Below are 57671 nucleotides of genomic sequence, written 5' to 3' on the forward strand. Positions count from 1 at the left end.
GACGTTGATAAACGTCTTGCACGAAAGAATTTGCTTGGTAACCATAGCGTTTTGGAACCACCTGACTCCATGCCGAACTCAGTAGTGAAACGAAATAGCGCCGATGATAGTGTGGGGTTTCCCATGTGAAAGTAGGACATTGCCAAGCTCCTATTTAAAGAAAGCCCGATTCGAAAGAGTCGGGCTTTTTTGCGTTTTGAAATTAAGTTGAGTCAGCTCCCGGCCAGGTGGCCGGGAAGATGGTATTGCTGGCTATTTGGCTTTGGGCACTACTTTATATATACCACTGCCATCGATACCAAGATATAAGTCGCCGTTGGGGTGGGTGGCTATGCTGCGCACGCGTCCGGCACCTTCGAATAGTTTGCTGTGGCCAACCACTTTATTACCATCAAGCTCGACTAAAACCAGATGGGCGAATTTCATTGCGCCGACAACCAGGTGACCTTGCCATTGGGGGTATTTGTCGCTGGTAATGAATTCCATTCCGGATGGCGCGATTGAAGGGACCCACACCCAGTCAGGTTGTTGCATACCGGCACGCGCGGTCTCATCGGTGATTTTGGTGCCGTTGTAGTTGATCCCATAAGTGATCACAGGCCAGCCGTAGTTGAGCCCGGGCTTAATGATATTGATTTCATCGCCGCCACGGGGTCCATGTTCATGAGTCCAGATCTCGCCGGTTTTCGGATGCATGGCCATGCCCTGTGGGTTTCTATGCCCATAGGAATAGATACTCTTACGCGCATCTTTTTGTTTTGCAAAAGGGTTAGACTCGGGGATAGTGCCATCGGCATTGATACGATGAATTTTACCTGCATCGTGGTCCAGGCGCTGAGGATGTACATCGCGGTTTCCCCGGTCGCCGATTGAAAAATACAGGTAGCCGTCTTTATCAAACTCAATACGTGAGCCGAAGTGAAATGACGGCTTGGTATTCGGGAAACCGTCAAATATCAGCTGTTTATCAACCAGCTTCATGTCTTTCAGGCGGGCACGCATAATAGAGGTGTTGCTGCCTTTCTCTTCGCCTTCAAAGCCGGAATAAGAAAAGTAGATCCAGCCATTCTTTGCGTAGTTTGGGTCAATCTCTATATCCAGCAGGCCACCCTGGCGCTCAGCATGCACCTCGGGAACGCCCTCAATTGGCTTATCGAGCAATTTTCCTTCTTTGATCATGCGTAGCTGACCCGACCTATCGGTCACCAGTAATTCTGTGTCATTTAGCCACACCATGCCCCAGGGGATCTGAATGCCTTTGGCTACCAGCTCCAGTTGATAGTCATTGGCGCTTTTTGCAACCGGGATGGTTTGCGGCTCCACTGCCGCAGCCGCCTGGGAAGAAATAAAAATTAAGCTTAACGCAATCTTGTTTAGTGTTTTTTTCATACTTGCTCAACTTTAGTCGACAATTAGATAGTGACAGGTTAGCGCGTTTTTCTGATAAATGTCAGCAGCTGCGGTAAGTAACGGGCAGGTAAAAACGAGTTGTGCGCGCGCTTTTTGCGCAAACGCGTTGCCGAGGGCGGAATATCGCCGGGCTGAGAAAATAACTGAATCAGACTAACGAATCTTTAACTTTACCTTCAAGTTGCACCAAATGTTAAAGGTTAAGTTTATGATATTTGTAGTAATTTAGGAGGTGGTCAGAAGCGTGTTAGCGCTGTCAGCAAAACAGCCTGACTGCATTTTCACTACATATTTTACAAACAGAAACGCCCATTTCAATGTGCTTTACACCCCTTACATTCGTTCGAATTTCTTTAATTTGAACGTGTCAGCGTTGTCATATAGGCTTGCGCGAATTTTTTAGCTTTACCCCGGAATTTATACCTATGTCATTTAGTGCCCGACATACTGTTTTGCTCTCAAGCGCCTTACTGATTGGCTCTTCGCATGTATACGCCAATACCACAAAGCTGGACACACTTAAGCGTGAATTGGCCAGCCTGGAAGATAAAGTGGCTCAGCTCGAGTCAGCTACAAATAGTGCAGATACATCCACAGAGACACCTGAAAAGGGTGTTCAGGTCGGCGGTGCTGTCCGTTTTAACTATGGCATGAACTCTTACGATCAGGACAGTGAGCGCCGCGGTGGCGATATTGACTTTGATCTTGTGCGTATCAATTTATCTGGCGAAGTGGCTGATATTGGGATCAATGCAGAGGTACGTTTTCACGATTATATGCGCGTCGTGAAGTTTGCCTATCTGGACTATGATATTTCCTCGCAGTGGCAGGCTCAGCTGGGTCTGGCACCAGTCCCATTTGGCAATACGCCGGTCGCATCGCACAGCTATTTTATGACGCCAAACTATTTTGTGGGTCTAGAAGAAGACTACGATTTGGGTTTGGTGTTTAAGCGTGCAATGAAAGATAACTGGCAGCTTGATCTGGCATTTTTTAAAAACGATGACCATGGTGGCATAGATGGCTCGGCAGAAGATCGCAAAGATCGTTACTCTGTGGATATTGTCGGGTTGCGTGGCGCCGGCGAAGGCGTCTATGACGCACCAGGCCAAAAGCTGGCAGAGTACAACACCCTGGTTGGACGTTTTGCCTATCAGATTGAACATGCACTGGGTGAAACTCAATTCGGTCTGTCAGCGCTGCATGGTGGCCTGGATAATGGTATTAACCGTGCCGGTGATTATCAGGCCTGGGCGGTGCATGCTTCTAACCGTTACGAACAATGGTATTTCCACCTTCAGCATACAGAGTACGACTATCAGGTAGACGAATCGACCCAGCTAGTGGTTGCTGCGAACGCCATGTACGACACCATAGCAACAAAAGCTGCATCAACAACGCTGGGTGTCTCATACGACATGCAGGTGACCTTAGGTCCAATATCACAGCTAACGCTGTATAACGACTTTGGTGTGATGCACGATAAATCAGATGACAGTGCGAATACCTGGATGAATATCACGGGTATGTCTGTGGCAGCCGGTCCTGTGTTTGCTTACATTGACCTGGTACACGCCAAGAACCAGCCCTTTGTGGGTGGCACGCTTGTCGGTGACAGCGATGACTTTGAGCGCCGCTTTAACGTTAATATTGGTTACTATTTTTAATCTCTGATTGCAGACACCTCTGTGCCTTGGGCCCAGAGGTGTTGTTTTAGCGATGGCCTTACAGTTTACAATAAGCCTGTGAGCAGGCCAGTCTTGAACACTCTTGCGTACAGTTTACCAGTGATACAATCACACATAAGTCACCAGCGGAGATAGACGCCGCTTGTTGGCCCCCGGCAACCTGAGGCGTGTCGCGCTGAGCAAGTGCATTGTGCTTATCCGACAATCGTTTTAGTTGTGATTTTTTAACTGTTAATTTCATTAATTTTTCCTTGTTGATATGGGTATTTGGTTGTTTTGAGCTGCAGCTTTTTGATTGCTGTAATGTGCAGCCCAATTCATTTAATCGCATCACTTTTATTTGGTCAAATGTTTTTACTAAATAAAAATATATCGAGTAACTACAAATAATTAGATGGATTTTTGTTCGGGTAATTTGATCTAGTATGGGGGCGCTGAACTTGGCTGGGTAAACCATTACCCAAATTTCAGGAGGTTGTTGCTTTTACCTGGGTGCAATTTAGTTGAAGTTGAGGTACCCAAAGCCTGGAGGCCAGCTGACGCCATGAATTACATGGCGTCAGGTATAAATTACTTTTCCAGACCAAACGGATCGTCAATCGCGTGCGCAGGCTCGGTAAACCACTTTGGTCCGTCTGATGTCATATAGAAATGATCTTCCAGTCTTATCCCAAATTCGCCGGGTAATACCAGCATAGGTTCATTGGAAAAGCACATGCCAGCTGCCAGTGGTTGCGGGTTGTCCTTTACTAAATAGGGCCATTCATGAATGTCCAGGCCGATACCGTGTCCAGTGCGGTGTGGACAGCCAGGTAACTGATAATCAGGACCCAGCCCCTGATTGGCCAGATAGCTACGTGCGGCAAAGTCCACATCACCACAGGGAGTGCCTATTTGGGCCGCTTCAAATGCTGCTAGTTGGGCATTTTTTTCGTGTTGCCACATGGTGCGTTGACGCGCCGTTGGCTCGCCGAATACATAAGTGCGGGTAATATCACTCAGATAACCATGCAGTTTACAGCCGGTGTCTATCAGTACAACGTCTCCTTGCTTTAGCGTTTGCGGATCTTTTACGCCATGGGGGAAGGAGGTAGCGGTGCCAAACAGTACGATACAAAAGTAGTTACCTGTGGCGCCGACCTTGCGATGTGCTTCATTGATAAAGGCTTCCACTTCGGTGGTGGTGATCCCTTCATGGAGTATTGAGGCCGCCGCTTTATGCACTTCAAGGGTCATGTCCATTGCCCGTTGGATCAGCGCAAGTTCAGAGGCAGACTTATGCATCCGGCAATGGGCCGTAACGCACTTGGCGTTGATAAGCGTAAGAGCTGGCCCTGCCTGGCGGATGCCATCAGCAATGAAAAAAGCGGCGCTTTCATCAATGCCCAAAGTGGCATCGGGTGCAATGTTCAACTCGTTGAGTATATTGACGAGTAAGCTGTAAGGCGATTGCTCCTCCTGCCAGGTATGCATTGGCCCCTCAATGACCTGATAGTCCTTGATTGAGCCGACTTCAAAAAAGGGCACGATAAACTGCACGTCCCCTTGCGCTGGCAAAATAGCCCCCACCATGCGCTCACTCGGATACCATTGTAAGCCGGTAAAATACTTCAGGTTGGTACCTGCATTAAGATAAATGGCAGCGATATTGTGTTGCTGCATATACGTTTGCGCTGTTTCTATACGCTGTTGATACTCCTCGGGTTTAATGGCGACAACGTCTTGTGTCATGTCTGTCAGTGCAGCCAGTGCCGCTTCCCGGTTTTGATAACCTATGCCTTTCATAGAGATTCCTGTTCATGATTCGTTATTGAAAACGCGCAATATTGTAGGGGCCAATATCCAGCGTTGTGGTTTGATTTGCAATGCATTGTGCGATGAGCTCACTGGTGATTGCGGCCTGAGTCAGGCCCAGATGCTGATGTCCCAGTGCAAAGTAAATATTTGGGTGGGCCGGTGCCGGTCCAATCACAGGTAAAGAATCGGGCAGTGAAGGGCGCGGTCCCATCCAGTGCTCGCCCTGATTTAGCCGCCCACTGTTCCGTAATAGCGCCTTTGCATGTGTCAGCAAGATTTCGGCTCGCTCATAATTAGGTGGGCCGTCCAGCCCTGCAAATTCTACCGTGCCAGCCAGGCGCAGGCCATGTTGCATGGGGGTCATAATAAATTGGCGATCTGCCGAGGCCACGGGGCGGCTGAGATTGTTTAAGGCAGGCAGCATATTGTGATAGCCACGCTCTGCTTCAATGGGCAGTTTGTAACCCAGCTGCTTACACAGTGTTTTGCTCCAGGCTCCGGTTGCCAAAACCAATTTGTCGAAGCCGTGGCTACCGTGTGTTTGCGTAGTCACTTGTACTCGGGGCAGACTGGTGTGCCCTGTGGCACTTTCACAGGGGGTTATTTTTGTCACGGCGGCTTTGACAAACTGGCCACCCAGGGCGATAAACGCCTGATATAAAGTCTGGCTCAGCTGATACGGATCGGGCGTATGGCCGACCTCAGTAAAGTAAAGCGCATATTGAATACGCGCGCTTAATTCAGGTTCAAGAGTACGTAATTGTTCACTGTCCAGTAGCTCAACGGCCACACCTTGCTGTTGATACTTAGACTGTACGCCTCGGATCTCATCGACTCTGTCATGTTCAAAAGTCAGCAAGCTGCCGCGCAAGTGAATATTGTGTTCAAACTCATCCTGCAAGAGTCGCCTGAATGCGGGCAGGGCGGCTTCATTGAGCGCTCGCAGTGCCCGGGTATGATGCTTAAAACGCCTCGGTAGCATATTCAGACAAAAGCGGCTAAGCCAGGGCAGTGCCCTGAAAAAGTACTGGTGATCAACTCTGAGCGGGCTGAGTTTATCCAGCAGCATAGCCGGGATCCGGGGCAGTAAGGCTTTATCGGCAAGCGGGAACACTTGCTCTGTAGCAAAGTGGCCGGCATTACCGCGTGAACATTGCTCGCCAATCCCCGCCGGGTCGTACAGGGTAACCTGATATCCCTGACGTGTGAGCTGCAAGGCATTGCACAGGCCCACCACACCGGCGCCCACAACTGCAATTTGAGGTGCATGTGTCATTTTTATTCTCGTTTGTCAGATTGCATTTTACCAACCAGATGCCACGGTAAAGCCGGTCAAAAAATAAACCTTTTAACTTACAAAGGGTTATTAACTCGATTAACCCAATTTGAGACATTCTGGCAATTTTATTAAATTTGGATATTGATTATTGTATACAATATACCTATGATGGCAAGCACAAACTAAGTAGAGGACTTACCATGAAAGTAAATTGGCAGGGTGTTTATCCCGCAGTAACGACTCAGTTTAATGATGACGAAAGCATTAACTTTGAGACCACTAAAAGCATGATCAACACCCTGATTGAAGAGGGTGTCCACGGCATCATTGTATTAGGCACAGTGGGTGAAAACTGCTCGCTCCGTGCTGAAGAAAAACGCGAAGTGTTGCGCGCAGCAAAAGACGTGGTTGCCGGGCGTGTGCCGCTGATCTCCGGTGTGGCAGAAACCACCACTGCATTGGCTGTTGAGTTTGTCCGCGACGCACAAGAAATTGGGGTAGATGGCTATATGGTACTGCCTGGCATGGTGTATCGCTCGACGGAGCGTGAAGCCATCCATCACTATCAGCAGGTTGCCCGCAATACCCGTTTGCCAATCATGATTTACAACAACCCGGTGACTTATGGCGTAGATGTGTCTATTGAAGGCATGAAAGTGCTGGCAGAAGAAGCCAATATCGTATCGGTCAAAGAAGCAACGGAAGATACGCGCAGAATAAGCGAACTATTCTCAGCCTTTGGCGATCGTTACGTGGTATTCGGTGGTGTGGATGACATCGCGCTCGAGAGCTTAATGCTGGGCGCAACAGGCTGGATCTCAGGCCTGACCAATGTCTTCCCGCGCGAGTCCGTGGCTATTTATAAGCTGGCACAGCAGGGCCGTTATGAAGAAGCCCGTGAGCTGTGGCGCTGGTTCCTGCCTTTGCTTCGTCTGGATACAATCCCCACTTTGGTGCAGTGCATCAAGTACGCAGAGCAATTGGCTGGCCGTGGCAGTGAAGTCACGCGTTCACCACGCTTGCCATTAACGGAGGACGAAAAAGCTTACGTACGCCGCTTGTATGATGAGGCTGTTACCAACCGGATTGACCTAAGCAAATTTAATCTGGATTAAGCCTATGAACAAGGGAACATTTTTTTGCATTGACGGGCATACCTGTGGCAATCCAGTCAGACTGGTAACAAGCGGTCATCCCCCGCTTGAAGGCGCGACCATGAGTGAAAAGCGACAGCACTTTTTGGCCGAATTTGATTGGGTTCGTCGCGCGCTGATGTTTGAGCCGCGCGGTCATGACATGATGTCAGGCTCTTTTTTATATCCGCCCACCACCGAAGACGGCGATGTGGCCATTCTGTTTATTGAGACGTCGGGCTGTTTGCCCATGTGTGGTCATGGCACGATAGGTACAGTGACCTTTGCCTTGCAACAGGGCCTGGTTACGCCAAAAGAGCCGGGGCGACTCAAGTTAGACACACCCGCCGGGCGCGTAGATGCTTATTATTCAATGCGCGATGGCCGGGTAGAGTGGGTCAAGCTATTTAATGTTCCCGCATTTTTGGCACACCGGAATGAGGTTATCTCCGTGCCCGGTATAGGAGAGCTGCAGGTCGATATTGCCTACGGAGGGAATTTTTACATCATTGTTGAACCTCAGGGCAATTTTAAAGGCACCCATGCAACCTGCGCAGCTGAGCTTCTGGCGATGAGCCCGAAAGTGCGCGACGCCGTAAACGCACAGATTGCTTGTGTACACCCGAACGATCCGACCGTATGCGGTGCTTCGCATGTGCTGTGGACCGGCGACCCTAAACACGCCGATTCTAGTGCAGCCAATGCGGTGTTTTATGGTGATAAAGCGATAGATCGCTCGCCCTGTGGCACAGGCACCAGTGCACGAATGGCGCAGTTGTTTGCCAAAGGTGCGCTGCAAGGTGGCGAGGACTTTATCCATGAAAGCTACATCGGCAGCCAGTTTATTGGCCGAATAGAAGGCACCACAGAAATTGCCGGTCACAGCGCCATCCTGCCCAGTATTCAGGGCTGGGCCAGAGTAACAGGCCACAACTGTATCACTGTGGATGACGACGACCCCTATGCATTCGGCTTTCAGGTACTTTAACTAAGATGAGGCGGACCGCTTCATCACCCGATTTGTCTTAAGGAGACAGCCATGACTTTGACAGGACAGAGTTTTATTGCCGGGCAGTGGCGCGGCAATGCAGACAATGGGCAGTTTTATGCGTTTTGTCCGCAAACTAACGAACGACATCACCAAGCTTTTTTTAACGCTACACAGGCTCAGCTGAGCGAGGCGATTGCACAGGCGCAAACCGCTTTTAAAACCTATCGGCGACTTTCTTATGCACAACGTGCGGTGTTTTTGCGCAATGTCGGCGAGGAGATCCTTGCCCTGGGCGATGGCCTGATAGAAACCACTATGCTGGAGACCGGTCTGCCCAGAGCACGCCTGGAAGGCGAACGCATGCGTACAGTGAACCAGTTGAATGCCTTTGCCGAGGCGCTTGAGCAGGATTTGGCACCGCTGGCGCTGGGGCGTCAGGATGCCGCTGAGCCGGGTCGTGCTCCTATGCCCAAGCCCGCGACGCAGTTACGCTATCTGCCTGTTGGCGTGGTGGCCGTATTTGGTGCATCGAACTTTCCATATGCGTTTTCAACGTTAGGGGGAGATACCGCCGCAGCGCTGGCGGCCGGTTGCCCGGTGATAGTGAAAAGCCATACCGCACATCCGGGTACCAGTGAGTTAATGACGCGTGCCATGGCGCGGGCCATTCAACGCAGCGATGTGCCGGACGGTGTATTTTCTATGATCCAGGGCACCGACTATGCCTTGTCGCATCAGCTGGTTGGCGCGGCTGATATTAAAGCGGTGGGGTTCACGGGTTCACTCACTGTGGCCAAGGCTCTGCTTGAGACCATTCACCAGCGCGAAGAAGTGATCCCATTGTATGGGGAACTGGGCAGTGTGAACCCGCAACTGGTGTTGCCAGGCTTTGTGAAGGAGCAGGGCGACACGCTGGCACCTGCGCTGGTTCAGTCGCTCTTAATGGGTAACGGACAGTTTTGTACCAGTCCCGGCTTATGGCTGATACCAGCGGGTGAGGATGAGTTTGAAGCCGCAGCTATCAGGGCGATTGAAGCCGCGCCCTCGGATACCTTGTTAACACCCAGAATTTTGAGCAGTTTTGAGCGTGCCATGGATGCGCTAAGCGATAATGCAAATGTCACGCTACTGGCGCAAGGCGCGCAAAGTCAGCCATTTCATGCCAATGCACATTTATACGCCTGCGAAGCGGAAGACTTTATTAATGACGCCAGCTTGCACGAAGAAGTGTTTGGTCCTAGCGCCCTGATCGTGCGCTATCGCGATCAGGCGCAATTACTGCGTGTGGTATCCCAGCTAGAAGGCCAGCTGACGGCCAGTGTGCATGGCAGCAAAGCAGAAATTGCCGCGCAGGAAACGCTCATAGATGAGCTAAGTTACAAGGTGGGCCGTCTTATTTTTGGTCAGATGCCGACAGGTGTTGAAGTGTGCGGCTCGATGAATCATGGCGGTCCTTATCCCTCATCAACAGATGTGCGCTCAACATCGGTCGGGCTGCAAGCCATGACACGCTTTTTGCGCCCGCTATGTGTACAGTGTTAAGCAATCACAGTAGGTAGACCCTCTGTAACCCCGTGGAGTGCGGTTGTATGGGCTGGTTCCTTAGCCTGTGCAACCGCCTATTTGATCATGAAGTGTGCTCATAGCGGGTGAACTAGGTCCTTCACAGCGTGCAATTTATGGCAATGCACGTATAATGTATCCCAATGATAATAATTAATTAATCCTATGGCGATTGTACATAAAACCCGAACTCAGCTGGTTGCGGAAGCGATCCGTGAAAAAATTCTCAGTGGTGAAATTAAAGCCGGAGAGCCGTTGCGTCAGGCAGCGCTCGCGGATGAACTGAATGTCAGCCGGATCCCTGTCAGAGAAGCACTTTTACAGCTCGAAGCCGAAGGCCTGGTCAACTTTGAGGCCCACAAAGGGGCGACGGTTACCCGCCTCAGTGCAGAGCAGATTGATGAGATTTTTGACTTGCGTGCCATCTTAGAAGCTGAGTTGCTGAGCCACTCGATAGACAGCCTGACCAAGCGCGACTTGCTTGAAGCCGAGGCCATTTTATCGGATCTGGAAGAAGCCACCGAAGCGGGGGATGCGCAACTGGCAACCGGTAAACTAAACGCCGAGTTCCATAACAAGTTGTACAGTCGTGCCGAGCGTCCTCAGACGCGCGAGCTGGTGGAAGTCTACAGCAAAAACTCAGAGCGATACGTGCGTATGCATATCTTGTTGGCTGGTGGTTTGAAAACGGCGCCAGAAGAGCACCGGACCTTGCTTAAACTGTGTTATGAAAAAGACAAAGCTGGTGCCTGCGAGTTTTTGAAAAAGCACATCACGGGTGCCAAAGACGACATCAAAGACTTACTGCTGCGTCTTGAGCAGGAAGCGAAGTAACGTCATACCTGTCATTACGTTAAATAGTCAACCCGTAGTGTTGCTGTGCGCATCAGATGCTTTTTGGCTCTGGTGTGCCAGTGATTGCTTCCCCGAAAGATCACTTGTCATCTTTTAAATACTGTTTTCATATCAATAAGTACAGTCCACAAAGCCGGGTGCTTACATCAGTGTATATTCTTATGGTATAAAAGCGCTCTTTACCCAATTCGGGAAACCTCAGCTCACGGAGTCAAAAGGATGAGAGCAAAACTTACTGGGGCTATATTTCTGGCCCTCAACGTGTTTTTTACAACTGCATGGGCAGCAGCGGGCTCGCAACAAAATCACAGCACTGCGGTTCAGGCATTTAAAGCAGAGTCAGAGCGAGCGATGAAAAACAGAATGCGTAATGCCGATATGTTTATAAAAGACGCCTCGGCACAGGAGCGGCAAGCGTATCTGGATACAGTACTAAAAAAGCAACCCTGGACTCTGGATAACAGTATGTCGCCTGGTGTTAATATGTACTTTAACGACATACACTACGGTGGCAGCAAAGATGAGTATCTGTCTGTCAGTGTCGGGCAGATGCAAGGTAAGCACCAGCCAAACTTGCTGACCTTCGTTGTTGCGAGCTCTGTAGACAGGGGCCATGGCCTTTACATGACGTTTTGTAATACTCAGGTTCAGTCGCAGCGCAAGAAGTCTAAATGCAGTAGTCGGCACAGTTATGTTATGACGTTCTCTGAATGTAACGCGACCATTTGCCGGGTTCAGCTAAACAATGCGATGTTGCCATCACCCTATGGTAGCCAGGTCAATGTGTTTCAGTTAATGATGAAATATGATTTGATAGGTTTTGCGCTGTATGCCAAAGGCGAGCATATTCATTTTGCTGTGAATACCTCTGATCTGCAGCGCAAATACCGCTATTGATTTAATTCAGAAATGTCGCAGGGCTTAATTCAGGGCAGTGTGAAATGCACTGGCTTCACGTTTACTGTATTACACCGTGCTGAAGCAAATACTGCTGCGCAGCATCGGTATGCGGTGCAAAGCGCTTCCAGCGCCCAATAGCACGGCGGTTAAGCGGCTCACGTACCTGAACTTTACTGGCCGTTGACACTGGCGCATCGTTGAGATGAAAACGCATGCAGCTGTCCTGCCAGGGCAATTCACAATACGCCAGCAGTTTGGCTATTTCCTGCTCCGGGTTGTCGACCAGGGATTCGTACTGCATCATATAAAACTGCTCACCGTGCAGCTGTTTCCAGTGTTGCATCAGGTCATAAAAGCGGCTGTAAAAACGCGCGGTATCCATCAAGTCTAATGAATAGGCGTAATAGGGGTTGTTGATGGTAAACAGCTGGCGGAAGTTACCAATGCAGGTATCCATAGGGTCGCGCATCAGGCAGATGATTTTGGCATTCGGCAGGGCCCGGCGGATCAGGTCAACGTAAAAAAAGTTAAACGGCAGCTTGTCGACAAAATGCGCATGGCTGCCGGTGACCACCCGGGTTGCTTCCAGATACGTTTGCCCAAGTTGTTGCGGGTCGCACTGATAAGCCTGCTCAAGCGTACTCGGGTCTAGCACCGTCTGGCTGGTGGTTTGTGCAAGGCGTTTTACGCTGATCCCAAAATCCTGTAATTCCCCGGCCGACATCACATCACTGTGGCTGGATAAGATCCGCTCGACCAGGGTGGTGCCGGAGCGCGGCATTCCAAGTACAAAAATGGGCTCCCGGCTGCTGTGGCCTGCGGCTGGGTCAAATACATGTTCGCCACTGAGTGCCCGGATCCGCTCGAACAAGGCTTCACTGTCTGCATGATCAAATGGCCGGGCTGCATGCATGGCCGCTTTACCCTGTGTGAGCGCATGATAAGCCGAATCAAATTCGCCAAGGTCCTGATATTCTTTTGCCAGGGCATGACCTAAGTGCAGCTGGGATTCGGCAGAACGAGCGCGCTCAAAGGCACTTTGTAAACGTGTGAGGTGGTTATCCTCTGTGCTGGCTTTTTTCAGATCAGACAACGCAAAGTGCGCTCTGTGGTGATCTTTATCCAGTGCCAGCGCCTGTTCAAAGGCCTGCTCGGCCTCATCAAATAAACCAACGAATTTAGCACTGACCCCAAAATTGTAGTAATACTGCGCATTATTTTGCGTGAGTGTGAGCGCCTGGCGGAAAAATGCCAGTGCGTTCTGGTGCAGTCCAATATGACTGAGTGCCACGCCAAAGGTGTCGGCGTCCAGCGCGCGTGTCAGCGTTTGTGGGTTGGTTTTTTCTGCTGTTTGTCTGGCCAGTGCCAGCTCGCCCTGTAAGGCATAGCATTTGGTCAGCTGAGCGCGATATTCGTCGCTGCTGTGTAGTCCCAGGGCCTTTTCGAGCAACCGGACTGCTTTTTTCAACTGGCCAACCTGAAGATTGATCACACCAAGCAGAAAATAGCCGTCGGCATAATCTGGCGAAATATTGAGTAGTTTGACCAGGTACTGATGGGCGGTTTCGAGCTGGCCCTGATTGAGTGCGCTAATAGCGCTTCTGTGTAATTGCTGGATAGACGTCATAGTGGGTTGTCACTTGTTACATAAAGGCCCATCACTATGGATGGGCCTGAGCGGGAGAGTTCAATTTACTAAAGTTCGAACTGATAGTCGAACTTAATACCCACTGTCAGTGGTTTGTTTAGATAGTGGCCATAGTTACGCTGGATCTCAGCGCCGTTAGCGGTGGTGATATCCCGTACATCGCGCCGTACTGAGGTAAAGGCGTACTTATTGAACAGGTTATTGACGTACAGGGTGGCAGACCACATATCACCGGTCAGCTTGGCTGACAGGTTACTGATCCCATAACCAGACAGGGTTTCGCCGCTATCGCGCAAGCCTACTTTGGAAATGATATCGCTTTGTGCCGTCAGGCCGTAGTTGATGTCCAGCGTTTTATCGCCCAGCACTTCCATTTCATAATTCACGCCCAAAGAGAACTGATGTTCCGGTGAACCTGGCAGTCGGTCGCCATCTTTACCGCCATCGGTGCCGTCTACATTAAACAGGAAAGGCGCATCTGCGGTTAACTCAGCTTTAGTGTAGGCATAGGTCGCATACATACTCATATAGTCATTTAAAATAGCACGTGTTGAGATCTCAACGCCTTTGGCGTTGGCAGAACCTGCATTGGACGTGTAAGGCAGCTGCCCGATGACAGTGGCACCTGAGATTTGGGCATTGTCCCAGTCAACGTTAAATAGTGCTGCATTAAAGTGTAAGCGGTTTTTTAACCAGGTACTCTTTAGACCCACTTCATAGTTGGTTGTTGTGTCAGCTTCATAGAGCATCTCATCGGGCATGCCACAGCCGAGCTGTTTGTCTGGCAATGGATCCGGGCAAGGATCCAGACCGTTAGAGCCACCAATACGGAGCCCTTCACTGGCCGTGATATAGGCCATAACAGAATCTGTAAACTGATAGTTGGCATTGAATTTAAACAGGTTGCCGTCGTCATCGGCGTTACTGTCTTTAAAGTCCAGTGTGATGTCGTCTGGTTTGGCGCCGCTGTATAACGTGTTTGCCAGCGGGAAGTCTACGGCAGACGCTGCTTTTACTTCATACTCATAAAAACGTGCACCGACGGTAATGGTTAGCTTGTCATTGACCTGATAACCGACTTCACCGAACAGGGCCTGCTCTGTGATTTCACTGCGGTCAACCGAGAAATATTCCAAGTTGTCCGGGCGGGTTTGCGCACCCTCGAACTCAGCCACGGCAAATTCGCCAAAGCCTGGCGTAAACTCTTTACTGCTGGCATCACTTTCAAACTTGTTGTAAAAGCCGCCAACAATCCAGTTCCACGCAGAGTCACTCTGAGAGACCAAACGGATCTCCTGAGTGAAGGTGTCTTCTTCTTCCTCTTCACGGGTAAACGCTGAGAAGGACGGGAATTCCTCGTAGCCGTAGTCCAGACGGATCAGCAAATCGGTTTGGTCGCGCTGGCCGTCGGCCTCAAAGCTCGACCAGCCGGATGCAGAAACCAGTTCAGCAAAGCCCAGATCGGCTTTTAATTCCAGACTCAGCAGATCATCTTCTTTGTCTCTGGGCTCCTCGTAACGATAGGCAGATTCATACTTACCAATACGATCGTTCAATCCGTTTGCCGGGTTGAGTGCCTGATAGTGCACAATAGAGCGACCTTCGCTTTCCTGTTTCTGGTAAAAGTAATTTAGCGTGCCATCAAACCAGTCGTTCGGCTTCCAGCGCACAGAAATACGGCCCGTGGTGGTGGTTTCGCCATTGGCATCGGCCACGCGTTTGAGGTTGTTATCAACGGCACTTTGGTTGCTCCAATCCGGATCAGCCAAAGACGCTCCGCCTTCGCGGACCACATAGTTGTAATCAATAAACCCGGGATCTTCATACTGATTCAGGCTGGCACGCAGCGCCAGTTCATCTTCAATGATAGGGGTGTTGAACACAAAACCGCCTTCACCACCAACCGAATCACTCTCTGAGTTTTTAAATAAGTCGCCATACAGCTTTACTGTGGTGATGTCTAACTCGGGGGCTTTAAGCATGTAGCGGATAGCACCGCCCAGTGTGCCGGCACCGTAAAGTGTACCTTGCGGGCCAATCAAGACTTCAACGCGCTCCACATCGGTCAGGCGCATGTCGAGCGAAACCGGAATTTCATTGATATAGGTCGCGACTGTGCCGCCGTCCTGATCCGGGCCTGACGAGTTGGTGTTAAGTCCCCGCACTATGATAGGAGAGCCAGAGCGTCCACCCTGATCGGTCACGGTCAGACCTGGCACCCAGCGTGCCACATCAGCCAGCTCACCAATGTTTTGGTCTTTCATGATATCGGCATCGAGCGCGGTGATGTTTAAGGGCGCTTCCTGCACTGAGCCGCTGCGGCGAGTAGCCGTGATCTGGATAACTTCAAGCGATTTTTCTTTGGCCCCAGCTTCATCGGCCTGTGCCGCTGCACTGAGCATAATCGACCCTGGCAAAGCCGTAGCAATGGCCAGAGATAGGAGTTTTGGTTTTAGCATTGTATTACATCCCGGAGAGTTCTGGTTGTTGTTTTTATGCAAACTAAGAAAGCATAAAGTGAATCTCGTAACAAGATTAGCAAAAAAGGTACGAATATAATTATTTATTATATTTGCAAAAATATTCACTATCAATGGGTTTTTAGTCGAATTTGTGCATGAAATTGCAGTAAAAAAATTTTCACGGTTATTTGTGTTTTCGCTGGTTTTTTTATCTCTTTACTGGGGTTTTTATGCGCTCTTTTGAATTAAGTATGCGATTTGGTTGTTTCTGATTTTGCTTAGGGCAGTTTGGTAAGCGAAATAGTATGCAAAGTGGTCGCAAGTTGCTCAATATCTTGGAGCCCCCTTAGGATGAAGTGCTGTTTGCGAAAGCGCTGTAAACCACGGTAAGACAAAATGTGGCTAGTATTGGCTAAAAGATGAATAAATATGCTGGTGGCTTACCCGGCTGAGCAGCCATTAATGAATAGGTTTGCAAAATTTCGGGTAAGCGGAGGTGGTGGTAAGCGCTCCAAGGCTTGATTACTCATAAGCTGGTGTTTGGCACATTAGTAATATCGCAACAGACGAGTGAAGGGAGTGTTTTAAATCGAGCTGTAACTGATTTGTAGTACGCAAATACACTATAGAGAGTCACAGTGTGTTGTTGCAGCAAAGAGCTGGCGTTAATTGACAGCACTTTGCTGTGCAGCTCTTTTAGGCCATACTGAGTCACAGTTAAATATTTGTGATATCCACTATGCGCTTTTTCTTTATATGCTTGCTTAGCTTAAGTTGCTATGTGTCGGCGGCTGACAACACTGAGCTTTACCCGGGAGCGCCAGCAGCGGCCAGCGACTATGCGTTTTTGATTGGAAACTGGCAGTGCCGGTATGAGCAGCTCGATCCGCAAGGCAAAACACTTTTTTCAGCGCCATGTCGCTGGCAAGCCCAATATGCATTTGACCATAAAATGGTGGTCGACGATTTCAGCCTGCTCGATGCGCAGGGCAAGGTAACCTACGCCGGCAGAACACTCAGAACCTTTTCACTTCAGGACAAGCGCTGGCATCAGGTGTTCTTACCCGTACAAATGAGCGCAACCCTGAACCCATTTACCGCACACAGAGATAATGAGGGCGTTCATCTTGAAGTGGAACAGCGTTTGCCAAATGGTGAACTACAACCCGCACACTTTCGCTTTAGCCAGATAAGCGACAAGGGGTTTGTCTGGGAAAGCAGCAAGCAACTTGAAGGTGGTGATAAATGGTATATTGATATGAGGATTACGGCAGAGCGGGGTGGGGAGTGAGCTGGTGGTTTTGTTGGGCGTTCGAATGTGATTTCGATTAGCTTTACTTGGCAGATATGACTCTTTGCTTAACTACCATTGTGAAAGGTTCAATGGAGTCACTGGTGGAAAGAGTTGCGGGTTTACTACCAATCTTAAACCAATGGTTCGATATCAGTGCGCCAAAATCAAGGGCATTCGAATAGGAATGAGTGGAGCGAAAATGGCTGAAAATATCGGGGTTTGTAAATTATGTTTTGAGAGCAAGGAGCTACGAAAGTCTCATATTATTCCTCGCTCTTATTTCAAACACGCAAAAAGTAATGGTCAGTTAGTTTGGGTAAATGAAGGTGAGGAGCTCGCCAAATTGACAAATAGTGACCCTAAAGAACGCCTTCTATGTCAAAGTTGCGAACAGTTACTATCTCAAAAATATGAGAATTATGGAACTCGCATTTTTCTCGATAGAAGTAAAATTAGTAGATGTAAACATGATGACAATTTACTTGTCTTTAAAGACTATGATTACCTCAAGGTATTTTTATATCTAGCAAGCATTCTTTGGCGTGCTTTGGTCTCAAATAGGTACTCCAATATGGATTTAGGCCAGTTTAATGAGATGTTACGACAGTGCATTTTAAAAGGAAAAATATGCATCAAAGCGTGTTTGAGGCTAGATCATTTTCTTCATATTTATGTATGCAAGATTCGGGATAAAAGCGGGCAAATTACAGGCGAACAGATGCGTCGTGTAATCCTAGATCTCAATGTAGAAGAAACTAGGCACCCAGGAGATGGTATTATTTACTACATGATGCTGCATGGTTTTCTTATCGTTTACCATTGTTCGGCTGTGAATGACATTCAAGAAAAAAATGCTAAAAAGGGTATAGGAAAATTAAAGAAAAAAGGAAAAATGTTAATTGAAATTAAAGACCTAACAGATTTTGATGTTTTAGTTAGAGTCTTCAACGTAGCCGTATCCAAAAGAGAAAGCTTGAAGGAGCCTAAATAGCTAGCGTATTAGAAGATAATAAACTCGTCAAGAGATTGGTTTGTGATAAATATTAAGGAGAGGCTATGAAGGCTTTTGAAATAGATCCAGTTACTAAACCAGATATGTCCAATTACCTTATACATATGACTGATGAAAAAAGCTTCCATAGTATTTTGAAGTCAGGCGCTGATAATCGTACTGGGCTGATTAAGGCACTAAAACCTAAAGGTGCAAACAAAGATAGCTTTAGTCATCAAATAGCTTGCTTTACTGAAACTCCGATTCATGCGATTGGAGCATTTTTAGAGATATCTAAACGCAGAAGTAACGAAAAAATGGTCTTTGGAATAGGTTTTAAAAAAGCTCTTATGGTAGAGCGAGGAGTTAGACCAACCTTATATCTAGATGGAGCGAAGTTGGCTAATTTTTTTGAATTGAAAAAGATAAAATATTTAGATGATAAAACGCAACACTTTTTAGATTCTCTCAGCCCGCTTATTCATCCATTAGGTGAAAATACCGAAAGACAGGGGTTTACTTGGGAGAGGGAGTGGCGTTACGCGGACATACCTGGCTTCCATTTTAGTTATGAAGAGATAGAAGTGATCTGCTGCCCAAAAGAATCTCTAGCGATAATCAAGCTTGAGCTAGGGGAGTATGCGAAAGATATAAAATTTGTTGATACTTCATCCAAGTATCAAGAAATTACTCAGTTCATTTCTTATTCAAATGAGCGAGCCTTAATTGAAGCTGGGCTTTGTAATACAGCTAATCAAGAGGAGCTTGATGAGTTCCTTGAAAGCTTTGATTCATATGTCGAGCAATTAACCTTTCATAAAGAGTATTTGACGCAATTGAAAACACAGATTAGTTCTATTGAAAATGAGCTAGCTAGTTTAATAGAGTGGCGTAAAGATATTAAAGCTCATACATGTGAGGATTGTGGGTGTTATTCAAGGAGGCTCTCAAGTTTTATGCACTTTGACAAACTGTGTCCGGATTGTAAGGGGTACCACAACCATTTATGGGATAAGCACTATAAAGATGCATAAAATTTATATTGGAATAGAACTTCAAATCACATGTTAAGCAAGTACCTGATTGTCTGAAGCCACCTCTTCCCGACGATCACTGTCAATCAGGGCCATCATAAAACAAAGCCCCTGATTACGCATTGGTACCCTCTGCCACTTGGTGATAAAATTTGGCTTACAAGCATTGTGGTCACGCCTAATCCAAACTGTGACCAAAACTGAGACCAGAAAGTAAAAAAGAGAATGTCTCAGATTGAACTATATGAAATTTAAAGGCTTTTTATTCTATGTGTGAACTTTTGGGCATGTCTGCCAATGTACCCACGGATATATGTTTTAGTTTTTCCGGGTTGCTGGAGCGTGGGGGGAATACCGGGCCGCATAAGGACGGCTGGGGGATCACTTTTTATGAGGGCAAGGGATGTCGGACGTTTAAGGACCCTGAGCCTAGCTGTCAGTCGGAAATTGCCAAGCTGGTAAAAGCTTATCCGATCAAAAGTGTGTCGGTGATCAGCCATATTCGCCAGGGCAACCGGGGCAGAACGTGTCTTGAGAATACCCATCCGTTTACCCGTGAGCTGTGGGGCAGGGAGATCACCTATGCCCACAACGGCCAGTTGTCTAACTATAAAGATCTGACTACTGAGTTTTATAAGCCGGTGGGTAATACTGACAGCGAGCTGGCATTTTGCTGGATTCTGGACAAGATCCGTGAAAAATACCCGAAACGGCCAAAAAACATGGCAACCGTGTTTCGCTATGTTGCGAAGCTGGCGAAAACCCTGATGGACAAAGGGGTTTTTAATATGCTGCTGACCGATGGCGTATTTGTGCTGGCGTACTGCTCTAACAATTTGCACTGGATCACCCGCCGTGCGCCGTTTGGTAAGGCAACCTTAATTGATGCGGATATGGTGGTGGATTTTCAAAAAGAAACCACCCCGGATGATGTAGTGACTGTGATTGCCACCCGGCCGCTGACCAATGACGAGCAGTGGACCAAGATGGAGCCGGGCGAGTATGTGCTGTTTAAGCTCGGAGAAAAAATCTAGCGAAGCCGGTTCATCGAGATAACGAAATTAAAAAGCCCTGAACATCAGGGCTTTTTTAATGCTTTTTATTGTTTTGGCTTTTCTGCATCAAAGCTTTTTAGCTGGATCATAAATTGCTCTACGCCGTCTTTGCCTTTAAACATCTGTACCACAGAGTAGTGGTAGGCGGGCGCCAGCCAGGCCATTGCCTGGCGCTTGTCGTTGTCGTACAGGCGCTTCACCTTAATGGTTTCGACATTGCCGACGGGTAAGGTGATGGTCTCCGGTCCCACTACTTCAAAGTCATAGCTGCGCACATTGCCATTTTTATCCACAATGGGGTAGCTCATTTTGGTTTTGCCCGCTTTTACATCGTTGCGCAGGGCTATCTGGTACGACAACACATCGTGGCGTTTTTCGTTCCAGTCGGCATTGATGGGGTATTTTTCGTCGTCTTTAAAGAGTTGTTTATTTTCGCGGTCAAAGCGGATTTTGTAGCTTTTGTCTGGCCCGGTGCCTTCACGCTTCAGGGTATAAAGCAGCGGTTTTGGTGACTTATCATGGTAAGTAAACAGTGAGTTTTCCGTGCGCTCATCGGAAAAAATCATCCATTCAATGTTACTTTCGTAATTCAGTGAATAGGTATCGTTTGACACCTTAGAGAGCTCCCGAATGGCATTGCCATGCACTTCGCCTTTACGAAGTACGTCGTATTCCGCACGGTAGGGAACAAGATCACTGGCAAATAAGGAAGAGGAGAAAACAGCGCTTAAACCTAATAGTAAAGCGCTGTATTTTTTATTCTTCTGGGTAGTTTGCGCCTTGAGCTGGAAGGGGTTGATTGTCAAAAACGGCATAGTCTGCTTCCATCGTTAGTCTGTGTTCGCTGAACCACTTGACCACCAAAGGATAGATTATATGTTCTTGTTCATGAACCCGCTGTGACAGCGTATGCGCAGTATCATCAGCCAGAATAGGTACCCTGGCTTGTACGATGACCGGTCCACCATCTAGTTCTTCTGTCACAAAGTGAACACTGGCGCCATGAAACGTTTCTTTTGCATCAATCGCTCTTTGATGGGTATTCAGCCCTTGGTACTTAGGCAACAAAGAAGGATGAATGTTCAACATTTTTCCTTTAAATTTTTGCACTAAGTCAGCAGTTAGAATACGCATAAATCCAGCTAATACAACTAAATCTGGATTATATGAGTCAATTAATTGTGCTAAACGTTGGTCATAGGCTTCGCGGCTGTCAAAGTCTTTGTGACTTAACACTTGCGTGTCGATGTCCGCTTGCTGGGCGCGTTGCAGCCCGTATGCGTTCGCTTTATTACTGATGACGGCACAGATCTCGCCATTGATTTCGTTGCGCTGACAACTGTCCATAATGGCCTGTAAATTAGAGCCACTGCCTGAGAGCAGCACAACAATACGAATTGGAGATCGTTCGGGTGCCATTACTCGGCACCACCCAGAATTTCTACCTGTTCTTCGCCTGCGGTTGCCGCTTGAATTTCACCAATGTGCCAGGCGTTTTCGCCCTGTGCTTTGAGAATCTCCAAGCTTTGTGTAAGTTTATCAGCAGGCACTACCAGGATCATACCAACACCACAGTTAAAGGTGCGATACATTTCATGGGTGCTGATGTTACCGTTTTCCTGTAGCCAGTTAAATACTGCAGGCCATTCCCAGCTGTCGCCTTTAACAACGGCTTTGGCTGATTCTGGCAATACGCGTGGGATGTTTTCCCAGAAACCACCACCTGTGATGTGCGACAGGGCATGTACGTCTACTTCTTTCAGTAGTTCCAGAATCGGTTTCACGTAAATGCGGGTTGGTTCAAGCAGGTGCTCGGCCAGCGGTTTACCTGCGAATTCTTCGCTGGTGTCGGCGCCAGACACTTCCAGTACTTTGCGGATCAGCGAGTAGCCATTTGAGTGTGGACCGCTTGAAGCCAGGGCGATAAGTTGGTCACCTTCGGCAACTTTAGTGCCATCAATGATTTTTGACTTTTCAACAACACCGGTACAGAAACCGGCCATGTCGTAGTCTTCGCCTTCGTACATGCCTGGCATTTCAGCGGTTTCACCGCCGATCAGGGCACAGCCTGCCAGCTCACAACCAGTACCAATACCAGTGACTACGTCGGCAGCGGTATCTACATCCAGTTTACCTGTTGCGTAATAGTCAAGGAAAAATAGGGGTTCAGCACCTTGAACTATTAAGTCGTTTACACACATGGCAACCAGGTCGATACCAACAGTATCATGTTTTTTCAAATCGATGGCCAGACGCAGCTTAGTGCCTACGCCATCTGTGCCAGCAACTAAGACAGGCTCTTTATATCCGGTTGGTAGCTCGCATAATGCGCCAAAGCCGCCAATTCCGCCCATCACTTCAGGGCGACGCGTCTTTTTAACTACCCCTTTAATGCGCTCAACCAATGCATTGCCCGCATCGATATCAACGCCTGCGTCTTTATAGCTCAGAGACTGTTTTTGTTCGCTCACAGGTTTTCCTCAAAAATAACAGAATGGATTTGCTTAGAAACGCGCGTATTTTACATCAAATGCGCCAGTGCGGCTAGTCGATTTGGCTTGCATCCACACAGATATCGAACGCAATAAAAGGGCACTAAAATGGGGCACGGCGCTTAGCTGTACCTGTTATGAGCAACGCAAGATGGGCATTTCTTCACTATACTGAGCACATTCTGGTGCGTCTGAATGTGATCTTTGTGGAAAGCCTGAGTCTGAGCTTGATTGTGATTGGTTTATTGTTGCTGTTACTGGCATTAAGGCCTGCATTGCAGATCTGTCGGATAGCACAAAACCGTGGCTGGCAGGTGTTAATGGCGCTGATTGTCTTCTTTATCTGTGGTTATCTGGCCTTTGCCTATCAGGTTTATCGCACTGCAAATAACTCGCCTTTGGTGCTGGGGCTTTCGGTGATACTTATGCTAGGGGCTGTGTTTGTGATTGTGGTTGTTACGCTTAGCCGCTCCAGCTTGCAACAGCTTAAAGATGTAGCGCAAAGTGAGCGCCACCAGGCGCGGCACGACTCACTCACTCAGCTAGAGAATCGCCAGCAGTGCATTAGTCATATTGAACGGCGTATTTCACAGGGTAGGGCCTTTAGCGTCTTGCTCATGGATATCAATAATTTCAAACAGATCAATGATGCGCTTGGCCATTTTTTTGGCGATAAGGTACTGATTGCCTTTGCAAAGCGTATGCGTTCATCCATTGCAAGCGACAGCCGGGTGTTCAGAATGGGCGGCGATGAGTTTGTGGTTGTGACCGATGCTGCCAATGAAACCGCCTTATTTGCATTCAATAATGGGTTGCTTAAAGCGTTCAATGATGGATTGGTGATTGAGGATGTCCATGTTGATGTGCTTTACAGTGCGGGAGCACGTGTCTTTTGTTCCGAGCAAAAACCCTCTGTGACTGAATTGCTCAAACACGCAGACATAGCCATGTATGCAGCTAAGCACAGCCGACAGAGCTTGGTGATATTTGATCAGGCCTTGCATGATGGCGTAGAAGCGGAATTTGAGTTGTTTTCTGCGCTCAAAACAGCGATCAATACCAATCAGCTCAGTGTGTTTTATCAGCCGCTGGTATGCGGCCATAACAACGAAGTCCATGGGCTGGAGGCTTTGCTGCGCTGGCGCGATGCATCAGGCACCTTTATCAGCCCGATGACCTTTATTCCTATTGCAGAGAAAAATAACTATATCAAGCAGATAAGCGCCTTTGTGATTGAGCAGGTATTCGCACAGCTGCATGAGTTTTTGGTTATAGAGCCTGCTGTAACGGTCCACATAAACTTGTCTAGCCAGGATTTTCAGGGTCGCTATTTGATCAATCAACTGGTTGAGCTACAAACAAAATATGATGTTCAGCCTAGTCGGATAGTGTTTGAGCTAACCGAGAGCATGGTGATGCTTGATGTTGAGCAGGCCAAATATATGATAGGTGTTTTAATTGATATGGGGTTTGCGGTGAGCATTGATGACTTTGGCACCGGGTTTTCGTCTTTTTCAATGCTCAGGGAGCTGCCCATTTCGCAAATTAAAATTGATCGCTCATTCATCAGCGCCTGCCTGGACAGCGACAAAGATCAGGCAATCGTCGAGACGACGATATACCTGGCTAACCGGCTGGGTTGCTCGGTGGTAGCAGAAGGAGTAGAGGACAGTAAAACGGCTGCTTATCTTAATGCTAAGGGATGTCATTATTTGCAGGGCTATTACATCAGTGAAGCGCTGGAGCCAGACAGTGCCAAGCATTGGTTGCACTCTCACCGTATGGTTAAAAAAGTACTTAAACGTTAATACATACAGTTTTGTTGATTACAAATCGAATCAGCGCCGCAGTACAAAGCTGACCTGTTGCTGAACCTGTATTATTTTCATACATTTTTTCACACATTCACGCCGATTTTAGCGCTACATTAGGTGGTACACACCTGCAACTCTGAGCGCTTCGCCAGAGCAGGACCCGGACGTCAATTTAGTAAACTATCAAGGAGCGAACGTGAACAAGTTATTTGCCGGACTTTTTCTACTGCTGTTTTCATCAATGACTTTGGCTTCTAAGGCGCCACTGGCGCTTATCAATGAAGTGGGAGAAACACTGTTTTCGGACATAAAACAAATCAATCAGGACGGCAATGCCAGTCCTGTAGAGATGCGTAAGTTAGTCAGGACGCATCTGATGTCGCACATTGATATCCGATTCGTGTCGTACAAGCTGCTGGGTAAACATATCAAGGGGCTGACAAAGCCGCAGGCACTGGCGTTTATCTCGGCGGTTGAACATTATCTGGAAGTCAGTTATGCCAGTGCTTTGATGCAATACAAAGGGCAGCAAGTCATATTTGAAGCTTTGCCAACGAGCAAAGAAAGTAAATACGCCACAGTAAAGGCCGTTGTCAGACAGCCTGCCGGTCCGGATATCGACATACACTTTAAGTTTCGCAAAAGCAAAAAAGGTGAGTGGCGGGTATACGACCTGGTCGCCGAGGGCATTTCGTTACTGAGTGCAAAGCAAAAAGAAATAGCGGCGCGGATCTCACAAGTGGGTTTGACACAGGTAACTGCGGAGCTGAACGCTAAAAGCTAGAAGAGTGGCCTGTTCAGACCACTGTCATAGGAACCTGCTTTTAGAAATTCCTTGGGGAGAGAAATTCACCACTGTTAATCTCTTCCCAGGTTTTCGCCGCCAGGGTATCCAGCGAGTCCAGATCTTTGCCGCTGGCAGAAAGCTTATGTTCAACCGGCAGGATATCAATATCCTCAAAGCCAGATAATTGCGCCACTCGGGCGAATGTATAAGCGTGCTTATATTTTTGCTGTTTGTAAAAAATACTGACGAGGCTTGCGTACACTTCCGGGTCCGGCGTTTCACCGGCTTTATTGAGCTCTAAAACGCGATACAGAATATCTATGGTTTTGTCATCATCAATTTTGGCGTAGAAAGTTGCCAGAAACAGCTGTATTTCGCTGTCACTTTTTACGTTTTCCTGATCCTGCATGTTAAGCAATTTGTTTAGCGCCATGCGGTTATTGCGTCTGGACCAATGGTAGTAGAGTAAGCCTGGATGCTCTGTGTCAATCGTATCCTGGTAGATCCGGGTCATTTCTTTCAGGCTGGTCAGATGGCCTTCAACCCGCGACGTGGTTTTTTCTTTTAATTTGATATGTTCAATTTTTGAGGCCAGCGACACACACTCGTTATATTTTTCAAAATTTTTCAGCAAGGTGTATCGGTTGTCATCAGTGGGCGCTTTGTATTCATGATAACGCGCAAATATCACCTCTGCGCGTTGCTCTTTACAATGACTATCTTTATTGAGATCTTCACAAAACCCAGGAGTCTCTGTGCAGATTTTATTCAGTGTGATTGTGTCGTCGCAGCCACTGAGCAACGCTGACGTAACACACAGGCCTGATATTAGCCACCACCTCATTGTTATACTTACTCCAAGTCTTTGTTGTTGCGCTCGTATAGTACCAATTTCGACAATTCTGGCCACCCTTTATTTACTTCAAGTGTAGCAAGGGATAGCGTGCCTGACAGCCTCATGGCGAATATCTTAGGGAAGAGAACAGAAATTGGACGGATCGGGTCTGGAATTAACTGTGCAGTTAATTTTACAGCAACAATTGTCAGTAAATGGTGGAGAATCAGCGCCATTTAAATTAAAATGTCGCTGCCTTGGGACCTGCTGACTCTCAAATTATGCAATACATCAGGCTCCGTTAGGCTATCCGTTCAAAAATTGTTTATTAGGCAGAAAAAATGACCTCATCTCACGAGCAAGAATATCAAAACAGCTGGCAAGAACGTCAAGACTACGCAGAAAGCATGCAACCGATCATCGGTCGTTTGTATCGTAACCTGGGTGTAGAAATTGCGGTTTATGGCCGTCCTCTTGTAAACACCAGCACTATCGATGTTATTAAAGCCCATAAAACAGTCGCACGTTTTGAAGAGACTAAACTGCGTCTGCGCGAAAGCTTCCCATTTTTGGAAGTGATCAGCAAAATGGAACTGGCGCCTGGCCGTGTTGACTTAGGTAAACTGGCGTATGCCTACATTTATAAAAACGCAGGCGAAGGCCGTTCGATTGAGGAATACCTCAATGCAGAGCTTGCTGAACTGCTAAACACAGGCAAGCGTCCGGCCCCTCGCGACGTTGTTCTGTATGGTTTTGGCCGTATCGGTCGTCTGTTAGCGCGTTTGTTGATCGAACGTGGCGGTTCTCACGCTGACCTGCGCTTACGTGCAATTGTGGTACGTGGTGGTCGCGATGGTGACCTTGAAAAACGCGCAAGCTTGCTGCGTCGCGACTCAATTCATGGTCCATTCAACGGTTCCATCACTGTTGACCATGAAAAAGGCGCTATCAAAGCAAATGGTAACTACATTCAGGTTATCTACGCGAATTCTCCGGAAGAAGTGGATTACACTCAGTACGGTATTGAAAATGCACTGGTTGTAGACAACACAGGTGTATGGAAAGACGAAGATGGTCTGGGTAAACACCTGCAATCAAAAGGCGCGTCTAAAGTACTTCTTACAGCACCTGCAAAAGGCGACATCAAGAATGTGGTTTACGGTGTTAACAACGCTGACATTCTGTCTGAAGACAAAATTGTGTCTGCAGCAAGCTGTACGACTAACGCCATTACGCCTGTACTGAAAGCTCTGAACGACAAGTTTGGTATCAAAAATGGTCACGTTGAAACGGTTCACTCGTACACCAACGACCAAAACCTGATCGACAACTATCACAAAGCTGAGCGTCGTGGTCGCAGTGCGGCACTGAACATGGTTATTACTTCTACAGGTGCAGCAAAAGCCGTCGCAAAAGCCCTGCCAGAGCTTGCCGGTAAACTAACGGGTAACGCTATCCGTGTTCCTACGCCAAACGTATCTATGGCTATTTTGAACCTGAACCTGAACGCTGAAACAACCGCAGAAGAATTGAACGAGTTCCTGCGTGAGACATCATTGCATTCAGAGCTTCGCGATCAGATCGACTACACAGCGTCGACTGAAATTGTATCAACTGACCTGGTTGGTAGCCGCTACGCTGGCGTGGTTGACTCACAAGCAACCATCGTTGACGGTGACCGTGTTGTACTTTATGTATGGTACGATAACGAGTTTGGCTACAGCTGCCAGGTTGTACGTGTAATGCGTGACATGGCTGAGGTACAATTCCCAAGCCTGCCGCGTTAATTCTCGGTTTGTCTAAAAAAGCCAGCGATTGCTGGCTTTTTTTGTTTTTGTCTCGCACCAGGTGTGTTAGGCTTGCAGCTGATTTATTGCTACAAATCACTAACAAAAATCATCAAGGTTAAAACAAAGTTCCTTGACTGTGTACTGCGCTGTTAAGCGCTTTGCACATAACATCTGGCGCAGTGAGATGGTTTTTTTATTTAGGGTATATGATGAAGATCACCAGTAATTTTGACAGCGGAAATATCAAAGTAATTTCTGCTGAGGCTCCACTAGACATTCAGCTGGAAATTAACCACGATAACGAATCCGAATTTTTTCAATGGTTTCACTTTCGTCTTGAATCGACGCCATTTGTAGAACACAAACTCCATATTAACAATCTGCAAAACTCGGCCTACCCTGAAGGCTGGGATGACTATCAGGCCGTTGCCTCTTATGACAGACAAACCTGGTTCCGCGTGCCAAGCAGCTATCAGGATGGCCAGCTGGTGATCGACTTTGAACCTGAGTGTCACCACACCTATTTTGCATATTTTGCACCGTACAGCTACGAGCGTCACCTGGATCTGGTTTACTGGGCACAAAGCCATGATGCGTGCCGAGTTGAAACCCTGGGTGAAACCTTAGATGGTCGTGATATCAGCCTGTTGTGTGTCGGCGAGCCGGGCGATGAAAAGAAAAAAATCTGGATCACTGCACGCCAACATCCGGGCGAAACCATGGCAGAGTGGTTTGTTGAAGGCCTGCTGCACAAACTGCTGGACGACGAAGATCCGCATGCCGCTGCGCTGTTGTCGAAAGCGGTGTTCTACATTGTGCCAAATATGAACCCGGATGGCAGCGTGCGCGGTCATTTGCGTACTAACGCCAAAGGCGTAAACCTGAATCGTGAGTGGCAAACGCCATCACTCGAAAACTCACCAGAAGTTTATCATGTGCTGAATAAGATGCATGAAACTGGCCTGGACTTGTACCTAGACATCCATGGTGATGAAGCGTTGCCATATAACTTTGTGGCCGGCAGTGAAGGCATTCCAAGTTATGATGAGCGCCTGGCCTCGCTGGAAGAGCAATTCAAACAGGCCTTGCTGACCATCACACCTGAGTTTCAGGACGAGTTTGGTTACCCGAAAGATGAGCCTGGCCAGGCAAACCTGACGGTCGCATCTTGTGCTGTGGGTGAAGCGTTTAAAGCGCTGGCTTATACCATCGAGATGCCATTTAAAGACAATGCAAATTTACCTGATCCACACTATGGCTGGTCTGATCGCCGTTCATATCAGTTTGGTCAGGATACCTTAGCCGCCATCGTCAATGTGGTGGACAATCTGAGATAATCATAGTCACAGGCAACCTTATCGGTTGCCTGTTGCATATAATAACAACGAAAAAGAGGAAGAGTCGTGGACGCGTTAGGAAGTTTTCTGGATAGTCTGGATGCCTTGTTAGGGGGCTCCTGGTGGTTCCCTTATGTATTACTTGGGGTGGGTCTGTTTTTTACACTGTATTTAAAATTCCCACAGATCCGATATTTCAAACATGCCTGCAAAATTGTCACTGGTAAATACGACAAGAAAAGCCACGAGGGTGACACTACGCATTTCCAGGCGCTGTCGACCGCTCTGTCGGGGACGGTTGGTACCGGTAATATCGGTGGTGTGGCATTAGCTATTTCAATTGGTGGTCCGGCTGCCTTGTTCTGGATGTGGATGACCGCATTCTTTGGTATGACCACCAAGTTTGTTGAGGTGACCTTATCTCATAAGTACCGTACTAAAGCAGAAGACGGTACGATGGCAGGTGGCCCCATGTACTACATGGACCGTCGTCTAAACATGAAGTGGCTGGCGGTGTTGTTTGCGATTGCAACCGTCATCAGTTCATTCGGCACGGGTAGTTTGCCGCAGATCAACAACATCGCTCAGGGTATGGAAGCCACGTTTAATATTGAGCCTATTGTCACCGGTGCGGTGCTATCTATTTTACTTGCCTTGGTTATTCTCGGTGGTATCAAGCGTATTGCTGCAATTACCTCTCGGATTGTGCCTCTGATGGCGGCTGTATACATTATCGGCGCGCTGGCCGTTATTTTGTATAACGCTGAAAACATTATCCCGTCTTTTGCCGCCGTATTTACCAACGCATTTAGCGGCTCGGCTGCGGTCGGTGGTTTTCTGGGCGCCTCCTTTGCTTATGCCTTTAACCGAGGTGTAAACCGAGGCTTATTCTCAAACGAAGCGGGTCAGGGTTCAGCACCGATTGCACACGCGTCAGCTAAAGCAGACGAGCCGGTATCTGAAGGTATGGTGTCTATCCTTGAGCCTTTCATTGATACCATAGTGATCTGTACGCTGACCGGTTTGGTTATCTTGTCGTCGGGTGTTTGGACTGAGAAATTCGAAACAACCTTTGAGCGTTCGTCAATGACCATAGTGCATGGCAACTATGTTGAATCGAATGACAGCGATCGCGAAGAATTATACAAATACCTCAATGGCATCGACGGGCATAGTGTTGAGGCATACAGCGGTAACATCCGCGTTGTTGAAGGTGTTGCGGTGAATAAAGACTTTACGGTGATCCACTCGCGCTCAATTGGTGAAGATATTCGTTTTGGTATCACAGCAAAACATCGTTATACCGGGACTGTCGAAGTGGATAAGGGTATGCTGGTTGACAACAGTATCAGCATCAAAGGTAAATCTCTGGTGCACTCTGCTGAGTTGACAACCAAAGCATTTACCCGAGGCTTTTTCGGTGACAATGGACAGTATATCGTGTCGATTGGTCTGCTGCTGTTTGCATTCTCTACTGCGATTGCCTGGTCGTATTATGGCGACCGTGCGATGACCTATCTACTCGGCTCTCGTTCTGTTATGCCTTATCGGGTGTTCTATGTGGCGGGCTTCTTCTGGGCATCGTTTGCGGACACAACTCTGATCTGGAAGCTTGCAGCAGTGGGTATCGTAGTGATGACATTACCCAACCTGTTCGGGATCATGTTACTGCGTAAGGAAATGAAAGACTCTGTTGATGAGTATTGGGACAAGTTCGATAAAGAGCAGAAGCAGTCAGAAGGAAATACTGAGGTACAAAAAGACAATTCAATGCATTTCCAAAAAGACAAACCTTAATAAACCAAGTAGAATAGGGCGCCACATGGCGCCTTATTTTTTGGTCTTACTCTTTATGAAGCAGTCGTACCACAGGGGCTTATTGTTACGTGCATCTCCAGTTGGCGTATGCCCAAACTAAGTGACAATAAGCACACAGGTATCAGCACTCTAAAGATGGCCGGCGTGTAAATGCTAGTTTTTCGTTAGGAGTCACTCGAGTATGGCAATTGCCCAATGCCCTAGTTGTAACAAGCCCATTTCTTCTAAGCACAAAACCTGCCCACATTGTCATTTTGATGTCGCGAATATGGATGAGGAATCGCTGCACAGAGAAACCGTTCGCAGACGAATCAAGAAACAGCAAAAGATTATGAACTATTCATTCCTGGCGCTGATCTTGTTTCTGGGTGGGTTCTTATATCTTTACTGGCAGCAGCCAGTTGAAGGGACGTGGGAAATGTTGGCAGCCAAAGGCGCAATTGGTGTCGGCCTGGTCTGGTATTTGGTCAACCGAGTGATTTTAGTGGTACTGAAAAAGAAAAAGTGAACATGAATATAGACAGTTTAGTTAAAAACATAACGCCGGAACTTTATGAACGATTGCAATATGGCGCTGCTACCGGACGCTGGCCGGATGGCACCGAGTTGAGCGTTGCACAAAAAGAACAAACCGTTCAGTTGGTCATGTTATATCAGGCAAAAGTTGCCAAAAGTACGGAGCAGTTCACCATTAACGCGCAAGGCGAAATGGTGCAAAAGTCAAAGCGCGAGTTGCAACAAGAATTTAAAGCAGAAAATGAAATAGCCAGGTTTAGCGAAAATGATCTTTAAAAACCTTTTTACCCCTAAATGGAAGCACCCAAAAGCACAGGTGCGATTAGCCGCTGTGGACAAACTGGACACAAGTAAAGATGCTGAGGTGTTGCACACTTTGGCTTTGGAAGATGACTCAAGTCAGATCAGAAAGAAAGTATTGGATAAAATTAATGATCTGAGTTTGTGGTGGAAGGTATATAAGCAGGATCAAGAGCTCAAAGAGCTGGCCGAGCAGCATATCTCTCAGGCAGTGTTATCGGGCTCAGGGTCGTTAAGCCAGGAGATCCGTGATGAGTATATTGACCGTTACGCACCAGCAAAAACACTCGAGAAAGTCGCTTTCAGTGATATTGCTAACGAGCAAAAAGCAAAACTGCTCAAGCGTCTTGCCAATGCAAAGCTGATTGAAAAAGCATTTAAAGAGGGTGGTGAGCCGTTACAAGTGCAGTTACTTCCCCTGATAGCTCAGTATCAGCTTGAAAAGGCAGTACTTAAATCAGCCTCTGGCGAGGCGCGTGCAGCACTTGAGAAAACACTGGAGCAGCAACGCCTGAGCCAGATTATGCCGGCACAGGTTGCTCAGGAGGCCAAACTGGTTTTGGCCAAACTCAACGCACTACGTGACAAACAGGATTATCAGGTTGTTGCGAGCCAGGCGGATGCTCTCGAAGCACAATGGCAGGCACTGGAAGTGCAGTGGCTGAACGAAGAAGCGCAGCAAACTAACCAGGCTAAGTTTGAATCAATCTCGGCAAAGCTGAACAAACATCGTGAGGCCTTGCAACGTGCGTTTGAACAGGCGCAGCAACAAGCTGAACAAGTACAAGCGAAAGCGAAAGCAGTAAGTGCGTTTGAAGCTGGGTATGAGGCGCTACAGCAGGCACTTTCTAATGCGGTGGCAGCGCTGGACCTGACTGTTCAGGATCCGCTGCATGCACAGCTAAACCAGCTGAAAGGCGACATCGAAGCGTCCGAATACCGGACTGAGTCTGCATTACAGGCGCTGCTAGATAAGCTGCGTGACAGTGCCAGACAGCTTGAGAGTTTACCTGAGCTTGTCAGCGCAAAGGAACAGTTTGATTCGGCGCTAAAGGCACTTGCTGACGTTGCACCCAGTGAAGAGCTTGCGCAGTTTGATGCCGTTATGGCGCAGCAAAAACAAGCCTATCAGCATGCTCACGCGCAACTGCGTCGTTTGCCTGTTGCACTGAAAAAGCAGGCTTCAGAGCAACTTAAAGAAGCCAGTAATCAGTTCAATCAAACTATGAAACCTCTGATTGATGGGCAGGAGAAACACCTTAAAGAAGCGCGTAAAAAAGCAAGAGATGTGCAGCGACTGCTGGATCAGGGTCGTTTCAATGTGGCCTTTGGTGTATTCAATGGCTTTATTGAAAGCTATGAGCTGCTGAGCGAAGGGTACAAACAGCATCTGGCAAAACAGCACAGTACTTTGAGTGAAGCACTTACGGAATTAAAAGACTGGCAAAAATACGCATCTCAGCCAAAACGTGCTGAATTGTTGCAACAGCTGGATGAGATGCTGACAGAGCAAGAGGTCGATCCTAAAGCCCGTGCAGCACAGGTAAAACTATTACGCGTGCGCTGGAACGAACTGGGACGAGTTGAAAGCGAAGAAGAAAAAGCACAGGCTACGCAGTTTGATGAGAAAATCGAGCTATTATTTGCCCCTTGCCGTGCGTATTTTGCAGAGCAAGATGCGCAGCGTCAGAAAATCATTGAGCAGCGCGAGGCATTGGTTGAGCAAATGACTGAGTTGCTGAACCAGGCGCAATCTGCTGAGCCGGACTGGCGTCAGGTTGAAAGTGCGTTCAATCGTATTAACAAACAATGGCGCGGTGCAGGTAGCCTGGATGCAGCGACCTATCAGGCACTGAATGCGCGTTATCGCACTGCCTACACTCAGGTCAATGAGTTGTTGAAATCGCGTCACCAGGCCAATGCACAGTTAAAGCAGCAACTGGTGAATGAAGCACAGGCTCAGCTTGAGCTTGAAGACGTTATGCAAGCCTGCGATACCCTGAAAAATCTGCAAAAGCGTTGGCAGGAAATTGGCTTTGCTGGTACCAAACAGGAGCACACATTGTGGCAGGAGTTCAGAAAGCACAATGACGCAGTGTTTGGTAAGCGTCAGGCGCAACAGAACGCGGAGCGTGAGCAGGCCCAGGCGCAAGAAACGCAGCAGCGTCAGTTGCTGGCTGAGCTGGATAGTCAAATGATCGATGCGAAAACGCAGTCAGAGCTGATATCGGTTAAAGAAGCGGTGCTTGCAACAGACGTGATCGGCACACTGAAAAAGACCAAGCAACAGTTGCTGGAGCAAGTGGAAGCCAAGCTTAATGAGCTTTTTTCTGCCCAGAGCCGTGAAAAGTTCAATGAGCTGGTAGAGGCTGTGCGCGCAGGTGATACACCACCGAGTTGCTGGCTAACCGGTAATGACTCAGAGCTTTCTGCTGAGCAGTTGTTATTACGTCTTGAAGTAATGACCAACAATGACTCACCGCAAGCCTTACAGCAAGACAGAATGGCTCAGCAGGTAGCGCTGCTTGAAGCGAAACTTCAGGGCGGCGCACAAACGCTGGAGTACTATCTTAATTGCTACCTGTCGCAAGTGGTTAACGACAGCGAGCAGGTTGACAAGGAGCGCCTGATTAAGGTGTTAACCGCTTAACTGTATAAGTCAGAAAAAGCGCCGCAAGGCGCTTTTTTTATGCTTTCACTAATGAAATAGCTGCTGCAGCGCCTCGTCGAGGTTGGGGTAACGAAAACGATAGTTCGCTTTGAGTGCACGCCGGGGGAGTACGCGCTGACCATAGATAAGTAACTCAGACATCTCGCCGAACAGAGCTTTGAGAACAAACTCTGGCATGGTTAGCATGGCGGGGCGTCTCAACGTCAGTGCCAGTCGCTCGGCAAATTCCTTGTTAGACACCGGGGCCGGTGCGGTGGCGTTAAACACGCCGGATAAGTCCTGATGCTTGACCAGAAACAGCAGCAGCTGCACCATATCGTCGATGTGGATCCAGGACATCATTTGTTTTCCACTGGCCATAGGTCCACCCATGCCAAACTGAAAGGCTGGTAGCATTTTTTTCAACGCGCCTCCCTGTCTGGACAACACCACGCCAGTTCTGACAATACACACCCGGGTTTGTTCACTGTGGGCTAAATTGGCTTTCGCTTCCCAGTCTTTACACAGCTGATGGCTAAATTCCGGGTAGGGGTCGTTGAAGTCTTCATCGACTTTAACGGTGGCAGGCTGCCTGCCATAGTAGCCAATGGCACTGCCTGAAATGAAGGTATGAGGCGGCGAGTCACACGCACGGATCCGGTTACTTATCTCCTCAGTCAGTGTAATGCGGCTATCCATGATCCGTGCCTTTTGTTTCTCGGTCCAGCGTTTGTCTGCAATGGGCTCACCTGCCAGGTTTATAATCACATCCAGGTCGTTAAAGTTGACCAGGTCCAGATCATCGACGGCTTCAATTTTACTGTCCAGCACACGCCCGGCTTTGGAGATATTGCGTGTTAGCGCCACAATCTTGTGTTTATTGATAAGAAACTTGCACAGCTCTGAGCCGATGAGCCCGGTAGCACCTGTAATTAATACCTTCATGTATAATCCATTTTTAATAATTTAGTGTTTATACTCAGCGTATTGCATTGTCGATCAATTTGTTAGTTCCGCGTGCTTTGATAAAAATTTCCGTTACAATGAAGCCGCCGGGCTAGTGTTTTTTATTGATGCGTTGATCGCCGCAGCCCGGCGCCATACCCGGTTTTGCAAAGTTAATGTAAGGAAAAGTCGTGTCATCATTGTCTGGGATCACTAAAAGTTTAGTCGTTATCGCGTCATTGTTCATTGTTTTAGCCGGAATAAAACTGGCCAACGAAATCGTTGTTCCTTTTGTTTTAGCGGCCTTTATTGCCATTATTTGCAATCCACTGTTAAAGTTTTTTGCAAATTATCGCATCCCAAAAGGGCTGGCAATTGTGCTGATCATTATGCTGGTGATGCTAATGGGTATGAGCCTGACGGGTCTGGTTGGCCAATCACTGAACGACTTTTCCAGCCAGCTACCACAATACAGAGAAGCGCTGCGCAGCAAGTTTATCTGGTTTGTCGACATGGCGGCCGAGTACAATATTTTGATTGATAAACAACAGCTGATCGCTTTGTTTGATCCGGGCAAAATGATTGATGTTGCAACCAATATGCTGGCCGGATTTGGTGGCGTAATGGCGAACATCTTTTTGATCCTGCTGACTGTGGTATTTATGCTGTTTGAAGCACCGATGATCAGCACTAAAGTGCACCTTGCGCTGGACGACCCGGATATGAAAATGAAGCAGATTGATCGCTTTTTGGATTCGATAAACAGTTATCTGGCGATAAAAACCCTGGTCTCATTGGCAACAGGCGTGATAGCCGCGAGCTTTTTGTGGATACTGGATGTGGATTACTTCGTGCTGTGGGGCGTGTTTGCCTTTTTGCTTAATTATATTCCCAATATCGGTTCTATTATTGCCGCTGTGCCCCCGGTGTTGTTGGCACTGGTGACACATAGCCCTGTGGTCAGTGCAATTGTCGCCGCTGGGTATGTCTGCATTAATACTGTAATGGGTAATATCATTGAACCACGCTTTATGGGCAGAGGCTTAGGTCTGAGTACCCTTGTGGTGTTCCTGTCTCTAATTTTCTGGGGCTGGCTGTTGGGCACTGTGGGCATGTTGCTATCTGTGCCGCTGACCATGGTGGTTAAAATTGCTTTGGAGAATAGCGAAGACGGACGCTGGTTGGCCACAATGCTCGGTGGAGAAGAGCAGCAACAGGCCAGATGATCATTTCATCTGGCACTGACTGCACGGTTACGGTATTGACCTACTGAACCAGAAAGTCGGCCTGTAGCTCCACAGTGTGCTGCTTGATAAACTCAATTTTACAGCGCTTGTATACCTTAGCGGCCAAGGTGGCATTGGGCATTTGTTTAAGGTAGCGCCAGCGACAGGCATCTTCCATGTATCTTTCCTGATTGATAAAACTGCGCTGAATAATAGGCAGTAGCTGGGAGTTGCCGGTTTCTTTTTGCAGATTTTCGGTGTCCATCACCAGCTTTGTTATCCAGGTCTTTCGTTCACGTTCCAGCAGCTCAATATTGCCATCGAGACACATCAGATAGCGTTTGGCTTTTTCGGGATGATCTGAGTTGAGGTGGGCACAGTCTTGCAATGCCAGCCTTGCAGCTTGTGCAGACATACTGAATGCTAAAAGTGATACTAAACACAGTACTCTATTGGTTTTGTTCATAACTAAATTCTATTGTGAACTGGGCACCGCCCAGCTGGCTGTAATCTATGTCTATGCTTCCGTGATAGGAAGAAACAAGGTCGGATACAATCGCCATACCTACGCCATGGCCACTTTCATACGTGTCCAGGCGTGTACCACGTTGCAGCAGGGTACTTCTGTTTTGCTCCGGGATCCCCGGACCATCGTCGCTGATAATAAACCGAACGCCTTTGCTCTGATTATATTTCACTTCAATATCGACCTGTGAGCTACATGCTTTACAGGCATTGTCGATCAAATTACCCAAAATTTCCATTAAGTCGGTTTTGTCCCCTAAAAAAGCGGCTTCTTCCGGGCATTTGGCACTAAAGTTGATCTGCTTGTCGTGATAGACCTTAGTCATGGCATTGAGGATAGAGTCAACCACAGGTTGCACCTGAGTTTGCTTTTTCCAGGTATCAGAAGCGCCAGATGCTGCACGTTTTAGCTGGTGCTCAATCATGGCGTTAATGCGGTCTAGTTGCTCCTGAGCGTCGGCATTTTCTGCCAGTGGACTGGATTTTAATACCGCCAGCGGGGTTTTCAGTGCATGAGCAAGGTCGCTTAGTGAAGCGCGATAGCGCTCTTTTTGCCGTCTTTGCGAGTCCAGCAATAAGTTTAGGTCGGCTTTGATAGTGTTGAGTTCAACCGGGTAGAGGCCACTGATCTTATCGCTTTCGCCTGCTTCAACGGCTTTGATCTCTTTATCCAGCCTTTGCAGTGGACGGGCACTCCAGATAAAACCAAACGCCATGAGCGCGGCTATCATTACGCCCATTACCAGCATCCAGTTGACTAAGGTGTTGCGAAACTGCGCCATCTGCGCAACCAGCGCTGAGTTTTTCTTGAGTAAAATAAACTTGGCTTGTTGTGAGTGGCTGGCATTGCCCAGAATGACCGTCATGCTGAGTTGCCAGTATAATTCCTGATTGTATTCAACCCGCTCGAATTCGGCAGCACCTGCTTTGCTTTGTGAAATATCCGGTGTGACGGTCAGGTTCATGGCCGACTCAGAGTGCCAGACCAAGGCGTTTTGCTGATAGATAAGCGCATAGGTATCTGAATTGAGACGATTCAGTTCAGGTGCAAGAATGCTGTTGGGCATCTCCATGGTAACAAAGTCAACCTCAGAGATCAGCGAGTAGAGGTGGGCTTCCAGTGTTTTTTCCGTGGCGTCTACCAAAGTCGCGTAGTAGGCGCGACCGATTGAGAAAAACAGGGCAGGGAGGGCAATAATTAAAACAAAGACAAGGATAAATCCTTGCCTTATTTTAAGCGAAATTTGAGCGCGATTTACCACTGGTTCTTAAACCTATAGCCTCTGCCTCTAAGCGTTTCAACAGGGTTTAGTGTGCCATCCGGATCGAGTTTTTTCCTCAGTCGAAGGACAAACACTTCAATCACGTTGGAGTCCAGATCAAAGTCCTGATCATAAATATGTTCGGTCAGTTCTGACTTAGAAATCACTTTGTGCGGGTTGACCATCAGGTATTCGAGTACTTTGTACTCATAGGCGGTCAGTGTCAGTTCTCTGTCTTCTACCCATACTTGCTGAGAGCGCGTATGGATTTTAACCGGACCAATCGAAATTTCGGGGTTAGCTTGCCCGGCACTTCTGCGGATCAGCGCGTTACAGCGCGCGATTAACTCTTCGGTGTGGAACGGCTTGGTTAGATAGTCATCGGCACCGGCGTCCAGTCCTTCTACTTTTTCCTGCCAGCGGTCTCGGGCGGTCAGGATCAAGATAGGCAACTTGATCCCTTTTGCTCGTGCCTGACGGATGAGCTCGATACCGTCGAGTTTGGGTAAACCTAAGTCAACGACGGCTAAATCTAATGGGTACTCGGTTAAGTGAAAAAGACCATTTTCTCCATCGTGGCACAGATCAACACTGTACTTCTCTTTTTCCAGCGCGGTGCGCAGGTTTTCAGCCAGCTGAATATCATCTTCTATTACAAGAATTCGCATTGTTTAGTCCTTCTTCACTTCGCCCGTAACCTGGTGAACTTTTAAATCTATGATCCGACCGTCATCGAGTAAAATCCTCACTATATAGTATTCCCCTTGTTTGGAGATCTTGAGGGTTTTGCCCGAATACTTGTCGGTTGCAAGTTTAACTGCTTGCTTTTTGCTTATGGTATCTTGCTTCTCGGTGGCCTGTGCGGGTTGGAACGCCAGCACACAGCAAATTAACGTAGTAGCAAGACATCTTGGCAACTGCATTTATAAGCTCCACGGTTAGGGTTGCTTAACATCTTGTGGCACAGGCTATTGGAAAACGACTTAACCCATGCTGAACTTGTTAAGGCAATACTTTCTTGTATGGCTTGACGACACTATTGGCATACACGCCAGCGGCGATATAGGGGTCTTGTGACGCCCACTGCTCGGCTTGTGCCAGAGAATCAAACTCGGCGATCACCAGCGAGCCTGTAAAGCCAGCTTCACCCGGATCCGGGCTGTCGATAGCCGGTAGCGGACCCGCTGCGAATAAGCGTTGCTGTTGTGCAAGTTCATCCAGCCTGGCCAGGTGTGCCGGGCGCGCTGCCAGGCGCTTCTGCAAAGAGTTCTCAACATCCGTTGAATAGATCATATAAAGCATAGGGTGCAAAAAATTATTGTGTTATTTGCGCCTATCATAGACTGAACCGGCCCTGTGTGTAAATGCCACCACCACTGATGGATGAAGACAAATCTCACGGCGTGTATGTTTAACTTGTTATGAGTGCGTTGTGTAAGCGTGTAAAGGTGTGAGGTTTACGTCAATGGCCGAGCGGATTAGACGTTTATACTTGAAATGCCGTGCTGATGGCTGGTAGAGTCCATCGACTATTCTTACAAAATAATAATAAGGTTGTTCTTGTGAGCGCAAATCGTGAGCACTTCAGCTCGCGGCTGGGATTCATCCTCGCCGCAGCGGGTTCCGCAGTCGGGATTGGTAACCTGGTTGGGTTTCCCGTGTCTGCAACAAAAAATGGGGGCGGTGCTTTTCTGCTGACTTATGCCCTGTTTGTTATCTTTATCTGTTTGCCTGTCATGATGGCTGAGATGGCAATGGGCCGTAAGGCACAAAAAGACCCTTATGGTTCCTACAAATCGTTAACCCAGGGAGATAAAAAGTGGTCCCTGGCTGGCGCCATAGCGGTATTAACGCCGTTTATGATAGCGGTGTTCTACATGGTTATTACTGTGTGGATTTTCGGCTATCTGGTACAAACGGTGCTGGGGAATTTGGACATGCTGGCCAATCCTGGCCACTTTGATGCCTTTGTAAACCAGTACTCTATGTTCATCTACATGGTGTTCGTGGGCCTTATCGTCAATCTGATTTTGGTCGGTGGTGTTAAAGAGGGCATTGAGAAGGCCGCTAAATTCATGATGCCGGCTCTGTTTGTGCTGCTGCTTGGCCTGGTTGCCTACGTACTGACGCTAGACAATGCCATGGCCGGGGTGCGCTACTACCTGGTGCCGGATTTCTCTAAGATGAATGCCAGCGTGCTCAATGGTGCACTGTCACAGTCGTTCTTCTCGTTGTCACTGGGTATGGGTATTCTGATCACTTACGCGTCTTATATCTCGAAAAAAGATGACATTGTAGGCAGTTCAAAAATGGTCGCGATCACAGACTCGCTGGTTGCCTTCATTGCTGGTCTGATGGTATTACCCGCTATCTTTAGCTTTAACCCGGATACCGATCCGGCCAAGCTGAGTGATTCGTCTGTGTCTATGATATTTGTTTATCTGCCAAAACTGTTACTGGCACTGCAATCTGACATAGGCTATTTTGGCGCTTCTGCGGTTGCCGCGCTGTTTTTCCTGTTAGTGTTTTTCGCTGCAATTACTTCTTTGGTGTCGATTATTGAAGTACCTACCGCTGCGCTGATGGAAGAAAAATGCATTAGCCGTAAAAAGGCGCTGGGTGTGCTGGCACTGACAACCGGCGGATTGACGGTACTGTGTACTATGTCGTTTGGTATGGTCGGGTGGCTGACAGATTTTGTTAACTACGGTGGTGCCAGTCAGAGCATGTTTGCGCTGATCTCGGATGTGTTCTACGAGACCATTTTGCCATTCAATGGCTTGCTGGTGTGCTTGTTTGTGATGTATCGCTGGAAGAAGCACAACCTGTCTGAGGAGTTGGCTCAGGGGTCGCCCAATTATAAAGGCAGCTTGATGGAAAAGTATGTGAACTTTTCACTGTCGACCTTTATCCCCGTGATCCTTGCTGTGATCTTCGTGAACACAGTGACCACTAAGTTCTTCTCTTTTAGTCTGTTTGGTTTTTAATAGCCCCTGAAATACCTGACTCGGGCGTCACCTGTTGTGAACGCCCGAGTGCTAAAAAGTCACCCCCGAATCCAGATACTGCCCCAAACCCAGGGTAAACACCCAAAGCCCCCACAGGCTGTGCTCAAGCACACAGACCGCCAAAGAGCGGCTGTGGGCATAGGTATAGGCAAACAGCAATCCACCGACAAAGGACAGTGCAATCGCCACCCAGTTGTCGTATACACAATGTGCCAGCGCGAACACGGCGGCGCTCAGTACAACCCGGATGGTTTTTTTCGGCAAGATCCGTTTGTAGCGGTGGAAAAAATAACTGCGAAACACCAGCTCTTGTGGCAGCACCGATAAAATCGGATAGGCTATCATCAGGATCAACCAGTCACGGGTGGAGTTGAGCGGCATATCAAACCAGCTTTCCTGATTGACCAGGCCATAAAACATCGCAGAGAACAGCGCACCAATAAAAAAGGTTGAAAATAGCCGCCGCTTCACAGTTGAGAAGGTCCCCAGGCTGGTGAGGCGAAAACGTTTGAAGTGTGGATCGGTGAGTAACAAATATGTACACACAGCTGTGAGTATAATCAGGGCCGGGAATAACCAATTGGCGAGTTGATGGCGAAAAGCATAGGCAATAATGGGTAACAGAAAAAACACCAGGAATAGTTCGCACCAGCGATATTGGTTTGCGTTCAATGTAGCCTCTGGTATGTCTGACAACGTTAGCCTAACTATAGTCAAGGCTGTTCAACTCGGGTATGGCAGGACGCGGAAAACTTTGTTTGATTGACTTTTGCGACAGAACTCCTTAGCCTGCCGGGCTTTGTTGTATAAAGACGGATGCATGATGAATAAAAGTGAACTGGTTTCGGCCATGGCGGCCCACAGCGAATTGACTAAAAAAGACACGCAGGCTGCGCTGGGTAGTCTTTTAAAACTTATCACCAAACGTCTCTCTGAAGGGGATCAGGTCCAGCTCAATGGTATGGGCACCTTTACGCTGAGTTATCATCCGGCCAAGCCGGGCAGAAATCCCAGAACCGGGGAAGAGATCATGATTGAAGGGCAAAATAAGGTGTTGTTTAAGCCAGCCAAAGCCTTTAAGGATGCTCTGGCTGACTAAGTAAGGCTAAGACGACTTAGCGTGCCGTTGCCGCTTTCATATCGCGGACAAAAGCGCTCAGGGCCTGATACATAGCCGGTTTGTCATCCAGGTGCTGCTCAATGATTTTAACCACGGCAGAGCCTGAGATGGCACCCGCAGCGCCAGAGTCCAGCGCTGCTTTGACCTGCTCTGGCGTTGAGATACCAAAACCCAGTAAGGCAGGGGCCGCATGGTACTCGGTAAGCTTAGTGATGATTTCATCGGTTGGCATTTGCACCTGGCTTTCTGTGCCGGTTACCCCAGCGCGAGAAAGCAAGTAGGTATAGCCTCTGCCATAGCTGGCACATTCGCGCAAAGTATCATCGCTGGCGTTCGGTGTTGCGATAAAAATCGGCTCAATACCCGCATCTACCGCGGCTCTGCGGAACATTTTTGACTCATGCAAAGGCACGTCGGCAACTAAGACTGAATCGACGCCGGCTGCTTTGGCTTGCTGATAAAAAGCTTCCAGACCACGTGCAAAGATCAGGTTTGAGTAAAGCAGCAGTCCGATCGGCAAGTCAGGGTATTGCGCTCTGATGGCACTGATCACCTCAAAGCAATCTTCTGTATCTATGTTTTGCTCCAGTGCACGAATGTTCGCCGCCTGGATCACAGGGCCGTCTGCAATCGGATCAGAGAAAGGGATCCCCAGCTCCAGTGCATCCGCACCGCCTTCAATCAGGCTTTTGATGATTGCCAGACTGGTTTCTTTGTCCGGATCGCCAATCGTAACAAATGGCACAAACGCACCTTGCTGCTTGTCCTTCAGCTGCTTAAACATCTCATTGTAACGGCTCATAGCTCACCTCGCGCTTCTAATACCTGATGGACATGGGCTAAGTCTTTGTCGCCACGGCCACTTAAATTGATCACTATTACGGTGTCCTGCTCCTGTGCTTCTGCATATTTCAGGGCATAGGCCAGTGCATGGCTTGATTCCAGCGCGGGTATGATCCCTTCGTGCTTTGCCAGAGCCTGAAATGCAGCCAGCGCTTCATCGTCGGTCACTGCCACATACTGTGCGCGACCTGTTTCGTGCAGATAGGCGTGTTGCGGCCCAACAGCGGGGTAATCCAGACCTGCTGACACTGAGTAAGACTCTTCAATCTGGCCGTCCTGGTTCTGCATAATATAGGTATAGGCACCGTGCAAAATGCCCTTAGTGCCTTTACACAATGCCGCACCATGTTCTTCTGTATCCAGACCTTTGCCCGCAGGCTCGACACCAATGAGTTTCACGTCTTTTTCGTCAATAAAATCGGCGAACATACCAATCGCGTTGGAACCACCACCGACACAAGCCATCACCACATCCGGCAGTTTACCTTCGGCTTCAAGCACTTGTTGCTTAGCTTCTTCGCCGATCATTTTCTGAAACTCACGTACCAGCGTCGGGAAGGGGTGAGGGCCTGCTGCTGTACCTAGCAAATAGTGGGCGGTTTTGTAATTGGCTGACCAGTCGCGCATCGCTTCGTTAACGGCATCTTTTAATGTGCCAGAGCCCGCAGTGACCGGGATCACCTCGGCACCCATCAGGCGCATACGAAATACATTGGGTTGCTGACGCTCAACGTCTTTGGCACCCATGTATACACGACATTTCAGGCCGAGCAGGGCACAGGCCAGTGCCGTTGCAACACCGTGTTGTCCGGCGCCAGTCTCCGCGATGACTTCTGATTTACCCATACGTTTAGTGAGCAGCGCCTGGCCAAGCACCTGGTTGGTTTTGTGCGCGCCACCGTGAAGCAGATCTTCGCGTTTAAGGTACAACTTCACTTTCGGGTTTTTAACCAGGTTTCTGGTGAGCGTGAGCGGGGTCGGACGTCCGGCAAACTCATTCAGTAACTGATAAAACTCCTGCTGGAAAGCCGGATCTTTTTGCGCTTTGTTAAACTCCTGCTCAAGCTGCTTAAGTGCAGGAACTAGTAATTCAGGGACAAACATGCCACCAAAATCACCGTAATAACCTGTATTCATTGTTTCCACCTCAGTATTTACGAATTGTATTAAAAGCTGTATTGAGTTTGTCGGCGCACTTTTTACCCGGGCTGGTCTCGACGCCTGAGTTCAGGTCGAACCCGGCTGCGCCCAAGTACGAGGCCTGTGTCAGATTGTCTGCGTTTAGGCCACCTGCCAGCATAAAGCTGCCCGGCGTCTGGCTTAGTAACTGCCAGTCAAATGCCTGACCTGTGCCACCAAGTTGACCTTTGACTTTGGTGTCGTACAAATGTTTGTCGACGCCCTGTAAAGGTTCAGGCAAATGGTCGCTGATCCCCTGTGCTTTCCAGATCTGGCAGTTGACAGGTAACTGCTGGCGCAGCGCATCGACATAATCTTGTGATTCATTACCATGCAATTGTACTGCACTGAGTTTCAGAACCCGGACATTTTCAATCACCTGCTCAAGCGGGGCATCGACAAACACACCCACATAATTGAGCGGCGCGCTGTCTACGACCGCTTTGGCGCAGTCAATGTCAACATAACGGGGCGACTTGGGATAAAAAATCAGACCGCCGTACACTGCGCCTGCCTCATAAGCGGCAATGGCGTCCTGGCTGCGGGTCAGGCCACAGACCTTGTTTTCGCCCAGGATCAGCTTGCGACATGCGGTTTCCAGATCTTGTTCAGCCATTAATGAGCTGCCAACCAGAAAACCATTGCAAATGGGCGCCAAGCGTTTTACGTCTGCGTGGGTATAAATCCCAGACTCAGAGATCACAGTTTTATCTTCCGGGATCAATTTGCGCAAACGTTCGCTGGTTGCCAAGTCTGTACTTAAATCTCTGAGATTACGGTTGTTGATGCCAATAAGTTTGGCATCCAGCTTGAGGGCGCGATGAACCTCTTCCTCATTGCTGACTTCCGTCAGTACCGCCATATTCAGGCTGTGAGCCAAATCAGCTAAAACCTGGTAACGTGCGTCATCGAGTACTGATAACATCAGCAAAATGGCATCGCCACCGCTTACACGGGCCAGATACACCTGGTATTCATCAATAAAAAAGTCTTTACAGATAAGCGGCTGTGACACCTGAGTTCTGACATAGCTGAGATAATCAAAACTACCCTGGAAATACTTTTTGTCAGTCAGCACACTGATGCAGCTGGCGTAGCGGCCATAAACCGCGGTTATTTCGTCCAGGTCGAAGTGTTGACGGATCAGCCCTTTCGACGGCGAAGCTTTTTTACACTCCAGAATAAACTGAGTACCCGGACTGCTAAGCGCCGCGTAAAAATCGCGGTCGCTGGGGGTTATCTGCTCTATAAAACTGTCCAGCGGGTGCGCTTGCTTGCGTTGTGCCACTTCAACTTCTTTGTCAGCAACGATTTTCTCTAATACATTAGCCATTGCTCACCTCCACAATTTCGGCTAGTTTCTCGGCACAGCGGCCGGACGCCAGCATTTCTGCAACCTGAGCACTGGCTGATTTCAGGTCCGTTGCTTTGTCTGTCATGACCAGCAGCGCGGCGACGTTGGCGATGATGGCCGCATTGTGTGCTTCTTTGCCTTTGCCACTGAGAATATCCCGGGTTGCCTGGGCATTAAACTCAGGCGTGTCGCCAAAGATGGCCTCAAGCGGGTAGCGAGCCAGTCCAAAGTCTTCGGGCGTCAGTGTGTAGTCTCTCAGCTCGCCTTGATTAAGCTCTGTTACCAGAGTTTCGCCATGCAGTGCAATTTCATCACAGCCTGAGCCATGAACGACCATGGCGCGCTGGGTGCCGAGCTTTTGTAACGTCTCCGCCATTGGGCGACAAAGCTTAGGATCGTAAACACCCAGCAACTGCACCTGAGGCTGAGCCGGGTTGGCAAGCGGGCCGAGTATATTGAACAGGGTGCGGGTTTTGAGCTTAGTGCGCACTGGCATCGCATGTTTGACACCGGCGTGATAGTGCGGGGCAAACAAAAAGGTAAAGTTGGTTTGTTGCAAGCAGCGTGCACCCTGTATTGGGTCCATATCCAGGTTGATCCCCAGGGTTTTTAACAAGTCGGCAGAGCCGGATTTGCTGGATACGCTGCGGTTGCCATGTTTAACCATAGGAATACCGCAGGCGGCTGCAACAATCGCGGCTGTGGTACTGACATTGATGGTGTTGGTGCCATCACCACCGGTGCCACAACTGTCTGCACACAGCAAGCCCTGGGTGTCGAATGCCGTGGCATGGTCGCGCATCGCTTTTGCGGCGCCTGCGATTTCTTCGGCGGTTTCGCCCTTGATTTTCAGGGCGACCAGCGCGGCGGTAAGTTGTACCTCATCCAGCTGACCCTGCATAACGGCGCTAAAAAGGTCGGTGGCGGTGGCAAAATCCAGCGATTTTTGTTCAAGTAATAAATTCAAACTGTCCATGTCTACTCCTCACAAGTGAGATAGGCGATGCTTTGCTTGAGAAGCTGAGCACCGCATGGGGTTAAAATAGATTCCGGGTGAAACTGATACCCGATCACCTTATCGGTGGGGTGGTAAATTGCCATTGGAATATCTTCATAGTGTGCAATGATCTCAAGGCTATCAGGCACCTGAGTTGCCATTAACGAATGATAACGTGCAACCGGAAATGACTTGCCCAGCCCGTCAAAAACCGGGTGAGGCTTTACGCTGATATGAGACGATTTGCCATGTACCGTTTCACCAGCATGGCCTATGGTACCGCCGTAGCTTTGTGTCAGCGCCTGCTGGCCCAGGCAGATCCCCAGCATGGGATATTTGCCTTTGCACAGGTCAATCAGCTCCAGCAGGCAGCCCGCATCTTTTGGCGCGCCGGGACCGGGTGATAAAACCAGGATCAGCGGACCGCTTTCTTGCTGCATTTTGGCAAAAATCGTTCTGGCATCAAGGTGGTTTCGGTAAACAACCAGCTCGGCACCGAGCAGCGACAGTTCATCAACCAGGTTATAGGAGAAGGAGTCAAAGTTATCGAGAAAGTATATCTTGGGGATCATGACTGCGCTCCTGCATAAGTTGATTGAATGGCTTTGATCACCGCGCTGGCCTTGGCACGGGTTTCATCGGCTTCGGCTTGCGGATCGGAATCATAAACAACACCCGCACCTGCCTGTACCAGCGCCTGGCCATTTTTAACGAAGGCTGAGCGGATCACGATGCAGGAATCCATTGCGCCATCCCCGGTCAGATAACCAACGGCGCCACCGTAGCTGCCACGTCGTTGTTTTTCTGTGTGTCTGACCAATTCTGCCGCTTTGACTTTAGGTGCGCCGACTAAAGTACCCATATTCATACTGGCCTGATAGGCGTGCAGCGCGTCCAGATCCGGTTTGAGCTGACCGACTACTCGTGAAACCAGGTGCATAACCTGAGAGTAACGGTCTACTTTGAGCAATTCTTTGGCATGACGGGTGCCGGGTATGCTGATCCTGGCCACATCATTGCGGGCCAAATCGACTAACATCAAATGCTCGGCACGCTCTTTTTGGTCGTCTCTGAGCTCCAATTCGATGCGGCTGTCGAGATCCGGGTTGATACTGCCATCGGCAAACTTGCCGCGAGGTCGGGTGCCTGCAATAGGGTACACTTCAACCTGATTACTCTGCTCACAATATTTCAATGCCGATTCGGGAGAAGCGCCAAACAGAACAAAGTCTTCGTCGCGCATGTAAAACATGTAAGGGCTTGGGTTTTGTTGTTTCAGTGCTTTGTAGGCTGATAGTGGATCGGCGCAAGGTAAAGAGAAGGTACGCGAGGGCACCACCTGAAAAATGTCGCCATCGACAATGTGCTGCTTCAGTTTTACCACCTGCTCTATATAGGCCTCATCACTGATATCTACACTGATCTCACAGCGACCTGCCAGCGGACTTGGCGAGAATGACTCTAAAGCATCACATTGTTGATTGAGGACTTCAAGCTGGCGGCCGACTTCAAAACAGTTCGCATGAACGTCGGGGCCGTTGAACACATTGCCGATTAACTCAGTGGTTTGCGCCTGATGATCTATGATAAGCAAGGTCTCGGCCAGATAGAATACATAGTCCGGGCAGCTATTGGCGCCGTCCGGCACGTCAGGCAGTTGTTCAAAATTGGCCACCATGTCGTACGCAAACACCCCACCCAGAAACAGTGAAAACGGTGTGTCTGAGTTGCATTTGATGCGGTTGATACAGGTTCTGAGCGCGCTAAACGCGTTATCGGCCTTGAGCTTTGCATACTCGTCGAGATCGGCTGATGTATCCCGATAAGTAATGGTTAGCACTGAGTTATCCAGGGTTACGTCGCAGTTTTCTACTTCCTGTGCCAGATAGGGCAGCAGTTGCTCGCCGTTGTTAGACAGTGCCCGGACGATGACTTGCTTGCCCTGACATTCAAAGCGCAGTGCAGTATCAACCAGAATAATGCTTTTCACATTGTCTTTGGAGTCTATTTCTGCCGATTCCAGCAACAATGAGTTGGGCTTATCCAGCGCCGCGAACAAAGACAAGGGGCTGGCGATGTACTCTCGCCGTAACCGAATACTGGTTACTTCCCCGGGCTGTGTCGTTATATGACTAAAAATCACACCTCATTCCTCGTAATTTTCATAAATTTATCTAAAAAAAACCCCCGAAAGCGATTTGCTTGCGGGGGTCTGTGTATTAGGTACAAAGATGCCGTCCCGCTAATTCAGGCACCACCACCAAGACATAACTAGTAAAAGAGTTGTTATATTATTGATCACTATACAATATCTTTGAGAAAATTAAGTTACAAAAAAACCCGCGTGTTTAGCGCGGGTTTCGAAAATCTTGCATGCACAACGACTCACCCGCGAATTACGAGTGCCACCACCAAATATTGAAAGTTGTTTGTGTATTCATTTGTTAAGTCGTCGTTATGTAAATTTAGTGACCACAGTAAACCGCACTATGGGACAAAGTGTCAAGGTCAAATCGGAAAAAACTCCGCCAGTTCCCAAAAATGGTTATTTTGACCTAGCAGTTTGCAGAATTATCGCTGTTTAGTGTGTCAGATAACCCCCCGTGAAAGTAAACAACATGGTATAATAAAATCCGCAATTTTTTATAAGGTTATGAGAGTTTGATTAAATACGACTTGCACAGTCACAGTACTTTTTCGGATGGTCGTTTGGCGGTCAGTGACTTGCTGGAACGAGCAACCGAAAGAGGTGTGGACGTCCTTGCGATTACGGATCACGATACCACTGCGGGCCTGGCGCCCGCGCGTGACTATATCACTGATAAGCAACTGCCCTTGTCGCTTATCTCCGGGGTTGAAATCTCGACCAAATGGGAGAGCTTTGAAATACATATAGTCGGCCTGAATATAGATGAGTCGAATGATGCACTCAAAAATTTGCTTGCCAGTCAGCAGCAAAAACGCCGTGAGCGTGCCAAAGAAATTGGAGCACGGCTGGCCAAACGCGGGTTTGAAGGTATCTATGAGGAAGCACAATTACTTGCTGAAAACGCCGAAATTACCCGGGCCCATTTTGCTAAAGCGCTGGTAGAAAGAGGTGTTGCCAAAAATATTCAGGGCGTGTTTAAAAAGTATCTGGGCCGTAACAAAATCGGCTATGTGCCGAGTAGCTGGTGCACTATGAGCGAGGCCATCGAGGCCATACACAGTGCGGGTGGCGTGAGCGTGCTGGCCCATCCCGGACGCTATCAGATGTCGAATAAGTGGCTCAGAAAGTTACTCGGTGAGTATAGTGCTGCTGGTGGCAAGGCTATGGAAGTAGCACAACCACAACAGGCACCATCGGAGCGCCAGTTTCTGGGGCAGCTGAGCCGCGAATATAACTTGCTGGCCAGCCAGGGATCTGATTTTCATTATCCAACAAACTGGTTGGATCTTGGAAAAAATCTATACTTACCAAAAGATTGCCAAGGTGTTTGGCAGTTCTGGGGCGCGACAGAGGAGTGACAGCGTGAGCCAATTTTTTCATATTCATCCCGATAACCCACAGGGTCGTCTGATCCGCCAGGCCGTTGATATTATTCAGCAGGGCGGGGTTATTGTATACCCAACCGATTCTGGTTACGCGATTGGGTGCAGCCTGGGTAATAAACAGGCGAAGGAGCGTATAGAGCGTATTCGCGGTATTGAAAAACATCATAATTTTACCCTGATGTGCCGGGATTTATCTGAGTTGTCGACCTATGCGCGTGTCGATAACCAAATGTTTCGCATGATCAAAAATAATACGCCGGGTCCTTACACCTTTATTCTGAAAGGAACAAAAGAAGTGCCCAGACGTTTGCTCAATGAGAAGAAAAAAACCATCGGGATCCGGGTCACTGAGCATCCGATCACTGCCGCGTTATTAACGGAGTTGGGCGAGCCTTTAATGTCTTGTTCGTTGATATTGCCGGATGAGCAATTTACCGAGTCGGATCCGGATGATATTCGGCTGCGTCTCGAGAAGCATGTTGATCTCATCATTCATGGCGGATTTTTGATAGAGCAGGCGACGACTGTGATTGACATGTCAGATGATGAAGTGGTGATCCTGCGCCGTGGCTGTGGTGATACGGCCCCGTTTGAATAATCATGGCTGATCAAGGCGCTCAGCAAAAGCTGCCACTGGCGTTCTTAAATGGCGAGGCGGTGCTCGAAAAACCGGAGGACCTCTATATTCCTCCGGATGCGCTGGAAGTCATACTGGAGACGTTTGAAGGCCCGCTCGACCTGTTGCTGTATCTCATCAAGCGCCATAAGCTGGATATCCTTGAGTTACCAATACTGAGTATCACGCAGCAATACGTGCAGTATGTAGAGATGATGCAGGATATGCAGCTGGAGCTGGCTGGTGAATACCTGGTGATGGCCGCCTTACTGGCACAGATAAAGTCTCGTTTACTCTTGCCGGTGCATGAAAAGCTGGAGGACGAGGAAGATCCCCGTGCAGAATTGGTCAGACGACTTCAGGAATATGAGCAATTCAAAAAAGCGGCAGAAAACCTGGATCAGCTGCCTCGTGTCGATCGGGAGATTTTTGTCGCCCGTGCGCTGATGGAAGAAACAGACGCGCCACAGGCACAACTTCCGGATATAGATATGGCTGAGCTGCTGCTGGCATTGAGCGACGTAATGGCTCGGGCAAAAACGTTTGAGCACCACCAGATCAGTGCCGAAGCCTTATCGACGCGCGAGCGTATGGCGGCGATTTTGCAGTTTTTGTCGGCGCACCCTGAGCCGGTTGAGTTTTCCCGCTTGTTTACCTTGTCAGAGGGGCGCAGTGGGGTGGTCGTTACATTTATCGCAATGCTTGAGTTATTGAAAGAGCAGTTGATCGACTGTGTGCAGGTTGCCCCCGCTGCCGCACCGGCCAGCACAATTTATTTGTCATTAAAGCTACAAGAGTGACGCCGGCTCTGTCATAATACGCGGCTTTAGACTAGCCTTATCCTACTTGCATGAAACGCCGTATCAGTGATGAACAATTGGTTGAACTGGTTGAAGCAGCCATATTCGTTGCCGATAAGCCTTTATCCCGAAAGCAGCTGAAAGAAACCGTTTTACAGGACATTAATGTATCGGATGCCCGCCTCAGGCAGGCACTGGCAACTTTGAGTGAGCACTATCAGACGCGGGGCGTCAAACTGGTTGAAGTCGGCACCGGCTATCGTTTTCAGGCTTGTGCCAGTTTAAGCCCCTGGCTTAGCAACCTGTGGCAGGAAAAAGCACCTAAATACTCTCGGGCTACGCTCGAAACCCTGGCACTGATCGCTTATCGCCAGCCTATAACCAGAGGCGAGATTGAGCAGGTGCGGGGCGTGACGGTGAGCTCCAACATCATCAAAAGCTTGCTGGAGCGACAATGGATAAAGGTGGTGGGCTATAAAGAAGTGCCAGGCAAGCCGGCACTGTATGCAACAACCAAACAATTTTTAGACTACTTTTCGCTCAACGGGTTGGACATGCTCCCTGAGCTGCCACCCCAGCAGGGCGAGAAGCTAGATCAGATGTTAGATGATCCTTCTGTGAGAGAACCATCAGAATGAGTGAGAAGTTACAAAAAGTTTTAGCACGCGCCGGCGTTGGCTCGCGTCGTGAAATGGAAAAATACATCGAAAGCAACCGTGTCAGTGTTGACGGCAAGGTTGCTAAACTGGGTGATCGCGTAGAAGAAAACGCCGTCATTCGCGTCGATGGTCATATTGTTAAAGTGGAGCAACAGGAAGAGCGGATCTGCCGTGTCCTGATGTACCATAAACCTGAAGGTGAGCTGTGTACGCGTAAAGATCCGGAAGGCCGTCGTACTGTATTCGACCGTCTCCCGCGTATTGAAGGCGATCGCTGGATTGCCATTGGTCGACTGGATGTTAATACGTCAGGCTTGTTGCTGTTCACCAATGATGGTGAGCTGGCCAATCGCCTGATGCACCCTAAATATGAGGTGGAGCGTGAATATTCGGTGCGGGTATTTGGTGATGTAACCAACGAGCATCTGCGCAACCTGAAAAAAGGGGTTGAACTGGAAGACGGTCCGGCGAAATTCCTGAAGCTGGCACCACGCGGCGGCGAAGGCCTGAACAAGTGGTTTAACGTCACTTTGACTGAAGGCCGTAACCGCGAAGTGCGTCGTTTATGGCAGTCTCAGGAGCTAGAAGTATCACGTCTTATTCGTATCCGCTACGGCAAATTAGAGTTGGGCAAACGTCTGCCTCAGGGCGGCTGGGAAGAACTCAAGCTGGAAGATGTGAATTACCTTCGTAAATCTGTTGGTATGCGCCCGGAAACGCAAACTAAACTGTCTGTGATGCCTGAAAAGCGTAAAGACAAGCGTGCTAAGATAAACCGTATTCGTAAGGCGGTAAGCAAGCATAATCAGCGTCTCAAGCAAAGCAAACGTCGTTAAAACAGACACAAAAAAGCCGCTTTTCGCGGCTTTTTTAATGGCTTACTTAGGCTGGGCGTCCAGCGATTGGCCATTTACCTCTGCCGAGTCATCGGACATCAGATAAAGGTAAGTTGGCATCAAATCTTCAGGTGTTTTTAATTTATCTTTGTCTTCACCCGGGTAGGCCGTAGCGCGCATGCCAGTGCGCGTGGCTCCAGGGTTGATGCAGTTTATGCGAATGTTGGTTTTGCCCACCTCTGCGGCCCACGTTTGCATCATCCCTTCAGTGGCGAACTTAGAAATGGCATAAGCCCCCCAAAATTCACGTCCCTGACGGCCCACTCCCGAAGATGTAAAGATAATAGACGCGCTGGGGGCTTTACGCATCACCGGGAACAGGTATTTAGTGATCATTGCTTGCGCAGTAACATTGACCTTCATGATGTTTTCGAATGTGGACACACAAAAGTGTTCCAGTGGGCCCAATGAGCCCAAAATAGAGGCATTATTTAGCAGCCCGTCAAGTTTGCCAAATTGTTGTTCGATAGTCGCGGCAAGATCTCGATAGTGTTGTTTTGTCGCGCCTTTCAGGTCTAAAGGCACAATGGCTGGCTGCGGATACCCCGCCGCAACGATTTCGTCATAAACACATTCCAGTTTTTGGGTGGTTTTACCCAGCAGAATCACCGTCGCGCCATGTTTGGCATAGGTCAGTGCGGCAACCCGGCCAATGCCATCGCCTGCACCTGTGACCAAAATCACTTTGTTTTCTAAAGCATTCTCAGCTGCTTGATAAGTATGCATTTTGAACCTCTGAGCTAAATTTTCAGCATATTTTACCACATACCACAGCCAAGTTATCGAATTTATTGTAAATATGGCTGGCGAAACGCTACACTTTGCGTTAACTTAAACTGGTCTAATGTCTTATTAAAAGCAGATTTACCTTTAAGTACCTTTTTGCAAAGGTTTTAACTAAATATTCTCTGATTGGTCAATTTATCAGCTAAATTAAGCAGTTAGGTTGAGTTCAGGGCTAAGAATAATAATAAGATTATGTCGGAGCCAAATAAATGAAAAAAATGCTACTCTCACTCGCGGTTTCTGCAGCCTTAGCAGGTTGTGGCGGCGGTGAAACCCTTGAAGATGTAAAACAAGAAAGCACAGCTGTAACACCCAGCGCCTCGATTAAATTCGACCCATCAAATGGGGTGATTTCTGTGCCTAACGATCTGCTGTTTAACGGCACGAAGGACGGCACGCTCAATATCCCAGGCGAGCTGAACGATGACGGCTCTGTCAAAGTTCAGCGTGCACATTATGCCGACCCTTCACTGGCTATAGGCGCATTGGATGGTTGGTCCACGCAAATGCCGTTTGCTATCGATTTGACAGTACCTGCGGGTGTTGAAATTGACGCCGCCAGTGTATCAACGCCAGGCGCGGTGAGAATTTTTGAAGTGGTTATGGGTGCCAGCCTGACAGATCAGGACTGTGCAACGGTGCCGGCCGGGATCGCCTGTAAAGGGGTTGCCGAGCTGACCAATGGTCTACAGGGTGACTTTATTGCTAAGTTGGGCGCGGACGGCAAGAGCATCAATGTGATCCCTATGAAACCGCTCAAGTCGGCGACTACCTATATCACAGTATTAACAACGGGCCTGAAAGACAGTTCGGGTAGTGTTGCACCGTCATCAACCTATACTTTGCTTAAGCAAGATGCACCTTTGGTGACGCCTGCACAAAAGGGCCTGCAAGCGGTTGTGAAAAGCTATGAAAATGCGGTGACCTCGCTTGGTACAGTGACCAGTGAAGAAATCATTTTCTCTGCGGCGATGACAACGCATTCAACCTTTGAGGTGATGGGCGCAGTTAAACAGCTACTGGCAGCCTCTTTGACAACTGATCAAAGACCGGTATTGAGTGTGGGTCAGCAACCAGCGGATGGTCTAACCGTTGCCGATGTGTTGGGAGAGCGTTTACCAGAGCAGGTAAGACCTTTATACCGTTCGGTCAGATACCTTAAAGGTAATGTTGTGTTACCACGTTACCTGGGAGAGCCGCAGGCGAAAGAAGACGCTGCGCTGGCAGATACCTACTGGCAGGCTCAGTGTGATAACGCGGCAGCGGTTGCCGGTTATATTCAGGCAACCGGTGGCACACCTGAGCTCAAAGAAGGCAACGATACCCTGTGTAATGCCCTCTCTGGTGGCCGTTTAAGAGACTTAGGCCTGGATCAGCATAAGTTTGTCAGTAAATACAACCCAATTCCAAAAGCCCTGGGCGCGAATAACATCCCGGTGCAGATCACTATGCCAGCAGATGAGACAAACCGCCCTGAAACGGGTTGGCCAGTCGTTATTATGCAACACGGTATTACCAGTAAAAAAGAAGACATGTTAGGTCTGACACTGGCACTAACCCAGGCAGGTTTTGCGACCGTTGCAATTGACCACCCGCTGCATGGTGAACGCGGTATTGATGTAGATGGCGACGGTGAAGACGACTTCAATGCGTCGACTAAGAGTGTGCTGCACTATATGAACCTGCAATCGCTGTTAGTTGCCCGTGATAACCTGCGTCAGTCAACAGCCGACCTACTCGGTCTGCGTTTGGGCCTGAACTTTATTAACCAGGCAACCGCGGTTCCTTTACTGTTCAATACTCAGGAAGTCAGCTTCATTGGCCACTCACTGGGCTCAGTCGTAGGACCAGGTTTCATCGCTTTGGCCAATACGCCACTGGATGAGCAGGTTGATGCCTTGTTCAATGTAAAAGCCGGTGCGCTATCAAGCGGCGGTTCAGGCATTGCTAACTTCCTGGTGGAGTCGGCTTCGTTCGGCCCTGTGGTGAAAAGCGCTGTACTGTCTGCTGCAACAGATTTGGCGGTATCAAAACAGTTTAATGCTTACCTTGGAGAAGGTGCGATTACAGACTGTGGTCAATTCGCGACGGATGCTGGTGCGTTTGCAAACTGTGCATACTCAACCTTTACGGCACAGTTAGAGGCCAACGGTGACACAGTTGCACTGGGTGCAATTGATGCAACGGTCACGCAGTTCGCTTACGCCGCGCAAAGCGTACTCGGCAGCGCGGATCCGATTAACTACGCAGGCGCTGTTAACGCGCTGGGCACGCCTATGTACATGGGCGTAGTTGTAGGCGGTGAGAACGGCAACAAAGAAGATCAGGTTATTCCACCTTCAACTCAAAGCAACCCGCTGTCTGGTAGTTTGCCAATGGCCGCTTTGATGGGACTAAAGACGGTTTCAGAGTCTCCAGAAGTCGATGGTACAGCTGGCAGCTATGTGGTTAAGTTCAGTCAGGGCCACCACAGCTCGCTGCTGACCACCAGCTTTGACGAGCGCTCCGGCGGAACAGCTGAAGGCCATGCAGCGGTAACAATGGAAATCCAGAAACAACTGGCTACTTTCCTGGCATCAAAAGGCCTGATGCTACCAATCACCAATGATGCTGTTATTGCAAAATAATCGCATTTGAGAGATTATGAAAAAGCCGCTGTTTTAGCGGCTTTTTTTTACTTAAATTTCAGGAGTAGAAAGTTGGCATTTTTATACGAGTACGGATTATTTTTGGCCAAAGCGGTAACTCTGGTCGCTGCACTTGGTGCAGTCATCGCCATGATTGTTGCAGCAAGCCACAAGCCAAGTTCTCAGTCCGGTGAAATCGAGCTGACCGATTTGTCTAAACGTCTGGACGAGGCAAAAGAGCAATTTCTGGCGCAAACGCTGGACAAAAAAGCGCTCAAAGCGCATCAAAAGCAGCAGAAAAAAGCGCAATCAGACCAGGCTGAAGAAGATAAAAAGCGCGTGTTTGTCGTTGAGTTTAGCGGCAGCATGGATGCCCATGAAGTGGAAAACCTCAGAGAAGAAGTGACGGCTATCTTAACGATTGCTGATGCTAAGCAGGATCAGGTTGTGATTAACCTGGAAAGTGGTGGCGGGGTTGTGCATGGATATGGCCTGGCTGCCTCTCAGTTGCAACGTATCAAGGATGCCGGGCTGCCACTGACGGTATGTGTAGATAAAGTTGCAGCCAGCGGGGGTTATATGATGGCCTGTGTGGCAGATAAAATCATTGCTGCGCCGTTTGCGATTGTTGGTTCTATTGGCGTTATTGCTCAGTTGCCTAACTTTAACAAGTTGCTTAAAAAGAATGACATTGATTATGAACAAATTACAGCCGGAGAGTACAAGCGCACGCTGACCCTGTTTGGTGAAAATACCGATAAGGGACGCGAAAAGTTTCGTGAAGAAATCGAACATACCCATGGTTTGTTCAAGCGTTTTGTTAGCGACAACCGACCCAATATGGACATAGACAAA

52 protein-coding genes and 1 rRNA gene (1 of these 53 running past the window's edge) are annotated in these 57671 nt (G+C 48.5%); 29 read left to right on the top strand and 24 right to left on the bottom strand.

The features are described 5' to 3' along the window. Positions 1–33 precede the first annotated feature (33 nt). Positions 34–148 (top strand): 5S ribosomal RNA (gene rrf / locus C3B51_RS13320). 104 nt (positions 149–252) lie between these two features. Here rrf and C3B51_RS13325 read toward each other — a convergent pair. After that, on the bottom strand, positions 253–1389 hold the full coding sequence (locus tag C3B51_RS13325; RefSeq protein ID WP_130245354.1) for a PQQ-dependent sugar dehydrogenase: 1137 nt from the start codon (positions 1387–1389) through the stop codon (positions 253–255). 446 nt (positions 1390–1835) lie between these two features. Here C3B51_RS13325 and C3B51_RS13330 point away from each other — a divergent pair, with 446 nt between their 5' ends. After that, entirely contained in the window at positions 1836–3077 is a 1242-nt protein-coding gene (locus tag C3B51_RS13330) for a carbohydrate porin (RefSeq protein ID WP_130245355.1), read from the top strand. A 58-nt stretch (positions 3078–3135) separates the two neighbouring features. Here C3B51_RS13330 and C3B51_RS13335 read toward each other — a convergent pair whose 3' ends face one another. The 3 genes from C3B51_RS13335 to C3B51_RS13345 all read right to left on the bottom strand — a co-directional run bounded on the left by C3B51_RS13335 (position 3136) and on the right by C3B51_RS13345 (position 6171). Continuing rightward, positions 3136–3339, bottom strand: coding sequence for a hypothetical protein (locus C3B51_RS13335; protein ID WP_046003310.1), 204 nt, complete (start codon positions 3337–3339; stop codon positions 3136–3138). A 329-nt stretch (positions 3340–3668) separates the two neighbouring features. Continuing rightward, on the bottom strand, positions 3669–4883 hold the full coding sequence (locus tag C3B51_RS13340; RefSeq protein ID WP_130245356.1) for a M24 family metallopeptidase: 1215 nt from the start codon (positions 4881–4883) through the stop codon (positions 3669–3671). Between the two features lie 22 nt (positions 4884–4905). Continuing rightward, complete coding sequence (locus tag C3B51_RS13345; RefSeq protein ID WP_130245357.1) at positions 4906–6171, bottom strand: NAD(P)/FAD-dependent oxidoreductase; 1266 nt, start codon at positions 6169–6171, stop codon at positions 4906–4908. Positions 6172–6374: 203 nt separating this feature from the next. On the opposite strand from C3B51_RS13345, the gene C3B51_RS13350 reads away from it, so the two are divergent. From C3B51_RS13350 to C3B51_RS13370, 5 genes are all read left to right on the top strand, one after another. After that, positions 6375–7289 carry a dihydrodipicolinate synthase family protein gene (locus C3B51_RS13350; RefSeq protein ID WP_125719295.1) on the top strand — a complete coding sequence of 305 codons (915 nt, stop codon included), beginning with the start codon at positions 6375–6377 and terminating at the stop codon, positions 7287–7289. A gap of 4 nt (positions 7290–7293) precedes the next feature. Continuing rightward, complete coding sequence (locus C3B51_RS13355) at positions 7294–8295, top strand: 4-hydroxyproline epimerase (RefSeq protein ID WP_125719297.1); 1002 nt, start codon at positions 7294–7296, stop codon at positions 8293–8295. Between the two features lie 51 nt (positions 8296–8346). Next, the gene (locus C3B51_RS13360; RefSeq protein ID WP_130245358.1) at positions 8347–9840 is read left to right on the top strand and encodes an aldehyde dehydrogenase (NADP(+)); all 1494 of its coding nucleotides are present in this window, start codon (positions 8347–8349) and stop codon (positions 9838–9840) included. A 186-nt stretch (positions 9841–10026) separates the two neighbouring features. Beyond that, positions 10027–10695 carry a GntR family transcriptional regulator gene (locus C3B51_RS13365; RefSeq protein ID WP_125719302.1) on the top strand — a complete coding sequence of 223 codons (669 nt, stop codon included), beginning with the start codon at positions 10027–10029 and terminating at the stop codon, positions 10693–10695. Positions 10696–10935: 240 nt separating this feature from the next. Continuing rightward, positions 10936–11613: a hypothetical protein gene (locus C3B51_RS13370; protein WP_130245359.1), complete on the top strand. Its 678-nt coding sequence runs from the start codon at positions 10936–10938 to the stop codon at positions 11611–11613. A 61-nt stretch (positions 11614–11674) separates the two neighbouring features. Here C3B51_RS13370 and C3B51_RS13375 read toward each other — a convergent pair whose 3' ends face one another. Together C3B51_RS13375 and C3B51_RS13380 are read right to left on the bottom strand one after the other, a co-directional pair. Further along, positions 11675–13243 carry a tetratricopeptide repeat-containing sulfotransferase family protein gene (locus tag C3B51_RS13375; RefSeq protein WP_130245360.1) on the bottom strand — a complete coding sequence of 523 codons (1569 nt, stop codon included), beginning with the start codon at positions 13241–13243 and terminating at the stop codon, positions 11675–11677. A 68-nt stretch (positions 13244–13311) separates the two neighbouring features. Next, entirely contained in the window at positions 13312–15723 is a 2412-nt protein-coding gene (locus C3B51_RS13380; RefSeq protein ID WP_130245361.1) for a TonB-dependent receptor, read from the bottom strand. Positions 15724–16465: 742 nt separating this feature from the next. Here C3B51_RS13380 and C3B51_RS13385 point away from each other — a divergent pair. From C3B51_RS13385 to C3B51_RS13400, 4 genes are all read left to right on the top strand, one after another. Continuing rightward, on the top strand, positions 16466–17017 hold the full coding sequence (locus C3B51_RS13385; RefSeq protein ID WP_130245362.1) for a hypothetical protein: 552 nt from the start codon (positions 16466–16468) through the stop codon (positions 17015–17017). A gap of 202 nt (positions 17018–17219) precedes the next feature. Then, complete coding sequence (locus C3B51_RS13390; protein ID WP_130245363.1) at positions 17220–18011, top strand: hypothetical protein; 792 nt, start codon at positions 17220–17222, stop codon at positions 18009–18011. 65 nt (positions 18012–18076) lie between these two features. Further along, complete coding sequence (locus C3B51_RS13395) at positions 18077–19045, top strand: hypothetical protein (protein ID WP_130245364.1); 969 nt, start codon at positions 18077–18079, stop codon at positions 19043–19045. A 269-nt stretch (positions 19046–19314) separates the two neighbouring features. Beyond that, on the top strand, positions 19315–20079 hold the full coding sequence (locus C3B51_RS13400; protein WP_046003298.1) for a class II glutamine amidotransferase: 765 nt from the start codon (positions 19315–19317) through the stop codon (positions 20077–20079). Between the two features lie 65 nt (positions 20080–20144). On the opposite strand, the gene C3B51_RS13405 is transcribed toward C3B51_RS13400, so the two are convergent. Genes C3B51_RS13405 through purM form a run of 3 tightly spaced genes read right to left on the bottom strand, consistent with a single transcriptional unit; the run spans position 20145 to position 22571 of the window. Further along, positions 20145–20906, bottom strand: a complete 762-nt coding sequence (locus C3B51_RS13405) for a DUF3108 domain-containing protein (RefSeq protein ID WP_130245424.1) — start codon at positions 20904–20906, stop codon at positions 20145–20147. Further along, positions 20857–21519 (bottom strand): phosphoribosylglycinamide formyltransferase, encoded by a 663-nt coding sequence (gene purN, locus C3B51_RS13410; RefSeq protein WP_130245365.1) that lies wholly within the window; start codon positions 21517–21519, stop codon positions 20857–20859. The genes C3B51_RS13405 and purN overlap by 50 nt, the downstream gene beginning before the upstream one ends. Continuing rightward, positions 21519–22571: a phosphoribosylformylglycinamidine cyclo-ligase gene (purM, locus tag C3B51_RS13415; RefSeq protein WP_130245366.1), complete on the bottom strand. Its 1053-nt coding sequence runs from the start codon at positions 22569–22571 to the stop codon at positions 21519–21521. The genes purN and purM overlap by 1 nt, the downstream gene beginning before the upstream one ends. A 158-nt stretch (positions 22572–22729) precedes the next feature. On the opposite strand from purM, the gene C3B51_RS13420 reads away from it, so the two are divergent. After that, positions 22730–24400 carry a putative bifunctional diguanylate cyclase/phosphodiesterase gene (locus C3B51_RS13420; protein WP_240701902.1) on the top strand — a complete coding sequence of 557 codons (1671 nt, stop codon included), beginning with the start codon at positions 22730–22732 and terminating at the stop codon, positions 24398–24400. 202 nt (positions 24401–24602) lie between these two features. After that, complete coding sequence (locus C3B51_RS13425) at positions 24603–25190, top strand: MlaC/ttg2D family ABC transporter substrate-binding protein (protein ID WP_240701903.1); 588 nt, start codon at positions 24603–24605, stop codon at positions 25188–25190. A 40-nt stretch (positions 25191–25230) separates the two neighbouring features. On the opposite strand, the gene C3B51_RS13430 is transcribed toward C3B51_RS13425, so the two are convergent. Then, positions 25231–26037 carry a DUF2989 domain-containing protein gene (locus C3B51_RS13430; protein ID WP_130245367.1) on the bottom strand — a complete coding sequence of 269 codons (807 nt, stop codon included), beginning with the start codon at positions 26035–26037 and terminating at the stop codon, positions 25231–25233. A 332-nt stretch (positions 26038–26369) separates the two neighbouring features. Here C3B51_RS13430 and C3B51_RS13435 point away from each other — a divergent pair, with 332 nt between their 5' ends. From C3B51_RS13435 to C3B51_RS13460, 6 genes are all read left to right on the top strand, one after another. After that, positions 26370–27815, top strand: coding sequence for a glyceraldehyde-3-phosphate dehydrogenase (locus tag C3B51_RS13435; protein WP_125719324.1), 1446 nt, complete (start codon positions 26370–26372; stop codon positions 27813–27815). A gap of 212 nt (positions 27816–28027) precedes the next feature. Beyond that, complete coding sequence (locus C3B51_RS13440; RefSeq protein WP_130245427.1) at positions 28028–29155, top strand: M14 family metallopeptidase; 1128 nt, start codon at positions 28028–28030, stop codon at positions 29153–29155. A 66-nt stretch (positions 29156–29221) separates the two neighbouring features. Further along, positions 29222–30952 (top strand): alanine/glycine:cation symporter family protein, encoded by a 1731-nt coding sequence (locus tag C3B51_RS13445; RefSeq protein ID WP_125719327.1) that lies wholly within the window; start codon positions 29222–29224, stop codon positions 30950–30952. A 202-nt stretch (positions 30953–31154) separates the two neighbouring features. Beyond that, positions 31155–31481 (top strand): zinc ribbon domain-containing protein, encoded by a 327-nt coding sequence (locus tag C3B51_RS13450; RefSeq protein WP_125719330.1) that lies wholly within the window; start codon positions 31155–31157, stop codon positions 31479–31481. A gap of 2 nt (positions 31482–31483) precedes the next feature. Next, positions 31484–31765, top strand: a complete 282-nt coding sequence (locus C3B51_RS13455) for a YeaC family protein (protein WP_125719332.1) — start codon at positions 31484–31486, stop codon at positions 31763–31765. Then, positions 31755–34439, top strand: a complete 2685-nt coding sequence (locus C3B51_RS13460) for a DUF349 domain-containing protein (RefSeq protein ID WP_130245368.1) — start codon at positions 31755–31757, stop codon at positions 34437–34439. The genes C3B51_RS13455 and C3B51_RS13460 overlap by 11 nt, the downstream gene beginning before the upstream one ends. 48 nt (positions 34440–34487) lie before the next feature. Here C3B51_RS13460 and C3B51_RS13465 read toward each other — a convergent pair whose 3' ends face one another. After that, positions 34488–35384: a TIGR01777 family oxidoreductase gene (locus C3B51_RS13465; RefSeq protein ID WP_130245369.1), complete on the bottom strand. Its 897-nt coding sequence runs from the start codon at positions 35382–35384 to the stop codon at positions 34488–34490. 191 nt (positions 35385–35575) lie between these two features. Between C3B51_RS13465 and C3B51_RS13470 the strand changes: the two genes are divergently transcribed. Continuing rightward, positions 35576–36610, top strand: coding sequence for an AI-2E family transporter (locus C3B51_RS13470; protein ID WP_130245370.1), 1035 nt, complete (start codon positions 35576–35578; stop codon positions 36608–36610). Between the two features lie 40 nt (positions 36611–36650). Here the strand turns inward: C3B51_RS13470 and C3B51_RS13475 are convergent, their stop codons facing one another. From C3B51_RS13475 to C3B51_RS13495, 5 genes are all read right to left on the bottom strand, one after another. Beyond that, positions 36651–37025: a hypothetical protein gene (locus C3B51_RS13475; protein ID WP_240657428.1), complete on the bottom strand. Its 375-nt coding sequence runs from the start codon at positions 37023–37025 to the stop codon at positions 36651–36653. Positions 37026–37059: 34 nt separating this feature from the next. Then, positions 37060–38397 carry an ATP-binding protein gene (locus C3B51_RS13480; RefSeq protein ID WP_125719342.1) on the bottom strand — a complete coding sequence of 446 codons (1338 nt, stop codon included), beginning with the start codon at positions 38395–38397 and terminating at the stop codon, positions 37060–37062. Next, positions 38391–39065, bottom strand: a complete 675-nt coding sequence (locus C3B51_RS13485) for a response regulator transcription factor (RefSeq protein WP_046003282.1) — start codon at positions 39063–39065, stop codon at positions 38391–38393. Before C3B51_RS13485 ends, C3B51_RS13480 begins: the two co-directional genes overlap by 7 nt. 3 nt (positions 39066–39068) lie before the next feature. Beyond that, complete coding sequence (locus C3B51_RS13490; protein ID WP_125719344.1) at positions 39069–39320, bottom strand: PepSY domain-containing protein; 252 nt, start codon at positions 39318–39320, stop codon at positions 39069–39071. 79 nt (positions 39321–39399) lie between these two features. After that, the gene (locus C3B51_RS13495) at positions 39400–39699 is read right to left on the bottom strand and encodes a YciI family protein (RefSeq protein ID WP_125719347.1); all 300 of its coding nucleotides are present in this window, start codon (positions 39697–39699) and stop codon (positions 39400–39402) included. Positions 39700–39959: 260 nt separating this feature from the next. On the opposite strand from C3B51_RS13495, the gene C3B51_RS13505 reads away from it, so the two are divergent. After that, entirely contained in the window at positions 39960–41384 is a 1425-nt protein-coding gene (locus tag C3B51_RS13505) for a sodium-dependent transporter (RefSeq protein WP_125719349.1), read from the top strand. A 51-nt stretch (positions 41385–41435) separates the two neighbouring features. On the opposite strand, the gene C3B51_RS13510 is transcribed toward C3B51_RS13505, so the two are convergent. Next, the gene (locus tag C3B51_RS13510) at positions 41436–42077 is read right to left on the bottom strand and encodes a CPBP family intramembrane glutamic endopeptidase (protein ID WP_125719350.1); all 642 of its coding nucleotides are present in this window, start codon (positions 42075–42077) and stop codon (positions 41436–41438) included. 151 nt (positions 42078–42228) lie between these two features. Here C3B51_RS13510 and C3B51_RS13515 point away from each other — a divergent pair, with 151 nt between their 5' ends. Next, positions 42229–42504: an HU family DNA-binding protein gene (locus C3B51_RS13515; protein ID WP_046003342.1), complete on the top strand. Its 276-nt coding sequence runs from the start codon at positions 42229–42231 to the stop codon at positions 42502–42504. A gap of 16 nt (positions 42505–42520) precedes the next feature. Here C3B51_RS13515 and trpA read toward each other — a convergent pair whose 3' ends face one another. Genes trpA through C3B51_RS13545 form a run of 6 tightly spaced genes read right to left on the bottom strand, consistent with a single transcriptional unit; the run spans position 42521 to position 49041 of the window. After that, a complete protein-coding gene (gene trpA / locus C3B51_RS13520) occupies positions 42521–43327 on the bottom strand; it encodes a tryptophan synthase subunit alpha (RefSeq protein ID WP_125719352.1) in 807 nt (268 codons plus the stop codon). Continuing rightward, complete coding sequence (trpB, locus tag C3B51_RS13525) at positions 43324–44505, bottom strand: tryptophan synthase subunit beta (RefSeq protein WP_125719354.1); 1182 nt, start codon at positions 44503–44505, stop codon at positions 43324–43326. The genes trpA and trpB overlap by 4 nt, the downstream gene beginning before the upstream one ends. A 10-nt stretch (positions 44506–44515) precedes the next feature. Continuing rightward, positions 44516–45880, bottom strand: coding sequence for a bifunctional indole-3-glycerol-phosphate synthase TrpC/phosphoribosylanthranilate isomerase TrpF (gene trpCF / locus C3B51_RS13530; RefSeq protein ID WP_130245371.1), 1365 nt, complete (start codon positions 45878–45880; stop codon positions 44516–44518). Continuing rightward, positions 45873–46877, bottom strand: coding sequence for an anthranilate phosphoribosyltransferase (gene trpD, locus C3B51_RS13535; RefSeq protein ID WP_130245372.1), 1005 nt, complete (start codon positions 46875–46877; stop codon positions 45873–45875). Before trpD ends, trpCF begins: the two co-directional genes overlap by 8 nt. A gap of 2 nt (positions 46878–46879) precedes the next feature. Then, positions 46880–47470, bottom strand: a complete 591-nt coding sequence (locus tag C3B51_RS13540; RefSeq protein WP_130245373.1) for an aminodeoxychorismate/anthranilate synthase component II — start codon at positions 47468–47470, stop codon at positions 46880–46882. Continuing rightward, the gene (locus C3B51_RS13545) at positions 47467–49041 is read right to left on the bottom strand and encodes an anthranilate synthase component 1 (protein ID WP_130245374.1); all 1575 of its coding nucleotides are present in this window, start codon (positions 49039–49041) and stop codon (positions 47467–47469) included. Before C3B51_RS13545 ends, C3B51_RS13540 begins: the two co-directional genes overlap by 4 nt. A 518-nt stretch (positions 49042–49559) precedes the next feature. On the opposite strand from C3B51_RS13545, the gene rnm reads away from it, so the two are divergent. From rnm to rluB, 5 genes are read left to right on the top strand one after another with little or no spacing between them, the layout of a single operon-like run. Then, positions 49560–50405 (top strand): RNase RNM, encoded by an 846-nt coding sequence (rnm, locus tag C3B51_RS13550; protein WP_130245375.1) that lies wholly within the window; start codon positions 49560–49562, stop codon positions 50403–50405. 4 nt (positions 50406–50409) lie between these two features. After that, positions 50410–51030 (top strand): L-threonylcarbamoyladenylate synthase, encoded by a 621-nt coding sequence (locus tag C3B51_RS13555; RefSeq protein ID WP_046003270.1) that lies wholly within the window; start codon positions 50410–50412, stop codon positions 51028–51030. Positions 51031–51032: 2 nt separating this feature from the next. After that, entirely contained in the window at positions 51033–51848 is an 816-nt protein-coding gene (locus C3B51_RS13560; protein ID WP_130245376.1) for a segregation and condensation protein A, read from the top strand. Between the two features lie 50 nt (positions 51849–51898). Continuing rightward, on the top strand, positions 51899–52486 hold the full coding sequence (scpB, locus tag C3B51_RS13565) for an SMC-Scp complex subunit ScpB (RefSeq protein ID WP_125719368.1): 588 nt from the start codon (positions 51899–51901) through the stop codon (positions 52484–52486). Continuing rightward, the gene (rluB, locus tag C3B51_RS13570; protein WP_125719370.1) at positions 52483–53343 is read left to right on the top strand and encodes a 23S rRNA pseudouridine(2605) synthase RluB; all 861 of its coding nucleotides are present in this window, start codon (positions 52483–52485) and stop codon (positions 53341–53343) included. Before scpB ends, rluB begins: the two co-directional genes overlap by 4 nt. 42 nt (positions 53344–53385) lie before the next feature. Here the strand turns inward: rluB and C3B51_RS13575 are convergent, their stop codons facing one another. Further along, positions 53386–54129 carry a YciK family oxidoreductase gene (locus C3B51_RS13575; RefSeq protein ID WP_130245377.1) on the bottom strand — a complete coding sequence of 248 codons (744 nt, stop codon included), beginning with the start codon at positions 54127–54129 and terminating at the stop codon, positions 53386–53388. A gap of 269 nt (positions 54130–54398) precedes the next feature. On the opposite strand from C3B51_RS13575, the gene C3B51_RS13580 reads away from it, so the two are divergent. Both C3B51_RS13580 and sohB read left to right on the top strand, forming a co-directional pair. Next, positions 54399–56816, top strand: a complete 2418-nt coding sequence (locus C3B51_RS13580; protein WP_125719374.1) for a VolA/Pla-1 family phospholipase — start codon at positions 54399–54401, stop codon at positions 56814–56816. Positions 56817–56888: 72 nt separating this feature from the next. After that, positions 56889–57671: the 5' portion of a protease SohB gene (sohB, locus tag C3B51_RS13585; protein WP_125719376.1), read on the top strand. 231 nt of this gene lie beyond the right edge of the window; the window shows 783 of its 1014 coding nt (coding positions 1–783); the start codon lies at positions 56889–56891; the stop codon falls past the right edge of the window.

The organism is Pseudoalteromonas rubra (genome assembly GCF_004212645.1).
Lineage (GTDB): Bacteria > Pseudomonadota > Gammaproteobacteria > Enterobacterales > Alteromonadaceae > Pseudoalteromonas > Pseudoalteromonas rubra_G.

What these genes read in the sequence shown, in the direction of transcription:
- C3B51_RS13325 (WP_130245354.1), bottom strand. Translation starts at nt 1,389, where the DNA reads ATGAAAAAAACACTAAACAAGATTGCGTTAAGCTTAATTTTTATTTCT.
- C3B51_RS13330 (WP_130245355.1), top strand. Translation starts at nt 1,836, where the DNA reads ATGTCATTTAGTGCCCGACATACTGTTTTGCTCTCAAGCGCCTTACTG.
- C3B51_RS13335 (WP_046003310.1), bottom strand. Translation starts at nt 3,339, where the DNA reads ATGAAATTAACAGTTAAAAAATCACAACTAAAACGATTGTCGGATAAG.
- C3B51_RS13340 (WP_130245356.1), bottom strand. Translation starts at nt 4,883, where the DNA reads ATGAAAGGCATAGGTTATCAAAACCGGGAAGCGGCACTGGCTGCACTG.
- C3B51_RS13345 (WP_130245357.1), bottom strand. Translation starts at nt 6,171, where the DNA reads ATGACACATGCACCTCAAATTGCAGTTGTGGGCGCCGGTGTGGTGGGC.
- C3B51_RS13350 (WP_125719295.1), top strand. Translation starts at nt 6,375, where the DNA reads ATGAAAGTAAATTGGCAGGGTGTTTATCCCGCAGTAACGACTCAGTTT.
- C3B51_RS13355 (WP_125719297.1), top strand. Translation starts at nt 7,294, where the DNA reads ATGAACAAGGGAACATTTTTTTGCATTGACGGGCATACCTGTGGCAAT.
- C3B51_RS13360 (WP_130245358.1), top strand. Translation starts at nt 8,347, where the DNA reads ATGACTTTGACAGGACAGAGTTTTATTGCCGGGCAGTGGCGCGGCAAT.
- C3B51_RS13365 (WP_125719302.1), top strand. Translation starts at nt 10,027, where the DNA reads ATGGCGATTGTACATAAAACCCGAACTCAGCTGGTTGCGGAAGCGATC.
- C3B51_RS13370 (WP_130245359.1), top strand. Translation starts at nt 10,936, where the DNA reads ATGAGAGCAAAACTTACTGGGGCTATATTTCTGGCCCTCAACGTGTTT.
- C3B51_RS13375 (WP_130245360.1), bottom strand. Translation starts at nt 13,243, where the DNA reads ATGACGTCTATCCAGCAATTACACAGAAGCGCTATTAGCGCACTCAAT.
- C3B51_RS13380 (WP_130245361.1), bottom strand. Translation starts at nt 15,723, where the DNA reads ATGCTAAAACCAAAACTCCTATCTCTGGCCATTGCTACGGCTTTGCCA.
- C3B51_RS13385 (WP_130245362.1), top strand. Translation starts at nt 16,466, where the DNA reads ATGCGCTTTTTCTTTATATGCTTGCTTAGCTTAAGTTGCTATGTGTCG.
- C3B51_RS13390 (WP_130245363.1), top strand. Translation starts at nt 17,220, where the DNA reads ATGGCTGAAAATATCGGGGTTTGTAAATTATGTTTTGAGAGCAAGGAG.
- C3B51_RS13395 (WP_130245364.1), top strand. Translation starts at nt 18,077, where the DNA reads ATGAAGGCTTTTGAAATAGATCCAGTTACTAAACCAGATATGTCCAAT.
- C3B51_RS13400 (WP_046003298.1), top strand. Translation starts at nt 19,315, where the DNA reads ATGTGTGAACTTTTGGGCATGTCTGCCAATGTACCCACGGATATATGT.
- purN (WP_130245365.1), bottom strand. Translation starts at nt 21,519, where the DNA reads ATGGCACCCGAACGATCTCCAATTCGTATTGTTGTGCTGCTCTCAGGC.
- C3B51_RS13420 (WP_240701902.1), top strand. Translation starts at nt 22,730, where the DNA reads ATGAGCAACGCAAGATGGGCATTTCTTCACTATACTGAGCACATTCTG.
- C3B51_RS13430 (WP_130245367.1), bottom strand. Translation starts at nt 26,037, where the DNA reads ATGAGGTGGTGGCTAATATCAGGCCTGTGTGTTACGTCAGCGTTGCTC.
- C3B51_RS13435 (WP_125719324.1), top strand. Translation starts at nt 26,370, where the DNA reads ATGACCTCATCTCACGAGCAAGAATATCAAAACAGCTGGCAAGAACGT.
- C3B51_RS13440 (WP_130245427.1), top strand. Translation starts at nt 28,028, where the DNA reads ATGAAGATCACCAGTAATTTTGACAGCGGAAATATCAAAGTAATTTCT.
- C3B51_RS13450 (WP_125719330.1), top strand. Translation starts at nt 31,155, where the DNA reads ATGGCAATTGCCCAATGCCCTAGTTGTAACAAGCCCATTTCTTCTAAG.
- C3B51_RS13455 (WP_125719332.1), top strand. Translation starts at nt 31,484, where the DNA reads ATGAATATAGACAGTTTAGTTAAAAACATAACGCCGGAACTTTATGAA.
- C3B51_RS13460 (WP_130245368.1), top strand. Translation starts at nt 31,755, where the DNA reads ATGATCTTTAAAAACCTTTTTACCCCTAAATGGAAGCACCCAAAAGCA.
- C3B51_RS13465 (WP_130245369.1), bottom strand. Translation starts at nt 35,384, where the DNA reads ATGAAGGTATTAATTACAGGTGCTACCGGGCTCATCGGCTCAGAGCTG.
- C3B51_RS13475 (WP_240657428.1), bottom strand. Translation starts at nt 37,025, where the DNA reads ATGTCTGCACAAGCTGCAAGGCTGGCATTGCAAGACTGTGCCCACCTC.
- C3B51_RS13485 (WP_046003282.1), bottom strand. Translation starts at nt 39,065, where the DNA reads ATGCGAATTCTTGTAATAGAAGATGATATTCAGCTGGCTGAAAACCTG.
- C3B51_RS13490 (WP_125719344.1), bottom strand. Translation starts at nt 39,320, where the DNA reads ATGCAGTTGCCAAGATGTCTTGCTACTACGTTAATTTGCTGTGTGCTG.
- C3B51_RS13495 (WP_125719347.1), bottom strand. Translation starts at nt 39,699, where the DNA reads ATGCTTTATATGATCTATTCAACGGATGTTGAGAACTCTTTGCAGAAG.
- C3B51_RS13515 (WP_046003342.1), top strand. Translation starts at nt 42,229, where the DNA reads ATGAATAAAAGTGAACTGGTTTCGGCCATGGCGGCCCACAGCGAATTG.
- trpA (WP_125719352.1), bottom strand. Translation starts at nt 43,327, where the DNA reads ATGAGCCGTTACAATGAGATGTTTAAGCAGCTGAAGGACAAGCAGCAA.
- trpB (WP_125719354.1), bottom strand. Translation starts at nt 44,505, where the DNA reads ATGAATACAGGTTATTACGGTGATTTTGGTGGCATGTTTGTCCCTGAA.
- trpCF (WP_130245371.1), bottom strand. Translation starts at nt 45,880, where the DNA reads ATGGCTAATGTATTAGAGAAAATCGTTGCTGACAAAGAAGTTGAAGTG.
- trpD (WP_130245372.1), bottom strand. Translation starts at nt 46,877, where the DNA reads ATGGACAGTTTGAATTTATTACTTGAACAAAAATCGCTGGATTTTGCC.
- C3B51_RS13540 (WP_130245373.1), bottom strand. Translation starts at nt 47,470, where the DNA reads ATGATCCCCAAGATATACTTTCTCGATAACTTTGACTCCTTCTCCTAT.
- C3B51_RS13560 (WP_130245376.1), top strand. Translation starts at nt 51,033, where the DNA reads ATGGCTGATCAAGGCGCTCAGCAAAAGCTGCCACTGGCGTTCTTAAAT.
- scpB (WP_125719368.1), top strand. Translation starts at nt 51,899, where the DNA reads ATGAAACGCCGTATCAGTGATGAACAATTGGTTGAACTGGTTGAAGCA.
- rluB (WP_125719370.1), top strand. Translation starts at nt 52,483, where the DNA reads ATGAGTGAGAAGTTACAAAAAGTTTTAGCACGCGCCGGCGTTGGCTCG.
- C3B51_RS13575 (WP_130245377.1), bottom strand. Translation starts at nt 54,129, where the DNA reads ATGCATACTTATCAAGCAGCTGAGAATGCTTTAGAAAACAAAGTGATT.
- C3B51_RS13580 (WP_125719374.1), top strand. Translation starts at nt 54,399, where the DNA reads ATGAAAAAAATGCTACTCTCACTCGCGGTTTCTGCAGCCTTAGCAGGT.